The organism is Photorhabdus aballayi, assembly GCF_026153155.1.
In the GTDB taxonomy this organism is placed as follows: Bacteria; Pseudomonadota; Gammaproteobacteria; order Enterobacterales; family Enterobacteriaceae; genus Photorhabdus; species Photorhabdus luminescens.
This window is the reverse complement of sequence record NZ_JAPFCD010000001.1, coordinates 173,015-230,685: the sequence shown is the minus strand read 5'-3', so window position 1 is coordinate 230,685 and position 57,671 is coordinate 173,015. Positions and strand designations below refer to the sequence as shown.

The 57,671-nt window shown below is 40.2% G+C and carries 51 protein-coding genes (1 of these 51 cut by a window edge); 17 read left to right on the top strand and 34 right to left on the bottom strand.

The features are described from left to right. From otnI to OO184_RS00830, 5 genes are all read left to right on the top strand, one after another. Positions 1-719: the 3' portion of a 2-oxo-tetronate isomerase gene (gene otnI / locus OO184_RS00850; protein ID WP_265377578.1), read on the top strand. The gene continues 61 nt to the left of window position 1, outside the view; only the last 719 of its 780 coding nucleotides appear in the window; its start codon lies beyond the left edge, outside the window; its stop codon occupies positions 717-719. A 12-nt stretch (positions 720-731) separates the two neighbouring features. After that, positions 732-1,499, top strand: a complete 768-nt coding sequence (locus OO184_RS00845) for a DeoR/GlpR family DNA-binding transcription regulator (RefSeq protein WP_265377577.1) — start codon at positions 732-734, stop codon at positions 1,497-1,499. A 58-nt stretch (positions 1,500-1,557) separates the two neighbouring features. Beyond that, positions 1,558-2,523: a D-erythronate dehydrogenase gene (gene denD, locus OO184_RS00840; RefSeq protein WP_265377576.1), complete on the top strand. Its 966-nt coding sequence runs from the start codon at positions 1,558-1,560 to the stop codon at positions 2,521-2,523. A gap of 2 nt (positions 2,524-2,525) precedes the next feature. Then, positions 2,526-3,911, top strand: a complete 1,386-nt coding sequence (locus OO184_RS00835) for a GntP family permease (RefSeq protein ID WP_265377575.1) — start codon at positions 2,526-2,528, stop codon at positions 3,909-3,911. Between the two features lie 1,006 nt (positions 3,912-4,917). Next, positions 4,918-5,709 carry a S1 family peptidase gene (locus OO184_RS00830; protein WP_265377574.1) on the top strand — a complete coding sequence of 264 codons (792 nt, stop codon included), beginning with the start codon at positions 4,918-4,920 and terminating at the stop codon, positions 5,707-5,709. A gap of 87 nt (positions 5,710-5,796) precedes the next feature. Here OO184_RS00830 and OO184_RS00825 read toward each other — a convergent pair whose 3' ends face one another. From OO184_RS00825 to OO184_RS00735, 19 genes are all read right to left on the bottom strand, one after another. After that, positions 5,797-6,729: a YwqJ-related putative deaminase gene (locus tag OO184_RS00825; protein WP_265377573.1), complete on the bottom strand. Its 933-nt coding sequence runs from the start codon at positions 6,727-6,729 to the stop codon at positions 5,797-5,799. A gap of 220 nt (positions 6,730-6,949) precedes the next feature. Continuing rightward, positions 6,950-7,981, bottom strand: a complete 1,032-nt coding sequence (locus tag OO184_RS00820; protein WP_265377572.1) for a cytotoxic necrotizing factor Rho-activating domain-containing protein — start codon at positions 7,979-7,981, stop codon at positions 6,950-6,952. Positions 7,982-8,083: 102 nt separating this feature from the next. Beyond that, a complete protein-coding gene (locus tag OO184_RS00815; protein ID WP_265377571.1) occupies positions 8,084-9,010 on the bottom strand; it encodes a protein-glutamine deamidase Cif in 927 nt (308 codons plus the stop codon). 131 nt (positions 9,011-9,141) lie between these two features. Then, positions 9,142-10,059, bottom strand: a complete 918-nt coding sequence (locus tag OO184_RS00810) for a Pvc16 family protein (protein WP_265377570.1) — start codon at positions 10,057-10,059, stop codon at positions 9,142-9,144. A 13-nt stretch (positions 10,060-10,072) separates the two neighbouring features. Further along, positions 10,073-12,157, bottom strand: coding sequence for an ATP-binding protein (locus OO184_RS00805; RefSeq protein WP_265377569.1), 2,085 nt, complete (start codon positions 12,155-12,157; stop codon positions 10,073-10,075). 14 nt (positions 12,158-12,171) lie between these two features. After that, a complete protein-coding gene (locus OO184_RS00800) occupies positions 12,172-14,025 on the bottom strand; it encodes a contractile injection system tape measure protein (protein ID WP_265377568.1) in 1,854 nt (617 codons plus the stop codon). Positions 14,026-14,083: 58 nt separating this feature from the next. Next, the gene (locus OO184_RS00795) at positions 14,084-15,355 is read right to left on the bottom strand and encodes a tail fiber protein (RefSeq protein WP_265377567.1); all 1,272 of its coding nucleotides are present in this window, start codon (positions 15,353-15,355) and stop codon (positions 14,084-14,086) included. A gap of 120 nt (positions 15,356-15,475) precedes the next feature. Continuing rightward, positions 15,476-18,388 carry a baseplate wedge protein gene (locus OO184_RS00790; RefSeq protein ID WP_265377566.1) on the bottom strand — a complete coding sequence of 971 codons (2,913 nt, stop codon included), beginning with the start codon at positions 18,386-18,388 and terminating at the stop codon, positions 15,476-15,478. After that, positions 18,354-21,083, bottom strand: a complete 2,730-nt coding sequence (locus OO184_RS00785) for a baseplate J/gp47 family protein (RefSeq protein WP_265377565.1) — start codon at positions 21,081-21,083, stop codon at positions 18,354-18,356. The genes OO184_RS00790 and OO184_RS00785 overlap by 35 nt, the downstream gene beginning before the upstream one ends. Before the next feature lie 82 nt (positions 21,084-21,165). Then, on the bottom strand, positions 21,166-21,582 hold the full coding sequence (locus OO184_RS00780; protein WP_265377564.1) for a contractile injection system spike tip protein: 417 nt from the start codon (positions 21,580-21,582) through the stop codon (positions 21,166-21,168). After that, on the bottom strand, positions 21,560-22,000 hold the full coding sequence (locus OO184_RS00775; RefSeq protein ID WP_265377563.1) for a GPW/gp25 family protein: 441 nt from the start codon (positions 21,998-22,000) through the stop codon (positions 21,560-21,562). Before OO184_RS00775 ends, OO184_RS00780 begins: the two co-directional genes overlap by 23 nt. Positions 22,001-22,013: 13 nt before the next feature. Then, on the bottom strand, positions 22,014-23,615 hold the full coding sequence (locus tag OO184_RS00770; RefSeq protein WP_265377562.1) for a phage baseplate assembly protein V: 1,602 nt from the start codon (positions 23,613-23,615) through the stop codon (positions 22,014-22,016). Then, on the bottom strand, positions 23,612-24,295 hold the full coding sequence (locus OO184_RS00765) for a CIS tube protein (RefSeq protein ID WP_265377561.1): 684 nt from the start codon (positions 24,293-24,295) through the stop codon (positions 23,612-23,614). Before OO184_RS00765 ends, OO184_RS00770 begins: the two co-directional genes overlap by 4 nt. Further along, a complete protein-coding gene (locus OO184_RS00760) occupies positions 24,282-24,461 on the bottom strand; it encodes a DUF5908 family protein (RefSeq protein ID WP_049581387.1) in 180 nt (59 codons plus the stop codon). Before OO184_RS00760 ends, OO184_RS00765 begins: the two co-directional genes overlap by 14 nt. After that, positions 24,458-24,916 carry a phage tail protein gene (locus OO184_RS00755; protein WP_049581386.1) on the bottom strand — a complete coding sequence of 153 codons (459 nt, stop codon included), beginning with the start codon at positions 24,914-24,916 and terminating at the stop codon, positions 24,458-24,460. Before OO184_RS00755 ends, OO184_RS00760 begins: the two co-directional genes overlap by 4 nt. Positions 24,917-24,929: 13 nt before the next feature. Next, positions 24,930-26,129: a phage tail sheath family protein gene (locus tag OO184_RS00750; protein WP_265377560.1), complete on the bottom strand. Its 1,200-nt coding sequence runs from the start codon at positions 26,127-26,129 to the stop codon at positions 24,930-24,932. Positions 26,130-26,177: 48 nt separating this feature from the next. After that, positions 26,178-27,593 (bottom strand): phage tail sheath family protein, encoded by a 1,416-nt coding sequence (locus OO184_RS00745; protein ID WP_265377559.1) that lies wholly within the window; start codon positions 27,591-27,593, stop codon positions 26,178-26,180. 11 nt (positions 27,594-27,604) lie between these two features. Further along, entirely contained in the window at positions 27,605-28,741 is a 1,137-nt protein-coding gene (locus tag OO184_RS00740; RefSeq protein WP_265377558.1) for a phage tail sheath family protein, read from the bottom strand. A gap of 63 nt (positions 28,742-28,804) precedes the next feature. Further along, a complete protein-coding gene (locus OO184_RS00735) occupies positions 28,805-29,254 on the bottom strand; it encodes a phage tail protein (protein ID WP_265377557.1) in 450 nt (149 codons plus the stop codon). A gap of 740 nt (positions 29,255-29,994) precedes the next feature. Here OO184_RS00735 and OO184_RS00730 point away from each other — a divergent pair. Next, complete coding sequence (locus OO184_RS00730) at positions 29,995-30,477, top strand: winged helix-turn-helix domain-containing protein (RefSeq protein WP_265377556.1); 483 nt, start codon at positions 29,995-29,997, stop codon at positions 30,475-30,477. 689 nt (positions 30,478-31,166) lie between these two features. Then, positions 31,167-31,475: a hypothetical protein gene (locus tag OO184_RS00725; RefSeq protein WP_256125243.1), complete on the top strand. Its 309-nt coding sequence runs from the start codon at positions 31,167-31,169 to the stop codon at positions 31,473-31,475. A 622-nt stretch (positions 31,476-32,097) separates the two neighbouring features. Here OO184_RS00725 and OO184_RS00720 read toward each other — a convergent pair. Together OO184_RS00720 and OO184_RS00715 are read right to left on the bottom strand one after the other, a co-directional pair. Next, a complete protein-coding gene (locus OO184_RS00720; RefSeq protein ID WP_049581380.1) occupies positions 32,098-32,517 on the bottom strand; it encodes a type II toxin-antitoxin system YafO family toxin in 420 nt (139 codons plus the stop codon). Between the two features lie 4 nt (positions 32,518-32,521). Continuing rightward, positions 32,522-33,106 (bottom strand): hypothetical protein, encoded by a 585-nt coding sequence (locus tag OO184_RS00715; protein ID WP_265377555.1) that lies wholly within the window; start codon positions 33,104-33,106, stop codon positions 32,522-32,524. Positions 33,107-34,455: 1,349 nt separating this feature from the next. Between OO184_RS00715 and OO184_RS00710 the strand changes: the two genes are divergently transcribed. Both OO184_RS00710 and OO184_RS00705 read left to right on the top strand, forming a co-directional pair. Continuing rightward, entirely contained in the window at positions 34,456-34,857 is a 402-nt protein-coding gene (locus OO184_RS00710; protein WP_265377554.1) for a hypothetical protein, read from the top strand. Positions 34,858-34,868: 11 nt separating this feature from the next. After that, positions 34,869-35,123 carry a Mammalian taste receptor protein (TAS2R) gene (locus OO184_RS00705; protein ID WP_265377553.1) on the top strand — a complete coding sequence of 85 codons (255 nt, stop codon included), beginning with the start codon at positions 34,869-34,871 and terminating at the stop codon, positions 35,121-35,123. Between the two features lie 264 nt (positions 35,124-35,387). Here OO184_RS00705 and OO184_RS00700 read toward each other — a convergent pair whose 3' ends face one another. Continuing rightward, positions 35,388-36,251 (bottom strand): helix-turn-helix domain-containing protein, encoded by an 864-nt coding sequence (locus tag OO184_RS00700; protein ID WP_036780805.1) that lies wholly within the window; start codon positions 36,249-36,251, stop codon positions 35,388-35,390. 502 nt (positions 36,252-36,753) lie between these two features. On the opposite strand from OO184_RS00700, the gene xthA reads away from it, so the two are divergent. Next, positions 36,754-37,560, top strand: coding sequence for an exodeoxyribonuclease III (gene xthA, locus OO184_RS00695; protein ID WP_265377552.1), 807 nt, complete (start codon positions 36,754-36,756; stop codon positions 37,558-37,560). Positions 37,561-37,621: 61 nt separating this feature from the next. Here the strand turns inward: xthA and OO184_RS00690 are convergent, their stop codons facing one another. The 3 genes from OO184_RS00690 to OO184_RS00680 are packed head-to-tail and all read right to left on the bottom strand — an operon-like array spanning position 37,622 to position 41,163. Further along, on the bottom strand, positions 37,622-39,550 hold the full coding sequence (locus OO184_RS00690; RefSeq protein WP_265377551.1) for a DNA topoisomerase III: 1,929 nt from the start codon (positions 39,548-39,550) through the stop codon (positions 37,622-37,624). A 5-nt stretch (positions 39,551-39,555) separates the two neighbouring features. Continuing rightward, positions 39,556-40,599 (bottom strand): selenide, water dikinase SelD, encoded by a 1,044-nt coding sequence (selD, locus tag OO184_RS00685; RefSeq protein ID WP_265377550.1) that lies wholly within the window; start codon positions 40,597-40,599, stop codon positions 39,556-39,558. A gap of 12 nt (positions 40,600-40,611) precedes the next feature. Beyond that, complete coding sequence (locus OO184_RS00680) at positions 40,612-41,163, bottom strand: NAD(P)H nitroreductase (protein ID WP_265377549.1); 552 nt, start codon at positions 41,161-41,163, stop codon at positions 40,612-40,614. A 170-nt stretch (positions 41,164-41,333) separates the two neighbouring features. Here OO184_RS00680 and sppA point away from each other — a divergent pair, with 170 nt between their 5' ends. The 3 genes from sppA to pncA all read left to right on the top strand — a co-directional run bounded on the left by sppA (position 41,334) and on the right by pncA (position 45,119). Continuing rightward, the gene (sppA, locus tag OO184_RS00675) at positions 41,334-43,199 is read left to right on the top strand and encodes a signal peptide peptidase SppA (protein ID WP_265377548.1); all 1,866 of its coding nucleotides are present in this window, start codon (positions 41,334-41,336) and stop codon (positions 43,197-43,199) included. Between the two features lie 124 nt (positions 43,200-43,323). Further along, positions 43,324-44,391: an asparaginase gene (ansA, locus tag OO184_RS00670; RefSeq protein WP_265377547.1), complete on the top strand. Its 1,068-nt coding sequence runs from the start codon at positions 43,324-43,326 to the stop codon at positions 44,389-44,391. Between the two features lie 89 nt (positions 44,392-44,480). Further along, positions 44,481-45,119 (top strand): bifunctional nicotinamidase/pyrazinamidase, encoded by a 639-nt coding sequence (gene pncA, locus OO184_RS00665; protein ID WP_265377546.1) that lies wholly within the window; start codon positions 44,481-44,483, stop codon positions 45,117-45,119. Between the two features lie 62 nt (positions 45,120-45,181). Here the strand turns inward: pncA and OO184_RS00660 are convergent, their stop codons facing one another. Next, on the bottom strand, positions 45,182-45,451 hold the full coding sequence (locus tag OO184_RS00660) for a YeaC family protein (RefSeq protein ID WP_265377545.1): 270 nt from the start codon (positions 45,449-45,451) through the stop codon (positions 45,182-45,184). Between the two features lie 82 nt (positions 45,452-45,533). Continuing rightward, entirely contained in the window at positions 45,534-45,944 is a 411-nt protein-coding gene (gene msrB / locus OO184_RS00655) for a peptide-methionine (R)-S-oxide reductase MsrB (protein WP_049581363.1), read from the bottom strand. Positions 45,945-46,288: 344 nt separating this feature from the next. Here msrB and gapA point away from each other — a divergent pair, with 344 nt between their 5' ends. Together gapA and OO184_RS00645 are read left to right on the top strand one after the other, a co-directional pair. Then, on the top strand, positions 46,289-47,284 hold the full coding sequence (gene gapA, locus OO184_RS00650) for a glyceraldehyde-3-phosphate dehydrogenase (protein ID WP_265377544.1): 996 nt from the start codon (positions 46,289-46,291) through the stop codon (positions 47,282-47,284). A 124-nt stretch (positions 47,285-47,408) separates the two neighbouring features. After that, complete coding sequence (locus OO184_RS00645) at positions 47,409-48,287, top strand: D-hexose-6-phosphate mutarotase (RefSeq protein WP_265377543.1); 879 nt, start codon at positions 47,409-47,411, stop codon at positions 48,285-48,287. Positions 48,288-48,367: 80 nt separating this feature from the next. Here the strand turns inward: OO184_RS00645 and OO184_RS00640 are convergent, their stop codons facing one another. The 4 genes from OO184_RS00640 to fadR all read right to left on the bottom strand — a co-directional run bounded on the left by OO184_RS00640 (position 48,368) and on the right by fadR (position 53,128). Continuing rightward, positions 48,368-49,120 carry a MipA/OmpV family protein gene (locus OO184_RS00640; protein WP_265377542.1) on the bottom strand — a complete coding sequence of 251 codons (753 nt, stop codon included), beginning with the start codon at positions 49,118-49,120 and terminating at the stop codon, positions 48,368-48,370. 328 nt (positions 49,121-49,448) lie between these two features. Continuing rightward, complete coding sequence (gene dadX / locus OO184_RS00635; RefSeq protein ID WP_265377541.1) at positions 49,449-50,573, bottom strand: catabolic alanine racemase DadX; 1,125 nt, start codon at positions 50,571-50,573, stop codon at positions 49,449-49,451. Positions 50,574-50,579: 6 nt separating this feature from the next. Next, the gene (locus tag OO184_RS00630) at positions 50,580-51,890 is read right to left on the bottom strand and encodes a D-amino acid dehydrogenase (protein WP_265377653.1); all 1,311 of its coding nucleotides are present in this window, start codon (positions 51,888-51,890) and stop codon (positions 50,580-50,582) included. Between the two features lie 509 nt (positions 51,891-52,399). Beyond that, on the bottom strand, positions 52,400-53,128 hold the full coding sequence (gene fadR, locus OO184_RS00625) for a fatty acid metabolism transcriptional regulator FadR (RefSeq protein ID WP_139654112.1): 729 nt from the start codon (positions 53,126-53,128) through the stop codon (positions 52,400-52,402). A gap of 223 nt (positions 53,129-53,351) precedes the next feature. Here fadR and nhaB point away from each other — a divergent pair, with 223 nt between their 5' ends. Both nhaB and dsbB read left to right on the top strand, forming a co-directional pair. Further along, positions 53,352-54,899, top strand: a complete 1,548-nt coding sequence (nhaB, locus tag OO184_RS00620) for a sodium/proton antiporter NhaB (protein ID WP_265377540.1) — start codon at positions 53,352-53,354, stop codon at positions 54,897-54,899. A gap of 177 nt (positions 54,900-55,076) precedes the next feature. Continuing rightward, positions 55,077-55,586, top strand: coding sequence for a disulfide bond formation protein DsbB (dsbB, locus tag OO184_RS00615; RefSeq protein WP_265377539.1), 510 nt, complete (start codon positions 55,077-55,079; stop codon positions 55,584-55,586). A gap of 130 nt (positions 55,587-55,716) precedes the next feature. Here the strand turns inward: dsbB and OO184_RS00610 are convergent, their stop codons facing one another. The 3 genes from OO184_RS00610 to OO184_RS00600 form a co-directional block, all read right to left on the bottom strand. After that, entirely contained in the window at positions 55,717-56,019 is a 303-nt protein-coding gene (locus OO184_RS00610; RefSeq protein WP_265377538.1) for a putative hemolysin, read from the bottom strand. Positions 56,020-56,072: 53 nt separating this feature from the next. After that, positions 56,073-56,405 carry a DMT family transporter gene (locus OO184_RS00605; protein ID WP_214054479.1) on the bottom strand — a complete coding sequence of 111 codons (333 nt, stop codon included), beginning with the start codon at positions 56,403-56,405 and terminating at the stop codon, positions 56,073-56,075. Between the two features lie 769 nt (positions 56,406-57,174). Then, on the bottom strand, positions 57,175-57,654 hold the full coding sequence (locus OO184_RS00600; RefSeq protein WP_265377537.1) for an Hcp family type VI secretion system effector: 480 nt from the start codon (positions 57,652-57,654) through the stop codon (positions 57,175-57,177). Positions 57,655-57,671 lie beyond the last annotated feature (17 nt).

The window sequence follows — 57,671 nt, the reverse complement described above, 5'->3', positions numbered from 1 at the left end:
TTGCCCGTGCAGCCAAAGCTGGATTTAAAGGCGTTGAATATCTGTTTCCTTATGAAGTGGCGGTGGAAGAGCTGGCTGTCCTATTAAAACAGCATCAATTAACCCAAGTTCTGTTCAACATGCCCGCCGGAAACTGGGCGGAGGGAGAAAGAGGGATAGCCTCTATTCCTGGCCGTGAAAAAGAATTTGCCGAAGGTGTACAAACCGCGCTGAAATATGCACTGGCGCTGAACTGCAAGCAAGTTCATACAATGGCAGGAAAACTGCATGAACAATTCACGCCAGAACAACAACGCGAATGTTATATCAGAAACATTCAACATGCCGCTGATGTGATGGCAGAACATAACATCAACGTATTAATTGAACCGATTAATACTCGTGATATGCCAAATTACTTCCTGACAACTCAGTATCAAGCAGAAACATTACTCCAAGCCATTGACCGTAAAAATGTTTTTATCCAACTAGATCTTTACCATTGTCAGATCATGGAAGGGGATTTGCTACGCACTATTGAGCGTCTATGGGGCAAATTCAGTCACATCCAGATTGCCTCCGTACCTGAACGCCATGAACCCGATAGCGGCGAAGTGAACTATCCGTGGCTATTTAACAAACTGGATGAAATGGGCTACCAAGGGTGGTTTGGCTGTGAATATCACCCTGCCGGACACACGGAAGATGGTCTGGATTGGTTGACCAAAGCACAGAAATAATCAGGAGAAAATATGCTCCCATCAGAGCGTAGAGACTTTATTTATCGCTACGTACATGAATATCAGACAATTTCTATCAGCGCGCTGGTTAAACTGATGAACGTCTCCCATATGACAGTACGGCGAGACATCCGCGCTCTGGAGGAGGAAGGAAAAGTCATTAGTGTCAGTGGCGGTGTGCAACTTAGTGATGTTTTACGTCAGGAATTGCCCTGGAATGAAAAAGCCCGGCTTAATCATCGTCATAAACGGGAAATTGGTCAATATGCCGTATCTATGGTTGAAGATGGACAAGTGGTCTATCTTGACGCTGGCACCACCACGTTTGAAATTGCCAGAGTTCTAGCTGAGCGTTTTAACCTCACTATCATCACGAATGATTTTTCCATTATCCAGTACCTGATGAACAAACCCCAATTAAATCTGTTCCATACCGGGGGACAAGTAGATAAGAGAAATTATTCCTGTGTTGGTCCTATCGCCGCCATGTTGCTTCGTAACTTGAATGTGGATATTGCCTTTATTAGCACCAGTTCATGGGATCTGGAGCATGGTGTCTCCACACCACATGAAGAAAAAGTTTTAGTCAAACAGGCAGTATTGGAAATCGCCCGCCGCCGTGTTTTGGTTTCTGACAGCAGCAAATATGGCAAATACGGCATGTTTCGCGTCTGCCCGCTTTCGAGTTTGGATGATATTGTCTGTGACAGCCAACTTCCGCCGAACGTGCAGCAACAATTACAAGAACACAATCTGATATTACATACCGTCAGCATATAAGGATCAAAACCCTACCCTAAAGCAAATAGCCCAAAGCTATTGAACAAGGAGAATAGTAATGAAAGTGATAATTACTGGCGGCGCAGGTTTTCTAGGCCAACAACTAGCTAGTGCTTTGTTAAACAACAACCAAACAGTATATTTCGATCAACTCGTATTGACCGATATTCACTGTCCTGTTTCACCAGTTAATGATCCCCGCGTCCAATGTCTGGCTCTGGATTTAACGCAATCAGGAGCTGCGGAAAAGCTGATCGATGAAAACAGTACGGTATTATTCCATCTCGCCGCCATTGTCAGTAGTCACGCTGAAAGCGATTTTGATCTCGGCTTGCAAGTTAACTTTGATGTCACTCGCAGCTTATTAAACGTCGCACGGGCTAAAAATCCAAAATTGAAATTTATTTTCACTAGCTCCTTGGCGGTATTCGGTGGAGAATTACCCGCAACCATTACCGATCAATGTGCGGTTAATCCTCAATCATCCTATGGCGCACAGAAAGCCATGTGTGAATTGATGATTAACGACTACTCCCGCAAAGGATACATTGATGGCCGAGTTCTTCGTCTACCGACAATCAGTATCCGCCCAGGGAAACCAAACAAAGCGGCCTCCTCTTTTGCCAGTGCTATCATCCGTGAGCCTTTGCACGGAGAAAGCAGCATCTGCCCGGTTTCCCGCGATCTGACTTTATGGCTTTCCAGCCCTGAAACCGTGATCCGCAACTTTATACATACAGTTCAAATTCCGGCGGAAAAATTAGGTCTTTCCCGCACAGTTAATTTACCGGGTATTAGTATCACGGTTCAGGACATGATTGATGCGCTGGCTAAGGTTGCCGGGCAGAAAACAGTGGAGCTCATCCGCTTCGAACCAGACGAAAACATTAACCGTATTGTTGCCAGTTGGCCGGGTCACTTCGATATCAGCCGCGGCTTATCACTGGGTTTTCATGCTGATAATACATTCAGTGATGCAATTCGTACTTTTATCACCAATAACCTGTCCCTAACTGGAGGCTAATTATGGAACACTACATTCCGGTCATTGGTCTGGGTGTAGCCGTATTCACATTGATCTTTCTGGTGCTACGCACCCGTGTTCATGCTTTATTAGCAATGCTCATTGCAGCGGCGATCGCCGGGCTCTCTGGCGGCTTAACCGCAGCAAATACCATTGATGTTATGACTAAAGGCTTTGGCTCCACACTAGGCAGTATCGGAATTGTTATCGGTCTGGGGGTCATGATGGGGCGGGTGCTGGAAGTTTCCGGCGCCGCGGAACAGATAGCCTACAGTTTTATCAAATGGTTAGGTAAAAAACGCGAAGAATGGGCATTAGCGATCACCGGTTATATTGTCAGTATTCCGATTTTCGTTGATTCCGCCTTTGTTATCCTCTATCCACTGGCAAAAGCACTCGCGAAAAAAGGAAAACGCAATCTTCTGACACTCGGCGTAGCGCTGGCTGGCGGATTGGTCGTTACCCACCACACTGTCCCGCCAACACCGGGGCCATTGGGGGTTGCCGGCATTTTTGGCGTCGATGTCGGCGCCATGATGTTAACCGGTATGGTTCTGGCGGTGCCTTGCGTTATTGGCATTGTATTTTATGCCAAATGGTTAGCCGTAAAATATCCTGAGTTTCAGCCCATTGATGAAGCAGAAGAAGCTCAAGATCTACAAACAATTCATCAACGCTACATAGAAGAAAAAGCGAACAAACCACTACCGAGTCTATTTCTCTCCCTATTGCCGATTATTGTCCCTATCGTTTTAATCTTCATCAAAGCTATTAATGAACTGCTGTTAAACACTAAAATCTTTACTGGACAAGCAAACAACCTCTATTTCCAGGCATTTGATTTCCTTGGCGCACCCGTTATTGCTTTAGCTATCAGCGTATTGTTAGCGGTTTATACCTTGATGCCAAAAGTCAATAAACATGAAGTGATTGATCGGCTAGAAGAAGGTTTACAGTCCGCCGGTATTATCTTATTAGTGACAGGAGCTGGAGGGGCATTAGGAGCAGTACTGCGTGAAAGTGGTACTGGCGCCATTCTGGCGCAATATATAGCCAACCTACCATTAACACCGGTGCTGATTCCATTCATCATCGCAACACTGGTTCGCTTAATCCAAGGTTCCGGCACTGTGGCTATGATTACCGCCGCTTCCATTTCTGCGCCAATTATTAGTCAAATTCCGGGGATCAACATGCTAATTGCCGCACAAGCAGCAACGATGGGCTCGTTATTCTTCGGTTATTTTAATGACAGCCTATTCTGGGTCGTTAACCGCATGATGGGAATCAAAGATGCCAAACAACAGATGATCGTTTGGTCAATACCAACCACTATTGCATGGGCGATTGGCTTATGTGGCGTCATCATTCTGGATCTGGTGTTATAAAGACGAAATCATTAGCAAAATTACCATTTAGCCTCTTTAAAATTAAGAGGCTAAATTAATACATTGATCATGCTATGAACTTTTATAAAATTTCATTTATCAATCACCGAAATTTTAGCTCAGACTGAAAAACATTACTGCTATTCTTACTATCCTGCGTTTACTCTCCTTGCTTAAAATAACATCAGATAAAATTTTTCTCCTCTATTTCCAGTTCATACCAAACCATTTCGACTTTTGACAATAGTAAAAAGAAATAATTCTAGTCAATTATATATAAACTGAAATTAATACATTTAAACATTAAATATATTGTATCGATTAAATGATACTATTATTATATATTTCCATGATGTTATTCAATAAAATCATAATATAACTTCAAATGTTTAATATTCTTCTTAATAATATTAACTCAAATAATACTTTTAATACCGAAAATAAATTAGAAATGAATTTTATTATTTCATAAACAAATCATGCATTTAATATAATTCAATTAAAAAATAAAAACATTTAAAACATTTAAAACATTTAAAACATTTAAAACAAAATCATAAAAATAATATATAAGATTACATTATCCCTGTTTCCTTGTTAATAATATTCAAGGAATTACCAAAAGTACACTCTAATTCGATATACCCGTCATCTTTCAAGTTGCCTCTTTGTTGGCTGCACTCACTCACCCCGGTCACATAGTTATCTATGCTCCCGGGGATTCGCTCCCTTGCCGTCGCAATGCATCTTGAAATCCATTGGGTATATAAAAATATCATGCAGACCATAATTCCCTAATTGAATTTACGCCAAAAAAACTTATCTGCATTGTAAATACACCAAGTTATTTAATAACAAATATTTATTTTCTTAATTTTAAAGAATAAGAACCCTTTAATTATAAATGAGGTGTAAATATGCATATAATTATTATCCTGCCAGACTCTATTAATATAATATATAATGGATTTTCATCTCCGTCATCATATTATACAAGGATTATATTATGAAAGAAAAATTGCTTTTCATTTTAGTTTTTATCAGCACGATCTCATTCTCATTGATGGCAAATGGCGCCGAAGAAATAGAGATAATAAATGGTCAACCTGCCGAACCGGGCGAATTCCCATTTTACTCAGCACTTAATAAAAAAGATGGCAATATTGAAGGGCATCATTGTGGTTCTGTATTAATTAATAAACGTTGGGTTTTAACCGCCGCTCACTGCGTTGAAGATGCTAGTATTAAATCAAAAATTTACGTAGGATTAGAAAAATATAAACCTACTCCAATCTACAAAGATAAAGTTGATATTGAGAAAATAATTATTCACCCAAACTGGTTTACACGAAAACGAGGGCAATATGATATAGCGCTCATTAAACTCAATCGAGATGCAAACAGTAATACTTTTGCGAAATTAAACGGCATAAATGAAACTATTGACCTGCCAGTTGGTACAGAATTAACGGTTATTGGTTTTGGAAGAACAGAAAGTGTATCAACCCCAAATATATTAATGAAAACCAATGAATATATTCTTGATGATAAGCAATGCATCGAAGTGCCTCCTGGATATCCTGACACAAATTATGATCCAAAAATAAATATTTGTTCTGGTAACCCAAATGGAGGTGTCGGCGGTGGAGACTCAGGCGGGCCATTGATGATTAAGACAAATAACAAAGATTATGTTGTTTCTGGGCTAGTATCTCGCTCACTGCTAAAGCCAGCAGAACAATTTACCAAGGTCAGTTCTTTCAATAATTGGATAATTGAAACTGTAAAAAATAATTGATTCTTATATTATTAAGCTGATCTCCGCATAAACAAGCAAGTAAAATGCCTGAGAAGTAAAACGCTCAGGCATAAAATGGATATTGTTTTATATTGGCGATTCTTGTGATGTTTTATATCGAGATAATGTTGATGAAAAATTACTTCCTGCACTTTCTACTTTGCCGGTAATCACATTCACTGGCGATGACAATATCCCCGAACAGTTATGACAAGCAGCAAAATCATCACCAGCTTGTTTTGTTGTCAATCGCTGAGTAAAAATAGATGACCTCAATATATCTCGCATATATTCCCCTATTTTTCGACTTCCAATAGCTTTGCCTGCCCTTTCATCTTCTAAAGTCAATAAATTATTCAATGCCTGTACCTCTGCATGCAAACCAGCAATACCTGCCATCGTCGGTAATATATAGTGATTATTAACAATATGATTTCTGATCAAAGATTCTATTACTGGATGCAAAGGATTTACCTCACCATACATCTCTCTTATACCTGAAATAAAGGCTTCAATATCCGTGATCTTGTAAGCTTCGGCAACGTCGCTTTGTTGCATATTCCATTGTTCTTTATCTTTTACTATTGATAATTTCGGGCGTTTAATCAAGCTAATACCCGGAAATAATCTTTCATCTGCTAAATTTCTATTATTATCCTTAAGATTGACAAATTCATCGCCATAATAACCATTATGTACATATCCTGCATGAGCAGCGAAATCTTGCAAAGATTTTTTTGAATAAATAAAACTTCCGTCAGAAACACCCCCCTCTTTTAAACCCGATTTAGAGAATCTACGCTGCTTTGCAGGTTTCAATTGCCCAAACTCTTTCGAAGCATCGAGAATTAATTGCGTTTTTCTATTAAAATCATCAAATTCAGGAAGCTGTTTCTTATAAGCTGACATAACTGATTTTATATTAGGTAGTTCCAGATGTAATGCGTCCAACAACCCTTCATCCGAAGTTTTGCTTTTACCAAATTTAACTGCTTTTTCGCGAATATCATTCTTGAACATTTTTAAGATCTCTATAATGGCTAAATTGGTGATGCCTGAGATTATCATTATGAAAAACTGACATTTAATCTATTAAAATTTAAATAAAAAACACTCTTAATAACTTTTTCATTATCCACAATATATTGTCTAATTGTGACAAATCAGATAGTAAAGAATATTGCAGGGTAAATAAGAGCGCTAATTTCCAATAAGTAGGCTATTAAACAAACCTACCATATTATAACAACCGTTTTTGGAGTGAATTAATCACCTCAATAGTATTTCCTTTCTTGCCGGGTGAAACCGTAGCATCTTCCGACAATACTTTGACATTCATCTTTCCTTTATCATCCCTAGCCAACAGCGCATAACTATAGCCAGCCCTAATAGCAGGTTTTTCAGGCTTCTTTTCGTCATAGTTAAAAACGCCAACATTTTCTGCCGTATTATCAATCACCACACCCGGTTTACCCATATAGGTAATAACACTCTGATCATACTTCGCAAATATATTCACCAAATCGTTATTCTGTTCGCCAACCGCCATCGGCTCACTGTCCGGCGAAAGCGCTTTATGGCTCTCATAAGTCGCAACAACCCCCTGCCGGCCTGTTTTCCATTCATCATCACCCGGCCTCTGTCCTGTATGATAAGCAAAAAAATAGCCGCCCTTCACGGCATATATCATAGTACAACCACTCAATCCTCCAGACGTCACAATAACTGGATGCCCATGTTGAATATCCTTCAAAGCAATTCTTATTCCCACAGTTCCTGATGCGCCATTCACCACATTAATACCGGTAATATTGGGATCTAACGTATTTTTTCCCCAATGTACACCTATCGTTCCTGAACCCGATTCTGATGATGTAACTTGATCGCCACCAAATCCCATCACAACATCATGAAAAGGATTTTCCTGACGGGGAGCGCTATTTCTCAAAGGCACTGCCTGTGCAAGCTCCTGCTTACTGTCATAACGATGGGCCACGACGGGCACATTAATTGGCGCCTCTTCACTCCCCACCAACAACCCTCTATTCTTCAACGGGGAAATATATCCTTTATTAAGGCTTCTATCCGCAAGAAATTGTTTCAACCCTTTGGTTCCCCTGATCTTATGGCCTTCCAAAGGTTCACTCTCATTATTTGAAAGTTCAAGATGTCCACCAGCAGAACTTGATAATGGCGATTGTATAGCATTATTTATAGCGCTACTTCTAGTACGCTGTGCGGGTGTTGTTTGAGGATTAGCATGTTTTAACATTAATAAGCTCTCCGTACTGGTTAAATTTATGACATCTAAAATTTAGATTTACCTAGAATTATTATTTTTGCAATCCTAATATAAATATTTAAACAATACAATTCATTCCGGCTTATCAAATTTTCTATCATAATTATCAAGTTTAGATTTTAATATTTCAATATTTCCAAAAAAATCATTAATATCGTATTCGGTTAAATAAACATCCACACCTTCATCTCGCTTAATTCTATCTAACTTAATACTAGATACATCTTTATGTATATCAAGCGTCTCTGAAATTAACGTTTTCTTTTCATTTTCAGATAATAGATTAAACTCATGACTGAATAATTTCTTTAATTTATTAAGGCTAACGGGATCTTTCCCTCTGGAATTTAACCAATCTGCTATTTTAAGGGGAGGTAATGCCCCTGCTCCTAAATCTGATTGATAGATATATCCTACTGTTTCCTGAACGTTGGATGGGATATCAATTAAAAACATATGCCCAAGTCGACGGTCATTAACCAACGCAACATAATTTTTTGTACTATTGAGCTGATCAATTCTTTCAGCAAATTCATTGCCGTCTATTTTTCCTGTCTGGACCGCTTTTACTGGATCAACAGCATGTTCCCTCTCAGTCATTAATTTAAATATATTTTGGGCGGATAAACCACAAACGGGTTCTGTCGGATCATAAGGGTTTACCCCAACCATTTTTTGATAGATTTCAATACCCCCTAATTCAGCAACAATTTCATCAATCGCCTTAAATATAGCCGCTAAATCCCGGTCAACGATTTTATCTTGCCAATTATCATTCCAAAGTAACTTATTCCCTTTAGGGTCATTATGTAGTGCAATAATATCATCTATCAACTTTACATAACTTATATTATGCTGTTTTGGTTTTGATATATTCTTAGATTCAGACAAGCAAATTGAAGGCGCAATTTCAAGATGATCACCCGTTGTTATGTTTTCAGATGTTCTATCTTTTTTACTGCGAGTTTCAGACTTTTCCGCAAGGTCTCTGATTGGCATAATATTATTACCTAGAAGTTATAAGTAAGTAATATATAGATTAAAATATCACACACAACAAGATGTTTTTACATAAAACCATCAATAAAAATAGCATTATTTTCTCTAACGTGTCGTTTTATTATGGGTAATCAATTAGATGATGGTTTTTTCACTCCAATTAATGCATCAGAATTTTCTTTAACCACAATAATACCTATACCATTTATCTCAACAACCACATCCTGACTCTTTACCCATGTTGCAAGGATTTCTTTTATTTTAGAAAAATAGATTGAAAAAGTCATACCCGAAACCTCAAGAATAATTTTTTCATTTTCTTGCTTATCATTACTACCTGCAACCGTTACAACCGGTTTAGTTGTTAGATTCACTTTAGCAAGCGCCAAGCGCACATCTTCTGTGCCACTTAAATCAGTACATAATTTCTCTAACAAAGCCTGGCTTATTTGTGAGCTAGTAGGATTCAATTTTTGATTCACAGAGTGAGAAATCTCCATAACTGACTCTATGCTATTTTTAATATTTTGAAGTTCTACTGGTGCGGTAACTGAATATAATAAAGAAAGTCGAGGACGATTGCCAAGAGCCTGCCAAAAATTACCTAAGCTATTTAAATTTTCCTGTGGTGGAATTACCTTAGTGTAAGCACCAGGAATTTTGGGTAATTGACGATGATTAATCAACGCGTTCAAAACAGATGTCATTATTTTTGCCGCCTGATTATCCGGCTGACTATCGGGACTACTGCCATCAACTGATGGCTTGTTTGGATGCCAGTAAGTAATTAAATAATTATAATTAATATTTACCCATCCCGGTAACAATAAATTAGTCACAGGATTGTAACGCTTTGGCTCAGCAGAGCGTAATTGCAAATCTTCATGTACATCATAGAGAAATACACTTATTGTTGGCTTCGATGGAATTGAATTTATTTCAGGCAAATCAAAACGAATATCAACATTATTTAAATATTGAGATAGAATATCTTTTAATGCATTATTAACTTCCACAATAGCATTATTAGGCTCAATGATATGTTTCATATCGACTCCAAATTTAAAAAATTAGTCTGCCACTCTTATTTAATTCAAGAATAATTGCTCGCTCTATATGTTGATTCTCAATTTCTTCACTATTATTATCTGCCGCTAATATGGATGCCAATAAGGCAATATTCCTGATATTAGACCCAGTCAAATCAGCTCGTTTAGCCAAATGTGCAAAATCAATCTCATCGGATAATTTCAAGCGTTCAGGCCAAATTACTCGCCACATTTTTTTACGTAGCTCTTCATCAGGATAAGTAAAATGGGTAATAAAGGTAAAACGACGATTAAAAGCGCTATCCAAATGGCTACGATTATTAGTGGCTAAAATCACTAATCCCGGATAATCTTCCAGCCGTTGTAATAGATAAGAAACTTCAATATTGGCGTGTCTGTCCTGAGCATCTTTAGTTTCACTGCGCTTGCCAAACAACGCATCAGCTTCATCAAAAAATAGCACTCCGGAATCCATCTCAGCCAAATCAAAAATGCGGGCAATATTCTTTTCCGTTTCACCAATATATTTATTCACCACCGTAGAAAGATCGACTTTAATCAAATCAACACCAAGATGCCCGGCAATCACTTCTGCGGCCATCGTTTTACCCGTCCCCGATTCACCGTAAAACAGTACACTAATACCGCTACCATAGCCTATTTTTTCCTGAAAACCCGCATCCAAAATCTGGTCACGGTAATTAATCGCCGCAATAACCTCTTTCAATTGTTGAGCTAATGCATCAGAAACCACTAAATCATTAAAATTACGTTTTGGTGTTATCCGGCGAGCCAATTTACCTAAATTTTGTTGAGCGCGAAAACTTAATGCTTTACGTAAATCTATTTCCTCTAATTGACCTCCCGATTGTCGTAATATTTGATATTGATAAGCTTCTTTAAGAATTAACGGCAAGGTCTCTGCGGTAAATGAGAAACGCTGACACAATTGAATAAGATTAATTCTCTGAACGACATTATCCGGTAAATATGCTTTCAACATAGATTCTTTATCTACCCGTGTAACTGCCGGCATCTCTATTTGCACCATTGGCAGATGTTTAATCCATACTAATGCATCTCCCGGTTCTACCAAACAAACTACCCGTAATTTTGGTTGATTTAGCAAAACGGATAATAGGTTATTCGATATTTTCTTTTCATCTATAAGTAAAGAAAAATTACGAATTAATAAACAAGCATTATGTAACCGTGCTTCTCTCACGGCATCTGCCAGCAAATTAGCTATTACAGTTGAATTCTCTTCCGCTGGTAATCGAGCTACATCCAGGGTTAAAGTACTGATGCTGTGAAACGCCATAATATTACTGACCGCTAATTCTCTGGCATTGTCCTGTTTTCCTCTAAGTATCACCAGCGGGCGAACCTCATCAGTTTCATTCAATAATATCTTTTCAAGTGAATGATAAAGAGTTGGTGGATACCAAAGGTGCGAAACAGGAGAATGCCAATAAGCACAAGTTATTAGCGGCGGTAAAATTACCTGTTGTCCTGATAAAAAATGCCAGACAGCGCTGTGGGTTAAAAATTGCGTTTGTAACCAAATAGGTTCTTCGTGGTTATTAAGCCGTAATAATTGGTTATTGATTAACGGTGTTTGCGGTAAAAAACTGTTTTGCAGTAATTGCCAATCATTTTGACGTTGACTAAATAATTCAATTGCTAAAGCAAAACTAGGCCACTGTTTTTTACTATTACCGTGCAAAGCAGCAAATAACGCATGATAACGGCTGTCAAAATGGGGTAATAAACCAAGCAATAAGACATCGCACTCAAATTCCGTGAGTTCAAAACGCTCAACTAATAGAGACAATGCATCAGAAACAAAATATTTTTCGGTTTTCGGATGACCAACAATATCACTCTCCTCAAATAGCCAATGAGGAAAGCCTTGCGGTTGTATCAGATATTCCTCTATTTTATTTTCATCAAGTAAAAAACTCTCCGGTAATGAATCGTACCTTTCCCTCTTTTGATAATAGTAGCGCTGTAATAGCAGATCGATACGTTCCAGATGGGGATAAATCCAGTGTAATTCAGCCATCACATAGTGGCTATTTTTAAGTAAAGAGTTCATTTTATATAAACCTGTTAAATATTTTGCCAGTCAACTTGTAAAGGACGATTTAGCCAAGGAAGTTTGACGATATTTAACGGCCACGGCCAGTCGGCCAATAACAGGTCAAATGGCTGATGTTGTAGCGTAATTTTGATTTCCTGTTCATCTATCAGCAATTCACCCGGTCGTTGTAAAAACAGTTGTCGGACATCATTACAGCTCAGTTTTTTCCAGCCCGGAAGTTGAACGATAATCGCATCCAACCATTGTTCTATTATCCGCTGTTCTTCTGGTTCAACAGGGATTAATTGCGTCTCTTCATCAATCATTAATCCACACAGAACTTTATTGAGTGTTTTTCTTTCTACCTGCCCCTCTTCATTCCCCCAAATAAGATAATCCAGGAAATCAACCGCCCTAAATTGAGCTTGGTGATGAATAAATTCTTTTTCCTCAAGTAAACCTAATTGATTAAATAATGTGGGTAACATCGGCCATAGAATTAATATTCCAGCATTACTTACCTGATATGGAGAAGATAAACCCGATTCAAAATGTGGCCTATTAATATCGCTAAGTTGACTACAATTATTGTCTTTGACGTGTAAATTATCTGGTGTCAAATTATTTGTCATAAAACGTTGTGACAGTTTATTATACTGATCAATAGAGAGATGTTTTTTACAGCGTTGTGAAATAGAGCCTAATTGCCATAGTGGTGCTAACCAAGCTGTACCTGTTTGGTTATATAACGCCGGATGTTGTAATAACTGGAGAATATTTTCTGTTTTTATTTCTCCTTTTTGAATCGCTGTGATTATCAATGAAAGTTGATGCTGACTTAATGGTGGTAAATCTTGCCTATGCTCTGTAGATAATTTCTGTAATAACTCAATAATCATTGAATTAACCGAAACTGTTTGCTGTAAAGATTGTTCTCTAAAAGTCTGGATTTCACCGCCAAAACGATTGGCTAAACTTTTATATTCCTGAACAGAGAGATGTTTTTTACACAGTTTTGGAATCAATTCTATTTGCCAAATTAGCTTCAACCATGCATTTAATAAATCATTTTCAGCTACTATATTTTTGCGAAATAAAGTAATAATAAGCACAATATCAAGCATACTGCTATCAAGTTCAGCCATGATATAGGATATCACTTTCATATCGGGTTTAGGTATTTCCTGAGTATTATGCCGTTGTATATATCCCAAGGCATTTAATACCAATTGCCAAGGAGAAGCTGCCTTTCCTTGATGCTGATATCCATCTATATCCTCCGACAATTTGTGATTAATCGCGGTTAATAAATCTGGTTGACTGATAGCTAAAAGACTTTGCAAACTGTGTTCAGATAAACAACTTTTTGCTAATAATAATGTTAAATTGCTCTCCATTTGCATTAATTGATTAATTAAAGATTTGATATTAATATCAATACGATTATTCTCTATTATTATATTTTCAGAATTTAATTTAATATCTTTTTGATATAAATACTGGATAAACTCCTCGATATCAGATAAATAATGACTATGTAATAAAGATGACTTATCCGTATTTTTGGATATTATTGAATTTCCTGTAAGAATTTTTTCCTTATTATTCTCCTGATATTGATTCAAGGCTTTATTTAGAGCAGCATTAAGCCGAATAGGAAACAATACATTAAAGTTATGTGAATTAATTTCACCAAGATTCAACGTTAATTTATCTAAATAGATATCCTGACTAATCACATATTTATTAAAGTATAAATTAAGTAATTTATGCACACTGACTTGATTAAGTAGAGAATCATATAATACTTTTTTAGCTATCTGTTGGTTATTAGTTTCAATAGTAATGGAAAGTCTACTTAATAAATTTGGTCTCGAAATCATAAATAGTATTCTCTTTACGATTAATGGATAATTTAAATTTTCAATTTCCTCACAAATATTAAAGCTTCATAATAAAAGCCAGAATATAATAAGGAACTGTTATTCTATTACTATGGGAATGTTTTCCTGTGTTTTTTACATCAATCTCATGATTGTGTGTCTCTGGACTGTTTCCGTTTACATCACCTTTAGATGTAGTCATGCCTGTTGAGTAATAGAGATATCTATTTCTGGTATTATTTGAAGAGGCTACCGCTCTCTTGTCTGAAGAGATCTCATAAGCCCCATATTGAGCCATTATATTTGTATCAATAATTATCCCACTAAGATGATCATGATTAGGTATTTGACCAATAGATAACGATCTCCCATCTGTTCTGCCATTGATATTTAGTGTAGCCTCATCAGAATTAAATTTAAATGATTTACCATCTTTAGGTCCTGAAACTTTAGTATTACTTTGCCCTTTAACACCATCAAAATCCCCGCCTAAAATAAATCTATCGACCAGATTTGGCGTACCCTTGTCACCATCACACAATGCCCATCCCTCAGGAGCACTACTGCCAGAAAACATCACAATCATTCCTCTGGGGAGTACTTTGTTAGGATCAATACTGACACCTTTATCATCAACTTTAATACCATTACCCGCTTTAACTTTTACACCACTTTTACTCAGGCTCAAACCACTTACACCGCTCCAGGCATTGTTTGTATTTCCTCCCTCTAATTTCAAATAAAGACCAGTATTATCAGTTACCACAATACCGCCCCCGTCCCAACATTTAACAGCTATACCTTCTGAATCAACGGAAATACTGCCATTATTCTTGGCCTTAACTTCTACTCCATTTCCACTAACAGAAATACCATTACCAGATTTAACTGAAACACCACTGCCATCAACAGTAATACCATTAGCGGCCTTGACAGAGATATTATCTGCGTTTACAACAATACCATTACCTTGACCAACACATATTCCGTTGTCTTTATTAATCAGACCGCTACCAAGATCTACAGATAAAATATCATCTTTTAATATTAATGGAGAATAGTCTTTACTGGCGATAGTACCTATTTTTAAATTAAGCGTACCATTATCCTCCAGCTTCAATCCTGCTCCTGGTCCATTTTGTTGCGGTGCTTGCCCGGCTGCTTTACGGCCAATATCAGCAATATCAATCAAGTGTTCATAATCAACTTGCAGTGGAATACTACCTGCTTTAAAACGTTTTTTTAAATCATCCGCTGAAGGACTTTCTGCTTTATTATCGGTATTTTCTGGATTAATCGCTGAATTTGATAAATCGTTCTTCTTTTCCATTTTTATCACCTTATCTATTCTATTGATAATATCCTAAAATTATGAATGCATAATGAAATAATAATAATTAAAAACCATGAATTTAATAGCACAATAAATATCTCTTATTGTAATACAACATTAATTCTCTTTATTGCGATTAATATCTTCCTGAATTTTCGGTATATATAGCAACTGATTACTGTCAATGAATTTATAGTTCCATTCTGTTTCAGATTCACCAATAACCTCAGCTCTCTGCTTTTCAGTAGCAATTCGCATATTTCCCGTACCCGTTAATGCAGAAGGAAGGCGTCCTAAAGTTAGCATTTCTAGAATATGATATGCTTCATCCCCTAAAGCAGCGCCATTATTCTGCCAACGCTTATAAGTGCTGGCAAAATTCTTAAAATGATCCAGTGGCAACCAATGAATAATCATGGAAACATGAGCAGGAAATTCAGCTAAAATCTCAGTTTTTACCCACAATTCCAGTTTATGCGGATCAACCTTGTTATTTTCAATTAACTGGCGATTAATAGCTATACTGACGACAAATGAAAAACGATCAGTATGCGCGTATTCTGTACCAGAGAAATACCAACGATAACGCCATGCCTCTGACTCTATTGGAAAATCATTTTTCTGGTCTACTATTTTTTTGAGCTTTATCCGACCCTCAATATGATTAAATTCCACTATACGCGCTTTAAGTTCATAATCAGATATAGCATCAGCACTAGCTAACTTTTTTTTAGGTAGCTCATAAGGGGTAATTTTATACTTTAGTGTGATTTCATCTCCTTCTTTGATCATAGCAGGAAAAGGGCTTTGGGGACTAGATGTGATCCAGAGTTCATCGTTTTCTTTATTATTTTGATGTATTTCATCAGCATAAACCAATTGATAATCCATATCTTCCAACCACACCGGACTATTTTGCCAGACTAGTTTTTTGTCAGTAAATGCTTGTTGCACTCTGTCCAAATTATATTCCAGAGCAATACTATTACGGGTATCAAGATAAAATGATTTTTCTGTAATCTCAGTGATCACTTGGCCCCGTAATATGAATTCGTTCTCACCTTTAATTATTAAGTTAATCATCTGACCATGTAATAACCGCCCTGCCGCATTTTGCTGAGTAATAATTAAGTGATGACTTTTAGCATCAGGATGATTTTTAATTTCCAGATTATCAGGTGTTTGTTCACTGTTGAATGCCTCGTCAGGTTTCACTGGCAACAGCCGACGATGCTCAATTAAATAGAAAGGCAGATCAGCCAAATCAGGCGGTTCACTAAAGCATTTTCTTCCCAAACCTAACCGGGCTGCAATTCGTTTTTGCAGCGCCGATACTTTATCAATGCGAATATTATTACGATGATAGGCCAGCTCTGGTTGTTGAGCCAGATAACCACGCTGAGTGGATAGAAAATCCCGTCGATTAAGAATAAGCGGTCTGGCGGCTCGATGAGCGCCAAAATAGCTTAACAGATACTCAAGAATAACCAGCTCTTTTGTATAATTTCGTTCATTGATGCCACCATCATTATTAATTTGCGCATCATCATTCAGTTTCTTAATTAAGTCAGGCATTATCTCCTGATGAACGTTCTGACTCACTGTATTAACTTTAAAAGGCCATTGTACACCGTATATCATATTTCCCCGTTGTTTAAACGCCAATAGTTTCGGCAATAAAGCAAGTTCTGCACAGCCATTCGCTAATATCTGTTCAAAAGGCAGAATAAATTGGTGTAGCTGTATTTGTTGTAAGGTATATTTGTTAGTCTGCAATCCATAGCAAGCGGGTAATTTATTGCTTACCGGGTAATAATCCCGCACTTTACGATATTTACCCCAGTCCAATAATTCTGGTTGTATATTAATTAGCGATTCTGTAATGAGCCTTTTCTCTATCTCTTCGCTAGAAACCGTCACTTTCACGCCACCTTTGGCAATAATAGTTAATGGGCTGTTTGATGAGGTAATCAATGTTAAGGGATCTTCACCCCATAATCTGGGATAATATCCTTTCGCAATTTCCCAAGACCAATTATCGCCCGGTAACGGAGAAATAATGCTAGCATCATATTTATTCTTATCTAATTCCAGCCGGATTACACTTTGAACGCCTTTAATCGCCAATAATCGGTTAACCAAATGGCTTAAACTTAACACTATGGCGTCGTTGTAATCTTTGGTCGGCGGTAATTTAGGTATCCAGCCGTGATGTAAATAAGGCCCATCAAAAATTTCTTCATTACTGTAACCCATTTCTTTCATTGCTTGGGTGGTATAACGTAACGGCTTTTCCAGTACTGTTTGTTCTGCTGTCATATAAATTCGAGCAATTACGTCAGCGATATCTTTAACGTCATTATCAAGCTGAATATCCATCTTCAATGGCAAATCAACCGGGTTTAACCAAATAACCCGACTCACCCATTCTCCCAAATTACGATTATCTTTCAGGAAAGCGTTAAGTTTCTCCTGCGCCAGCTTATTATCGATCTGAGTTTCCCGGCCTGGGAGTAAATAAAGCCAATAATTTCCTCTTAATGTTAACTGTTTGCTATCTGAATCTGGGGTTTGAGTAAAACTGTATTCACGCTTCTTTTTGCTATACCAGTATGTATAGCGTTGATCTTTAGGTTCGCATATCAGTAGTACATCATTAAATAAAAAGTAACCACCAATCGTGTCATCACTATGTAAATCCAGCAACGCCCGACGATAATCCGCCAACGTAATTGGACCACAAGTCAGCATCTGTTGCGGGCCAAATTCTTGGGGAAAAATACCGTCGCCGGCTGTCTGTTCCTCTTTTCTCGGCGTAAGAAGATCCAAAAGCGGCAACGAATGACGGTAAGCTAAATCTGATGCGCCATAACAACAAGCTTCTAATAAGGTAATACCGGGATCATTCTCACTCATATCACTCCAACATTGACCGGATTGTTGCTCAATAACAGCCTTAGCCTGAGCAAGTAAGGTATCAAAAGCAATATCGTCTTTAACGATGGGAAACAGAGCATCCTGATGACGCATTTATTAACTCCTTATTTGAGGAATGTTTATCTGACCAGACTAAAATCAACACTTCATTATCATTGGCTTCGATAGTTGCACCCACGGTACCCGTAACTCGGTTAGCAATGGTTATGCTTAAATTGGTGACGCGTTCTACCAGAGGGGATTGTTGGATGGCGGCTAACAACTGGTAGTAGTCAATGCAATTACCCATTGTCACGCCGATAGCCGGATTCTCTGCCCACGGCATATATGTTCGGCTTAATTGCTGTTGTAGCTGATGATGACCATAATCAGAATTAACGCCAGAGATAAAGGCCACTTGATAATCCACTTTAACGTCAACATAAGTAGGATTGTTGATTTCAATGGTTGCCCAAGGGCTACTTAATTGACTTAACCATGCAACCATCTCCGCCAATCGTGCCGGGTTCAGTTTTGGGCGTAATGCATCATCATTATCCTTGTAACGGTTGTCTGGAATGATTATCAGTTGTTGCTTTTCCGGCGCCGGAATGGTGGTTAATTTACTGCCTGAATGGTGTCTGACATCAAGCAGGCTAATAAAATGATCTTTTAGTAAGGTGACCATGTTGCCCCAACTCAACACTCGGTTACGATGGGACAACCGGACAGGAATTCGTTTTAAGAAGGCTTGCTCAGTCTCTTGCGGACGACCGTTCCAAGAAGCCCAAGGTTGCGTGACGCCGCTGATTGCAGCAATAGTGTTTACCGGTTGTTTTATGCTGTTAGCAGCCAATCCGTTGATAAAGTGAGCCTGCTCAACAGGTTCTGCGTTAGCTAAGGCGGCGGTGGCGGCGTTATACAGTAGGCCTTTAATACGTGGGCAATCTTGGGGATCAATCTTTCCAACTATCTCGGCTTTCAGCCAGTACCGCCCCGTCGGCATCAGGGCGGCCTGATTTGAAGCATCTTGCGGCAATAAAGTGCGCCAGATACCCCGGTCGAACAGGTTACCAGTTTGATCATCAACTAATTTATCCAATTTACGCCAGGTATTGCGCTTATCGAGGTAAAACCAAGATAAATCGAGCGCTTTAACCCCTTCTAGTTGCCAATAGAGAGATAAAGTTTGCCCCGGCAGTACCCCCGTAAAACCTAAATAAAATGCCGCATCGGTGAATGCTGGCTTCTCTGCCGCCGCCTCACCCCAGCCAAAAGGCGTCAGAGGGTAAACAGCAAATTGCTCAGATTTAGCTTTAACGCTGAATTGAATCTGCAACGCACTGATTTGCGGGGTATAGGGTAAGTTCTTACCGGTAGGATCTTGCCAATATTGGCTATGCATAAAATCCTGCTCGGCCAGTTCTATACGCACTGACGCCGGCCAGTCATTGGGAGATGGACTGTCTGCAACGGGATAATTCATTGCTGGCAAGGTAAAGCTTAGGCTTTGCTCTTTTGGCGCCTCATCTCCACCAAATAACGATTGGGTGGCATTGAGAGTCTTCCTTTCCTGAGGAGTGACCAAATAGCCTTGTACTTTAAATGCGCCATTATCGGATTCAGGACTATAACCTTTATGCCATTCTTTAAAACTTTTAGTAGGTAAGCCAACCCATTGAGGGGTAATCGTCACTATTGCGTTTTCAGTGCCATACCATTCAGGAGCAATCAGATGAAATCCAGAGCCTAGCGACGGTGATTGACCAAAGGGAAAGCTGGATGCATCCGTTCGGTCAATACCGCCATCAGAGGCATAGTACACACTACGGTTGTCATTAATGCTGATTTCGATGTCTTTAATCTCAGGCAGAACAGGACCTTGAATAGTGCCTAGCTTTAATACCGGTACATCAAACGTCATATTATCCAAGACATCAGGAGGAGTAATTGGCGCACCACTGGCGGACAATCCGAGTTCAAGCGTTGTTTCATTGACAAGCTTTACCTTCAAGGAAGACCAGCAATTTTCTGCACTAATATTAGCCGTGATGTGCTCAGATTTACCTGTCCACTTGCTTGTTAATGTAACTTTAATCGTGCGCTCTCCTGCTGACAGCGTAAATAAAGACGAAGCAATTAAGTAACCAGACAAAACCGGAACATCATTAGGTGTTGGGCTAAAAAGCCGAATACCGTTTTCAGGTAATGCAATATTATCTGCAAGATTCAGTGGTATTGCCGATTTCCAACCATCACCCTCTTTTCGATACCAACACAAGTCAGTCAATTCTCCTTGATTTGCCAATACATTCGATTCGGATACATATTGTAATGGATTGCCAGCACTATCATGTCCGGCATCAAAGTAGGTTCCTTGAGGAACAAGATATTCGGCATTATCCCCATTCAAGGTAATACCTATCGCCACCCGATCCGCTTGGGCATTTCTCGGCGTTAAGCCTAATAATTCCCGATAATAAAGATCGCGATGGCGCGCCGGAAAGGTATTGAATAATATTTTAGTGGTTTCTAACAGTTTTAAAAAAGCCAATAAAAAAGTCTGATGTGCAGGCAAAAGGCCATTGGCTTTACTCGCATCTTGGTAAATATCCGCTAATTGTTGAGGGTTGTTTTCCTGAATAAAGTAGAAACTATGCCAGAATTCCTCTTTCTCCTGACCAAAAGGAATTTTTTTAGCGTACTCCTGCATCCAATTTAATATATCCAGCGTACTTCTTTCATCAAGTTTAAAATCCGTATCCGATACCATAGCGGCAAGTTTATTTTCTAATTCGGTCTGTCCCATATTTATACCACCTGTTATTTGAATATAATTTTAATATATTTTCAGGAGATCATTGTTATTCATAAATAAATCAAAGGATTATTTACCCGGCACTAACAGCGTATTGACTGGCAATAAATCGACCTTTACCCATACTGGGTGCGGTTATATCCGGGCCGCTCGATGGATTATTTGCTGGCTGTGATGGGGTAAAACGGGCAATAAATTGCTGTCCAACAATAATTACCGTGGCAATGCTACGGCAAAAGTTTACTTGCTGGCTGGCATCCAATTGAGCAATGGTAACCATACCCATGCCGGGTATTGGATGGCTAGGCGTAATATACTGCGCTTGAAGCTGTATCTTTTTTTCATCACCCACGATGACAATCTTTTTGCCTTGGATTTTGGCATGTCCGCTCCCCCGGATGATTGCCGGCCCCAGAATGGTGACCTGTCGGTTACCGAACAAGGGCTCGAATAGCAACGTGTCGCCATCAACCACCAATTGTTTGCTCATAAGACACCTCTATCGGACCTTCTCCAATCTCAAGAATACCTTCGATTTGCTGGATAATTTCACTGCCTCTCAAGGCATAATTCACCTGAATATGTAAGGTATTCGGTAAATCGGTTTTCTGGCTCACCTTAATTTCAATCATTTCTGCACGGGGTTCATAACGTAATATTCGTTCTTCAATACGTGTTTGAATTCCAGCCATTAATTCATCACTGATATTTTCAAACATATAATCATTGAGACCACAACCATAATCTTCACGCATAATCCGCTCGCCGGGTTCAGTCAGAAAAAGAATTTTCATACTCTGGCGAACATGTTCTGCCCCTTCTGCCATTATGACTCCCTCCTGAGAAGAAAATTGCGGCGGAAATGCCCAGCCCCGACCATAAATATCGGTTAATATTTTATCTGCCATCTTATTTAACCTATTATTGTGTTAAATTAATTTTCGCCCCCTTAATATCAACCCCAGATTTTCCAGCGGCTGATAGGGATTTTTCGGCCTGAATATTAATTTCCTGCGCATGAGTAATGAGATTTTTAGCAGAATTAATGGTGATATCTTTATCCTGTTGCAAAGATAAGGTATTTTTTCCACTATTAAATGCGAGCGTATTGTCTTTATTATCGAAGATTAATGCTTGTTGATTTTCTCCCTGCTTAATCACTAACGTTTTTACCAGATTTTTTTCACTGGGTTCTAACGGTGATCTATTTTTAGGATTGTGCATGGCGCCTAATATCACCGGGAAACGGGGATCACATTCAAAGAAACCAATAATCACCTCATCTCCCGGTTCTGGATAGAAGCAGAATCCACTCTCATGACTGGCGTAAGGTTTACCTAAGCGGGCAAAAAGAGTGCTATTGGTTAAGTTTAAGGCCGGTATTTTGACCGGAATACGGCCTAACGATTGGCTATCCTGTTGGTATTTTTCTACGATCCCGACATGCAGCTCTTTAACCTGAGGGATAACCTGTTCTACGTCTGATTGCATGCCTAAAGTTAACCGGGTACGCCAACCCTGCCGTTGGTTGATGGTCTGACTGACGCCGGTGATAATCGCCTGACCATCCATTCCCGGCCCAAAGCCTGTTAACGCCAAAACATCCCCCGGCTGATAGCAATCATCACCTGCAACCTCAAAACTGCCGGATATATTATGGTTTCGCCGGTTGCCCATAATACCTTGAGTAAACTGCCTGGTTTGTTCATTATCCAACGGGTAGCTGAAAATCCATTGCCACTCTTGATCGGTCAACGGTTTCAGCATGTCCGTAGCAAGTTGACCATGCCCAAACCCACTACTTTTTACCTGAATCGCCTGAGACAACTTTTGTTGGTTAATGTCCCAAGACTGCACACTGACTGTTTTTGGACTGCGCTGATTATCCCATTGCAGATTAGCTTCAAACAGCACAACGCTCTGATGGTTACCACGCTGGTAAATGGTGTGTACGGTTGACCGATTAAGTGATTCCGGCGTTACCAATTTAACCGTATCATGGCCGGGAAGCAGCCAGGTATTCGTCGCACTCAGCCGGCTTTTTAAGAATGTCCAATCATTGCAACGAAACTGCACCATTTGCTCATGCACCGTTTTAAGTTGAGGCGCTTGTTTTATTGTGACAGGCACACCGGCCTGGCTGAATAGCTTCTTGATAATCGCCTCATCGCTCTGCTTACTGAATAGCTGCGAGTGGAAATTATGCGTTAATTTTTGCAGTGGATGTTTCGCCGTCAGAATCATTAGACTGTCCTGACCTTTAAGCCCCAGTGTCTGCCGAACGATGATCCCTTTGAACAACACATTTTTTTGCATCTGCACAATAAGTTCATGATTCGGGCGACAACTTGCCAACTCAGCCTGCGCCTTGGCATCGAAAATATGGCTGGTGTCGCCAATAATACCTAACGTGACGTTAGCCGAAGGAATGCCATTGACAGGATAATTTACTGACAAACTGATAACCGTAAACTGATTGAGCGTTTTGCCGCCTATCTTAATCATGATCGGGGGTATCTTCATGCTTCCCTCCGCGCTTGTAGCGTTTGTCCCGGCGTGAAATCATCAAGATTATCCAGATCGTTTTGCCAAGCCAGCGAAAGATAATCAATACCGCCCGCCAAAGCAGCGCCGGCACCCAGCGCAATCAATGGCAGAGAGAGCATATCGGTTACGCTAACCGCAGTAGCCGGCGGCGATTTTAACTGTTGCTCAGTGGCCTGAATAACAAAGCTCTCATCCGCCACCAGCGATAAGGTAGCTATTGCCCGTAACGGCATGGCATCCCGGTCAAACAAGGTGTAATGAATACCGAGGCCGCTGGCCCGGCAAGCAAAATAACCTTTGTTTTCCCAACGCATTTTGCCCCATTTGATTTTAAGAAAATGAGGAACTTTGGTACCGGCATCAACGGCACAGAGGGTTTTCAACGTCGCTAGTTGGGTTTCGATCGGCGTATTGTTGCCGGGCATTAATGCGTCAAATAATAGATCTAATGACAAGCCCGCAGGTTGGGACGACACATAGTGGTTACTTTGGTGGGTATGGGTAATACTTTCATCGTTTTTATAATTGGCTTGATAATTGAACTGGATCGCATCAGGGTTATACATCACCGGTAAACTGCCCACCAAAATTTTACCTTCCCGATCTTTAAAGGCAGTCAGAGTGAGTTTGGACAAGCTACGTTCAATTAAGCTCATAATGGCCTCCCGTTTCACGTAATGCCTCTAACACCTCCCGTTTAATCCTTTCAATCAGGCGAACGTCATCCAGCGCTTCTTGAGCTAATGTTCGCGGGGATGATAAATCACTGGCAGAATCGGTAACTTTGGCCTGAATAATCAGTTCCTTAATTTCTACAGTCATACTTTCACTCCTAACCAACGCATATCCTGATAACGTAATTCCAGAGAATTGACCAAAACGGCATTGCTATTAGCATCAAAGTCACCGGTAGACCAACGAACCGGTAACGCGTTACTCACCGTCCAACTTGCCGCCGGTAAAAAATTTTCATTCAGCAACATAATGACCACATCAGCATAAACCGCTTTTTCTCCACGCAAGACACGATCAAATATCAAAGTCAGCGGTGTAATCGTCATAACACCACGTTCCAGTACTAAGCTACCGTGCTGGATCTTCTCGGCCAGCCAAACATTTCTGGCGTTTTCCCCTCCCTGACTATGTTGGGTGGTTTGCAGTTCACGGCTGAGTCCCGATATGCGCTGAAAGGCAATATCAAGTGGACTGGGAATATTGTTAAACAGAAAACTGGCGATAAAACGGTGTGATACTGACGGGGTGTATAGATTATGCATATTTTGCCCCTGTTTAATTTAATCCCGTTGTCCCGGTACGCGTATCAAACGTCAAACTCAGCTCAATAAATTCCGCCGGAATTAACAGAGCCAGTTTGATTTTCATGACCATTTTCCCGGCCCGCAGATCCGCTTCACTCATTGATTCGTTAACACCGAGTAATATGTCAAACGCTCGCTCCTCCTGAGTACCTAACAACCCACCTTTTAACCATAATTGATGCAGCCAGTTGTAAGTTTGGCCTTTAAGTTTCATCCAGGTAATAGCGTTGTTGGGTTCGAAAACAAAAGCCCGGCCTAATCGGGTCATATGAGCTTCAATATAGGAGACCAAGCGGCGAGTTTGGATATAACGCCAGGGAGAACCGGGAATGTTGTCCAAAGTTCGGCATCCCCAAACTCTAATTCCCTTACCGGGGAAGCTACGAACCAGATTCAACGAAGCGCCATTCTGATTAAAGAGCGCATCAGCTTCAATAAAGGATCGTACTGGGCTGACTACCTTAGCTAAAGCTACGTTGGCTGGCGCGGTCCAGATACCTTGCTGATGATCATTACGCTGGATAACCGCCGCCACCGCCGCGGTAGGCGAAAGGATAATATGTTTACCATTTTCTTGGTATGTGGTTTTCAGCCCCGGCCAATATACCGCGCCCCATTGCCGGTCACTTGAGGAAAACTGCTCTAAACATTTAGCGGCCAGTACCGGATCATCCGGGGCATCCAGCAATCCCATGATGCCACGTCGGCTTTTACACAGATCGAGTATCGACTGCCAAAATTGCAACCAAAGATCTATGTCAGCACCAGACTCTCCCATCTGATTAAAGCGGACAATATCAGGAGCAACAATCAGTGTGATAGCACTCTCCGCGGCAATAGCCTGCTTAAGCCAATCCTGTTGCAGTGCGGCGACCAATGATTGAAAATCATTCAGTGGTTCATCAGGAGCCAGCGGCAATACATAGGCTTGTTGACCGCCATTGTCAAAAAAGTGGCGCACGGAGTAGTACATTAATCCTGACTCACGAAATTTTAGGGTAAAGTCGGTCAGGCTGTTTAATTTGACTGTGGTTTTGCTGCCCGAACTGGTTTTATTGCCCGAACTTTTGGGAATATGACCGATAAAAACCGGTGCGCCAATAAATGCCTCATCCGGCTTCTGGGATATCAGGTTCTCCTCAATTGTCACGCCCGACTGTGTTATTTCCATTATCATTTCCTCTACAGGACAGGCGCGGCAAACCGCGCCCCAGTACGGTTACTGTGCTACTTTTTGCGAAAATCGCAGGATAATAAATTCAGCCGGACGCACCGCCGCCATCCCAACCTTGACCACCATTTTGCCTTGCTTAATATCGCTCTCGGACATGGTGATACCTTGACCAATCTGCACAAAATAAGCTTCTTGGGGGTTACTGCCAACCAGCGCCCCTTGTTGCCAGAGTTGGTGAAGATAGTTATCAATGGCTGACCGTACTCGCTCCCAAGTCGGTTGGCTATTAGGTTCAAAGACGGCAAATCGCATTGCCTGTTTGATATCTCGTTCTGCTGCATTAAATAGACGCCGTACCGGAATGTAGCGCCAGTTGTCATCATCTTTCAGGGTACGTGTACCCCACACGACGAATCCTCGATTATTGAAATAACGGATAGCATTGATACCTTTTTGATTCATGGTACCTTGCTCATCTTCGGTGAGCCGTTCTTCGACATCACTAATGCCGCTCAGAACAATATTAGCCGGCGCTTTCCAGACGCCACGGCTGGCGTCAGTGGCGCAATAGACACCGGCCATTACTGCACTGGCGGGAATAATGTTTTTGTTATCAGCAATTTTTTGTTTTATTGCCTCAATAACTTGCTCATAGAGTTTTGAGTCTTGCTCTTTGAGTTGCGCCAGATTTGTGATTACATCGGGTTTTGTTTCTGCATCTTCATAACCTGAAACTGCGATCAGGCTATCTTCCACTGGAATAAGCTGTGAGACTTTCACCGCCGGATAATACGTCGCCGTTTGTGAAGGCACATTAACACTAATAGCAGTTGTTTTATCTTGGTTATCAGCGATAAGGAAATAGCCCTTATTCAATAATGAAGATGTCAAGCTGTTATATATCTTGCTCTGATAATCAGAATCTTGTTCAGGGCAGACGAGCAAGGTAATTTCTAAAGCCTGCTCAATTAATTCGGGAATTAAGCTCAGAGTTTCAGTATTTTCCAAATCAGCAATTGGTAATATATAACAAGGTCCACCGCCATTTTGAAAATAAAGTTTTAACGCATCACTGCTTATCGTGTAATTAGATACTGTCACCTCGTAAGTGTAACCAGCCTTTTTTTCTTCTTCATCTGTATCGCTATTAACCTCTCCATTTTCTTTCGTAGCTTTATTTTCGGCTGATATATCACCTTCAACTTTCTCAACTTTTTTAGATTTTTTAGCAGCAGGCGGGGGGGTTGATTTAATAACTATTGACGTAACACAACCCACATGAAACTGGTTAGCGAAATCCAACCAACTACTAACCCGTGCCACTTGTGGCGTTATGCTAGTTTTCTTAGGTGAGAAGCGGCCAATAAAAACAGGAATTGCCGTGCTCCCTTGGCTAATAGAAAACGCCAGTGATGCATCTTCTTCAATATAGACGCCCGGATAAGTTGGTGCTATTGGCATATTACCTCCAATTATTGTGCGACGTTCTGTGTAAACTGCAAGATAATAAACTCGGCAGGACGAACCGCCGCCATACCCACTTTGACGATCATTTTGCCCTGTTTAATATCGTCATCAGTCATAGTGATACCTCTGCCTATTTGAACAAAATAAGCTTGCTCGGCTTTATTTCCCACCAATCCGCCTTGTTGCCAGAGAGAATAGAGATAATTATCAATAGCTCGACGCACAACTTCCCAAGTGGGCTGGCTATTAGGTTCAAACACCGCAAAACTCATCGCATTTTTAATATCTCGCTCCGCACTATTAAACAGGCGGCGAACTGGGATATAACGCCAATTATCACTGTCCTCAAGCGTGCGAGCTCCCCAAACCAATGTGCCGCTCTTAGGGAAATCGCGGATCATATTCAGTGCTTTGCTCTGGTTATATTTTCCTTGTAGGTCATCAGTCACCGGATATTTAGGTTGTAATCCACCTTGAATAGCGACGTTAGCCGGCGCTTGCCAAACACCTCGGTTGTTATCGACACTGGCATAAATACCCGCCATCACTGCACTAGGTGGAATATCAACGCTAGCTCTTTTCCCTTCGTTATCTTTTTCTCCCCACTCAGTGGTCAGCCAAGGATAATAAACTGCGCCATAAGCAGTGGCGGTATAAGGTTTGAGTACTTTATCTGGATCGGGTTTTTTTATATCGGTGGCGCCATCTTGTTTGGTAACTTTAGTCACTTCGGTGATATCAGCTTGTGGACCATCAAAAATGGCAAATAATCCTTTGCCCGGTTTACAAAGCATCCCGACGGCAGTATTAATATCTTCTCCGGCAGCAACCAGCAATGTGACATCATCCAGCTTCGGAACTTGGTTTACTAACTCTTCGGTTTTAACAAGATAACAATATCCACCGCCGTTAATAAAATAGGCGCGTAATGAGATATCAAGTTTGTCGTTGGGATTAAATTGTCTATTTCTTAGTGTCAGATATTCTAACCAGCTATTAATACGATAATAGCCGTCTCCTGACTTAAACAAATTTTCATCTTTGACAGCAAAAACAGGGACCGCCGTGGCGCTTGTACGAACAGAGAGCGCCAATGATGCATCTTCCTCAATATAAACACCCGGATAATCATAAGTTGTCATAATATTCGCCTTTAAAAAACACTACATTAACGTGCCAGATTATTCCTGACAGCAAACAGCGTATTAATGGAATTCAACAGTCACCCGATCGGCTTTCAGGCTCATTTCATGCACCGCAACTTCATTACTGGTTGCATCAAAACTAGGTGCCGTCAGTTTTTCTGGGAAAGCATTAGCAATATTCCAAGTAATCAGCAAATTTGAACCGGTTTCATCAGTCAGGCTAATAGAAATATCTTTCTTTTCTATCTGATTAAGTGAAATAGAATTAATCCAATCGTACAATTTAGATTGCCCTTTAAAAATACCGCGTTTCAAGGTAATTGTTGGTCTCTGACGCTGACCAGGCATTTGTAACCAATTACCAATGCCATCACGATACTCAATGGTGTCATAGCTAATATCTAATCCCGATACACTTTGAAAAGACATTTGCTCATCACCAACAGTCACGACAAAACGGTAAGTTGGAATGGGGTATTGAACAGCAATTTGATCGGCAGTTGTAGACATTGTGATTTCCTTAAGAAGAGTTAAATTCATAACCGGGTTAGAACACACATCATTTTAATTTTAGGTACGCTACCGCCCTTAGGTATCATGCCTAATGCCTTACTTGTGTATTCACTTGCGGCTTTAATATCCAAACCCTCATTCTTGAATGAGGCGACCTGACTACTGACTAACGTAACGTATAAGTTAATACGTGATAAACATCACACTGTTGGTATTGGAGCTTTAAACTTATTCTTCTTCCTTTAAACAAACTTTAAAAAAACCATTCATTGAACAGTAATCACTCAAATGCCGATAAATAAAAGTTAAAAATAAAAAATAATTACTTTTATCGATTTTTTACCTGTTATTTCAATTACATAAATAAATCACCCCCAATCCAAATCATTATGGCTCGTGGATACCTATTGATTAATTTTTACAAAATGAATTTATAAACTACAAATAATACCTAAAAATATTTTATCTATATTTCTAAATCTGCCATCATTTTATGAGCAATAGAGGTATAATTATCACAATATAAATAAAACTAATAATTAATTATCATTAGTTTTATTTGTTAATAAAAAACACAAAAATAACTCATATGACAAAATAAAATAAAAGATTTTAAATCATTTATTTTCTTGCATTACTCATACGAAAACTATATAAACTCTAACAGGCATAAGCCTAATTGAGCCCTCCTGGCTATAGCGAATAGACAAACACTAAACAGAGGCAGAGAATGCGTTATGTTGAAAATAACTAGAGATGTTTATTTAGACTGTGACTCAAACAAAATAATTCATGGTAAAAATATATTTATCATTACAGAGAAAGAGAAGCGCCTGCTACTCGCACTGTGGGAACATGCATCACAAGGGAATACATTAAATCGGGAACAACTGATCCCTCTGGTTTGGCCTGAACGCAAAAATGGAGTAGCAGAAACCAATTTACTGCAATTAATCTGTAAGTTACGCCGGACATTACGCTATTGTGATCTAGGCGAAGCCATACACACAGTGTACCGACAAGGTTATCGTTTTATTCTGCCATTTCAAGATAACGAACAAGATAATAGTCAGCCCCAAAATACCAAATTACCTATTCCCACCGTTACACCCCCAAAGCCATTTTATTGGCGTTTCACCAGGATGATTGTTATGTTTATCACCGCAATCATCTGGATATCAACTATCCTATATACAGCCCCCTTTCTGGCTAAGAGATAATGATCACTTTTATACCCAATAGATTTCGAGTTGCAGCGCAGCGGCAAGTGAACGAATCCCCAGGAGCATAGAGAACTATGTGACTGGGGTGAGTGAAAGCAGCCAACAAAGCAGCAGCTTGAAAGATGAAGGGTATATTTACAAAACGATTAAATCCACGTCAATGGAGGTCCATTAAATTAAAAAGCATACAATCGAGTTACCCACTTCTTCTTTGCGGCTCATTTCAGCAATTTATGGGCCGCTTTAATAAGGAAAGATCATGATTCATGATATTAAATTATCTATTTTTTATCGGTGTAACTCCTTCGTCATTAATTACGACTACCGCTATCGGCAATAAATCCGTTAGGAATACATGTCCCCGCCACTGTCGGGATTTTCGTATCTCTTTGACTGATAACAGCCATAATCATAGCTGCATCCAGATGCCAAGCAGCTTGTCCATGAATTTCATATTTCCCCCCACTAGAAATTAAGCTCCCGTTAAACGTGTGCGAAAAAATAAAAGGCCACGCAATGCGTAGCATGGAATGTGTATTAACCGCTTTTATGTTTACCTTATTCCTTTTACATCACTGATAAATTTCAACATTTAACTTCTCATGGAAAGTGTTAAATTAAATTTTGCAGGTAAAGTCACCTGATTATATATGCCAACAAATAACAGCAATAATAAGGAAACCAATATGACATTCACAGATTTCAAAATATTCCTAAACCCTAATCAAGCTATCGAAGCTTATAAAAATGGGAATATAACCATTCCTATTCGATGGAGAAATATAGCAATAAAAAACAAAGGCCAAGCAGCAATGAGGGTTTTAAATTTCTGGGCGTCCCCATTTGGGGAGTATGAATTCTATAATTCTATTGATGTCTGGCCTGGAGAAACTAAAATACTCAACGCGCCCCCTAACGTTATTTATTACTATAGAATTACAGCCGTCAATTTAGACTCAACCCTAACCACAGAAGCTGAATTTAATTGGGTATAAAGATTCTTAAGAGTTAGCTATATATCTCTCGTATCTAAATAGTTCAAACTTCACTACGCAGAAAGTAACATCTTAATTTTCTGCTAAATACTTATCAACTACCGAGAATTACTCGGTAGTTGAAATTAAATGCCACATCAGACATTATTAGATTACTTCTCACCACTCCCGGCAGGAAAATTACTAGAATCACTTTAGAAAGCGACCTGAATATGTTGTTATAATCAGGCCACTATGATAATAATTCCTATTTTTATGTTATCCAATAAATTATCGCTGTTTCAATCTCATCACTCCTTTTTAAATCTTAATTACCCCATCACGCTAAAAAAGAATAATTCTCATTCATGCCATACGAATAATAAGACAGCCAATAACATCAAGAGAATCCCATAGCAAAACTCCCTCTTCACTGAGAAAAGTATAATCACGGATCTCACCCATATAGCCAAATACCTTCATCGGAATATCTGTAGTGATATTTATCCTAACAGCTATTCTGTTAACGAAAACAGTTAATGGTTACACTATTTTCTGATTTATCTCCAATAGATTAACATTGCAAAAACTCCATAAAAAAACCTGCCGGAGCAGGTCTATATGTTTTTCTTAGTAAATGAGTTCATGCGCTTACATGATTAAGCAGTCTTAATTCCCGCTCATTTAAGCATTGGAAAGAATCTTCTACGATATGAACAAGTTTATCTAATAGCCTATCAATACGCGAGTGTGCATCTGGTATCACTACAGCCACGACCTGATAATGATTTTCATAATACCAATGTTGAGCATAAACCAGATAATTGTCACTTTTCCTGTTGTGTAGCATTACATTTGCCGGCCACGGTTTTTCATTCAGGGGAAGAATATGTAACTTCCATATTCCTGATTCCATAGCCTGCATGTTACGCTCAAAACGCCCTTGACACCCAAGCCAACCAGACACCTCTTTTACCCCACTCAAATATTTAGCCAACATGGTTGCGTAATCATGAGCAGCCGCATTGACAAGTAGATCTTCCGCCACGCTGACGTAAACCATATACCTAACCCCACACAGGTAATGGAATACCCAGCTTTTTATGCGAGAGATTCACCAACTCTTTATAACTTTCTGCGTCGGCTTTCGGTGTATATTCACCTGTATTAACTGGTAAGTACTGCTTTAACGTTGTTGCAATACGCAACAAAATATTTCTATTATTTGCAAAAACCCTCAGAGCTCCCTGAGAATGTGTTTGGAATAACTTGACATGCGGCCCCCATGCAGGCGAAGACTCCGCAAGAATATAGCTTAATTTCAAGAGATGGAGTTGACTCGTGGCGATTTTTGCTGCGGATTCGTAGCACTCGACTACATCACGAATATCTATATCTGGTTCTATCCCGTCACGGTCAATGGTTTCAAGTAATTCAACACCAATTTGGGTATTCTCTTTCAGGTAAGCAAGCGCCATTTTAGATTCAGAAAAATATGACATCACTTCCTGAGCTGTCAGCGTTTTTTGTTCCGCTCTGTCTTGCACCAATTGAGTAATTGGCGCAGAAAGATACTCTGGCAACTTGGCCAACTGATTAATGTCTGGAAGCGGAGTTAGCAACGTTACTAACGTTGTCATTCCTACTGTCATGTGACCCCCCTTTGATTTGTCTGTGGGATAAATACATAGGAGTACAGTATACATATCGCTCTCCGCACTACCTTACATTATTCTGCATACTTGCTTATCAAAGTACAATCAGATTTACTAAAAGAATTTGTCTCTGTAACCTCAGGAATTTAGCACGCTAATTTTAAATTTCTCACTCCTAACCTTACATAATTATATCCGTTTTCCATCACCAATTTATTAGTTAATAAAACTATTTTATCCACAGGTGTATCTCTTCTCATTGCACCCTGAATAGTATAATCTTCTATTTAATCTTGTATGGTATTTTTAGTGAAAATACTTTCACTCAACTTACTTTTACTCAACTCAAGATAATCATTAAAGAATTCACCTAAACTCTTACTCTTTGCCGGAAATGCTATAATCATCTTATTTTTTCAAAAAATACGATTTTTAATGCACACCCCTTTGCACCACCGATATAACAGCATATCAAACAAAATATTCAAGCCTCATAACAACAACATGACATTTATTGACAAAAATAAACTGGCATTAATTGTCATAAAATGAGAGGAAGTTGAACATTCAGTTATAATCAGATAATCCCCTCATGAGAGTAATATTCTATTTTCATTTTTATTCAATATGTTACATGAATCTTAATCTCATATTGCCTTTTAAATATCATGTATTAATTCACTGTAAAAAAGAATAATTCTCATTCATGCTATACAAATAACAAGATATCCCGTGATGTAAGATAAAAAACAGGCCAACCCTTATCGCCACCGGGCACGTGTAAAGGTACTACCACGAATACAATCCGACAGATTAATCAGAATATTGTTAATGATATTCTCTCAAGATATCTGTTCTTTCACTATCCTTAGAGTTAGCCATTAGATTAACCTATTCAGAAAACGTATTATCAGAGCAAGTGTAATTTGTATGTTACGCTGATATACCCACCATTTATTCTTTATCTTCTACAACAAAATAAATCATTTATAGATGAGATAACCTCCTTAATTAGCCGATAAAAAAGTCAAGACCTTTTTATCACAAAACGTCTCTCATTTAATTTTGGTTAAACTTCAACAATAAATGACCAAATATCTTTAAAAAAACCGTCAACCAGCCCAATTAATATGATATTGATTGATAACATTTTCATTTATTCTTAATGAGAATTTATTTAGAAAGATAGAGGTAAATGAGTACTACGACGCGGAAAATAATTACCAATTAATCAATAAAGTCACTTTGTGATGTTAAATAAACTCATAAAGTCATGGAACTATCTGCCTTGTTAAACTGTCATAAACTTGTTACTCATTCCCTTACAATTAAGGATGGAAATAATAATGGCGCTAAAACAACTCATCTCAGCCATTCTGATTTTTAGTTTACTACCAACTGCTGCACTCGCAGAAAAACCACAAAACTATCTCTACACTTCATCCGATGAGCTCAATCAATTACGTCCTCTGTTGGAACATCAAGACACTGGCGGTATGCAAGTTGTTTATAGCTGGAAACAATTGGAGAGCGTACCAGGGAAATATGATTTTTCCGCGATCAAAAAAGATTTGTCGTTGCTTAACAGAATAAAAAAGAAGCTGTTTATTCAGATCCAGAATCGTTTTTTTGAGAAAAATGCCCGCTATATTCCATTTTATTTCCAACAAGACACAAAATATCAAGGCGGTTTAGTTGCTCAAGTTGATAATCCCAGTGAAGGCAAAGCACAAGGTTATGGTTGGTAGTGATTCAGTATATGTCTCGCTTTTTTAATTTCGCTGCAAAAAATAAGATCGATCCCAACGGCCCCGATATCGTGCCATATCAATCTGCTCAGATGAAAAACGCTTATCCCTTTTTCAATCGTTACAAAGGCAAACTGGACTTGGTGGCAATGGCAGTCCAAGAACCCACACTGACCTATACCAACCCAAAAACCAAAAAACCCCTCACTCAGGAGGAGTTTACCAATTTTGCCGAAAACTATTTGGAGGCTAACGCAGTAAGGTAAAAGCCATGCAAATTTATGCATGCACAATGGGTTGTACCAAACGCCAGATGAGAATGAATCATAATGTCAGGCTGGTAGTACACGTTGCCCCAAAAGGCGAGGAACAGTCCATTTTTCCTCACCACTACCAAATATTCACTTGGAATATTCAAATAAGAATTATAGATATAAATTTATCATTTAGGTACAGTGAAAAATCTTTATAATTATCTCCGTATAACAACAACGCGGAGCTTACAATAATCTTCTCCGCGTAGATGAATTTTAACTCATGTCATTGACTGAATCGATAAAACGATTAAGTACGCTTGAGTGTGATTTGGACTTGTAAATATAACATTGATTTGCTGCGCCAGGTTTTGCTATAGGAACAAAACTCAAAGCGTCTCCTCCTTCCAATTCATCAGGATGAGAATCGGTAATAAATATATAATCTCTGGAATAAATGAAATTCATGCAGCATCCCATATTATCCATCTGACGCATATTTACTTTTCCACCACTTTGAATAACTTCTTCTTCCAGGTTTTTAATGAAGCTACTTTTATAAAGTACAGGATCACAGAGCCAAGTATTACTCTTTAGCAATTGCATCACATCGCCGCCGGCAATATCCAATAATTCTTTTCGGCAGCAAATTCCCAATTCAGGCCCTTTGATCTTACGAATGAGACTAAAACGGTCACTTAGTATCTTTTCTGAGCTCAGAATGAGCGTGTTGCCGTCGTAATCCACTATTTCTTCAATGTTATCATAACTAAACCGGAATATATTTACCTGGGAGCTATTTCTGTCAGCTGCTTTATATAAATAAATAAGATGTTTGTTTTTCCCCCAATCGTAATAAATATTAACTATGTTACATATACTACCACTTATATGTTTTTTAGTTATTTCTTTTTCTTGTAAATAAAGATCTTTAAGATCATTATATAATTCTAAACCATCTTTAGTCAGACTCATCCCAAATTTCTCCCTTTTGAAAAGGCGCTTCCCTAATGTTGCCTCGAAGTCTTTGATTGATTTAGCTACTGGAGGAGTTGTACGGTTCATCACTCTTGCCGCTTTACTTAAAGAACCATTTTCCACCACTGCCATGAATGCTTCTAATTTACGAGAAAAAAACATAATTCACCGTTCCTATATAACCTGTGGCTAAAATAATTTCTTTGAAATAGCCTTCACCAAATGACAGCTAAATCAAGTTTGATACTGTGAAGGCATAAATTTTGTACAAAAAAACAAATACTTCTCAAACATATACCACATAAAAAAAGCGTATGTTCAATACATAGGTGGCTCAATAAACTCTATTATTCATGTTTATCATGGTTCAAAAATTAATCTTAACCAATCAACCATTAGAAAATATAAACATTACTAACGAGCTCAATTTTCTATCAAAGATTAGGATAGGGTTCTACATTTTTCAGTAATCAATTTTTGTAACACTTGAGATAAAAACGGTCTAACTGAGGCTCTTTCTCACTACAAATTATTATATTTTCCACAACAAATTATAATATTAGGGGGCCCGTTACTATTTCGTACTGACCATTGTCAATAGTTACTTTTTAAGATCCATCTGTTATTATTGTTCCTGTGTCTTTTTACTGGATGGCTGTAAAAGATGAAATTTATCTCTTTTAATATTAATGGATTACGTGCCCGCCCCCATCAGTTAGCTGCGATCGTCGAGCAACATCGACCCGATGTTATCGGCTTACAGGAAACAAAAGTTCATGATGAAGCGTTCCCTTTAGAAGAGGTTAGAGAACTTGGCTATCATGTATTTTATCACGGCCAGAAAGCCCATTACGGCGTCGCACTGTTAACGCGCCAGGCGCCTCTTGCTGTACATCGTGGTTTTCCAGGGGATGATGAAGATGCTCAACGCCGTGTTATCATGGCGGAAATGGAGACCCCGCACGGGCCATTGACCGTTATTAACGGCTATTTTCCACAGGGAGAAAACCGTGAGCATCCAGTGAAATTTCCGGCAAAAGAGAAATTTTATCAGGATCTGCAAAACTACCTGGAGCAAAACTTAACCCCTCAATCACAAGTGATTATTATGGGTGATATGAATATTAGTCCGACAGATCTGGATATCGGAATTGGCGAGAACAACCAAAAACGCTGGTTAAAAACCGGTAAATGTTCCTTCCTGCCAGAAGAGAGAGATTGGATGGCGCGCCTGAAAAATTGGGGCTTGGTTGATACATTCCGTCATCTCAATCCTGAATGTAACGACCAGTTTTCCTGGTTTGATTATCGCTCCAAAGGGTTTGATGATAATCGAGGGCTACGTATTGATTTACTGCTTGCAAGTAAACCTTTGGTGGAGCGCTGTATCGCAACAGGTATTGACTATAAAATCCGTGAGATGGAGAAACCGTCGGACCATGCCCCTGTTTGGGCAGAATTTAAAATTTGATATTCTATTAACATCGAATATCAATCGTTTATTTTAAAATAACGCTAATAATTGCTGCGCCCTATGGCGCAGCCGTTTTAGTGTTTTTTATTGCTTTCGTTTTTTTCCCTCTTTTATCTTTAATCGGCAATGGTGGTAAGTCACGAAAAGCCGTTAAATTACGGTTCTGTTTAGCCTGCCAAATTAATTGCTGCAATGTTTCCTCAAGCGGCTCCATGAAATCTTGATAACGAAACTGTTTTTCGCTGATTTGCGTTAATCGGGACTCCCAATGGGCGGTCATATCCGGTAAAGCGGCCATATCAGGCAATACATGAATCAACGCTCTACCCGCAGGTGTTGCATGAATATGACGCCCTTTTTTATAAAGAAACTCCCGTTTAAACAGTAATTCGATAATGCCAGCCCGTGTTGCTTCCGTCCCCAGTCCATCTGTTGCACGAAGAACTTTTTTCAGTTCCTTATCCTGTACAAAACGGGCAATTCCTGTCATAGCGGAAAGGATAGTTGCATCAGTAAATGGTTTCGGAGGTTGAGTTTGGCGCTCTACCACCTCTCCTCTTTCACACAATAATTCATCGCCTTTAGCAACAACGGGTAATGGCGTTCCATCATTCTCTTCATCACGCTCTTTATTACCAAGCAACGTTCTCCAACCTGCCTCAGCAAGAAAACGGGCTTTGGCAATAAATTTTCCACCCGCAATTTCTAATTCAATAACACATTTACGGAATATGGCATCCGGGAAAAATTGCATTAAATATTGTCTGGCAATCAAACCATAAATATTAGCCTCGTTATCCGTCAGATTTATATGACTACTTCGTGCCGTAGGGATAATTGCATGGTGAGCATCAACCTTTTTATCATCCCAACAACGATTCTTTCTATCTATTTCCAGTAATTCTTGTGGCAACAGATTTTTTGCATGAATAGATATCGCGTTAAGCACCGCATGACGACCGGCAAAGTGTTCATCAGGCAAATAACGGCAATCAGAACGGGGATAAGTAATTAGCTTATGTGTTTCATATAATCGTTGACAAATGTCCAACACTTGCTGCGCATTTAATCCAAAACGCTTAGCCGCTTCAATCTGCAAAGAAGATAATGAAAACGGCAAAGGAGCGACTTCAGATTCCCGTTTATCCTGATAAGAGGTCACATAGGCTGGCTGACCGGTTATTCTGGCTACAACATGTTCAGCCAGAGGCCGGTGGATCAATCGCCCTTCTTCATCCAAAAAATCAATACAAGATTCACTTGGTTGCCAGATAGCGATAAAACGTTCATCTTTCGGCGTAACAATATGCGCTTTCACCTCAAAAAAATCTTTCGGTACGAAGTGCTCAATCTCTTCATCCCGGCGAACAACCAATCCCAAAACCGGGGTCTGAACCCGCCCGACAGATAATACTCCCTGATACCCCGCATTGCGGCCAAGCAAGGTATAAGCACGGGTCATATTAATGCCGTACAGCCAATCAGCTCTGGCTCTGGCGAGAGCTGAAACACATAGCGGAACAAAATCCCGGTTATCTCTTAATCGCTCAATAGCTCTGGTCACCGCCTGTGGATTTAGATCGCTTATCAAGCAACGGCGAACGCTTTTTCGCCTTATATCATCTAGCTTCAAAAAATCCAGAACCTCATCCACCAACAGTTGCCCTTCTCGATCCGGGTCGCCGGCGTGCACTATTTCATCGGCTTTTTTCAGCAATGTCTGGATGATGTTGAGCTGCTTCTCAACAGAAGGTCGAGGTTTTAACTGCCATTTTTCAGGAATGATTGGAAGATCAACTAATGACCAACGGGCAAAACGACTGTCATAAGCATCAGGTTCCGCCTGTTCCAGCAAATGCCCGATACACCAGGTAACAAACTGGTTATCGCCACAAGCGATAAAGCCATCACCACGGCGATGCGGTTTTGGTAAAACATCGGCAATCGCCCTGGCTAGGCTAGGTTTTTCTGCAATAAAAAGCCGCATGGGTGTTATTCATTGACCTCAATGAGTACTCTGCCTGGCTGTTGCTCAGACAATTCACCAATCGCGGTCAGTTCGATGCCATGACATCGTGCAATCGCTTTCACTTCGTCTATAGCCTCTGGTAGAACAGCCAACAACAAGCCACCGGATGTTTGTGGATCACATAACAGTTTGCGCTGAAGTTCTGTCATTTCACCAATAAGATGACCGTAACTATCAAAGTTACGCCCGGTTCCCCCCGGAACACAACCCTTTTCAATATAAGATTCCACTTCCGGCAGTTTAGGCACTTTTGCAAAATGGAGAGTGGCCTGAACTCCCGATCCTTCACAAATTTCACTCAAATGCCCTAAAAGACCAAATCCGGTTACATCGGTCATTGCTGTAACACCCGCCACCTCAGCAAAATCCACCCCCAATTTATTTAAGCGGCACATGGTTTCTATCGCGACGCCCTGATGTTCAGGTAACAGCAAGCCTTTTTTCTCCGCCGTGGTCAATACGCCGATTCCAAGCGGCTTGGTCAGAAATAGCTGGCAACCCGCTTTCGCTGCGCTGTTCTGTTTCACTCGGTCAATATTAACGATACCGGTTACAGCCAGACCAAAAATAGGTTCAGGCGCATCAATAGAGTGCCCTCCCGCCAGTGCAATCCCAGCCCCTTTACACGCAGCTCTACCACCTTCAATCACCTTACGGGCAATTTCCGGCGCCAATTTATCGATAGGCCATCCCAAAATAGCTATCGCCATAATGGGCTTACCGCCCATCGCATAAATATCGCTGATAGCATTTGTGGCAGCAACGCGCCCAAAATCAAAGGGATCATCGACAATCGGCATGAAGAAATCTGTCGTACTGACAATACCGATACCGTTGCCAATATCATAAACCGCAGCATCATCACGGGTTTCATTGCCAACCAGTAAGTGAGGATCAAGAAACTTCTCCTGCTCACTATGCAGAATGGTTTCCAAAATTTTTGGTGAAATTTTACAACCGCATCCAGCACCGTGGCTATATTGGGTAAGGCGAACTTCTGTTGACATAACAGACCTCGGTTACAAGTAGCTGACAAAATGGGTCATATCAGGCGGAGTAACCTTATTTGGCGCTCTTAGCGCAGGCGTTCCAAGGTAGAGAAAACCCACGATTTTGTCATGTTCACAACAACCCAAACCGGCACGCACGGTATTATCATCAATCCACGGGCCGGTACGCCAGATACCGCCAAACCCTTGAGCCACAGCAGCCATTTGCATCGCATGTACAGCACAACCAGCGGAAACCACCTGCTCCCACTCAGGTATTTTGGAATTCTCAGCCACTTTTGCAATAACAGCGATGATTAATGGCGCACGATAAGGCGCGCTTTTCGCTTTTTCTTCCGCCTCAGCGCCAAGCTGGCTATCAATGGCTGCTTGATGAAGTAATCGACTAAACCGTTCAATACCTTCATCCTGCATGACAATAAAATGCCACGGACGTAATGCGCCATGATCAGGCGCTCTCATTCCCGCCTCCAGAATACGCTGCAATGCGTCACCTTGAGGCGCCGGGGTTGTTAAACGTGATACTGAACGTCTGTTCAACAAAAGTTCTAATGCGTCCATCTTTTCTCTCCTAGATAATGTATTTTGTTATAAGCTAACATTTTCTGTTTATTTGTTAACAAATAAAAGCCCTAAAGCTGTCTTTTCAGGCAATATGCCACGATTTGAAGCTGACATTTACCTGTCTGCTCATTAGGATAGCTGCACTTGATCCTATTTTTGGAGATGATATGCGTATTTTATGGAAGTTGATCGCAAGATTATTTAAATGGAGTTGGCGATTATTAAATTTTATTCGGGAAGTCATTTCAAACCTGATTTTTATCATGCTGATTCTGGTTGTCGTTGGCGGTTTTCTGCTCTATCAACAACCAAACAAAACAGCAGATAGTTATCGGGGAGCATTATATGTCAATCTCACCGGTGTTATTGTGGATCAGGTCTCTAATCGTACTCCATTGACTCAATTGAGCCGTGAACTGTTTGGCACATCCAGCAATAAATTCCAGGAAAACTCCCTGTTTGATATTGTTGATAGCATTCGCCAGGCAAAAATTGATAACAAAATCACAGGGTTGGTGCTGAAACTTGATGACTTTATCGGTGCCGATCAGCCATCTATGCAGTATATCGGTAAGGCAATTAATGAGTTTAAAACTTCCGGTAAACCGATCTATGCTATCAGTGATAGTTATAATCAGTCGCAATATTACCTGGCTACCTTTGCCGATAAAATCTATCTATCGCCACAAGGAACGGTTGGCCTTTATGGCTATTCAACCAATAATCTGTATTACAAATCCCTATTGGACTCATTGAAAGTTACCGCGCATATTTTCCGCGTCGGCACGTATAAATCGGCCGTTGAACCGGTTATGCGTGATGATATGTCCCCCGATGCCCGCGAAGCTGATAGCCGTTGGGTCAACGGGCTGTGGAACAACTACCTCATTACCGTCGCTACCAACCGCAAACTCACTGTTGATCAAGTATTCCCAGGCGCTGATGAGATGATTGCTGACTTACGCGCTGTTGGCGGAGACAATGCGCAATATGCGCTTAAACACAAACTGGTCGATTACGTTGCGCCACGTAATATCATTGAAAACGATATGACAAAAGCCTTTGGTTGGGACGAGAAAAACCGCCACTTCAACGCTATCAGCATTTATGATTATGCGCCGCAATTGATGGAAGGCAGGTCATCATCCAAAGGCAATATCGCCGTTATTGTCGCACAAGGCGCAATCGTCGATGGGCAGCAAACTCAAGGCATGGTTGGCGGTGACACAACCGCCGCTCAGATTCGTCAAGCTCGTCTGGATGATAATATCAAAGCCGTTATTCTGCGGGTAAACAGCCCCGGCGGCAGTGTGAGCGCTTCTGATGTTATCCGCACCGAATTAGCTGCGCTACGTGCAGCCAATAAACCTGTAGTGGTTTCTATGGGGGGAATGGCGGCATCCGGTGGTTACTGGATCTCTACTCCGGCTAATTACATCATCGCAAACCAAAGTACCTTGACGGGTTCTATCGGTATTTTTGGCGTCATCACCACGTATGAAAACAGTCTGGAACATATCGGTATTCACACTGATGGCGTTTCCACGACACCATTCGCAGGTATTTCTGTTACCAAAGGGCTCAGCAAAGAGTTCTCAGAACTGATGCAGCTTAATATCGAGAATGGCTATAACAACTTTATCGGCCTTGTTGCTAATTCACGCCATAAAACACGTGAAGAAGTCGATAAAATTGCTCAGGGGCATGTGTGGATTGGTCATGATGCTAAAACCAATGGATTGGTCGATCAATTGGGGGATTTCGATGATGCGGTCACCAAAGCGGCTGAATTGGCAAAATTGGATAACCCAGAACTCGACTGGATGCAGCCTGAAATGTCATTCAGTGAGTTGCTGATGAGCCAGTTGACAGCAACCGCACAAGCTATCGTACCGGAAGCGATTCAAGCCTGGCTCCCCGCGCCGTTGGCTCAAGCAGCTCAGGAAGTGAAACAACAAAGTGAGTTCTATCGCCATTTGAATGATCCGCAAAATCGTTATGCATTCTGTTTAAATTGCGGAGATATTCGCTAAGCAACTCATAACAATGCATGATTCCAGCAATAGCTCGATTAATTTAGCCTGACAGATCCCTGCCAGGCTTTTTTTATTCTGTAATACTCCTATAATCCTGCTGATCTTTTTATGAGGTGCAATCATGCAGAAGAAGTCTATTTACGTCGTCTATACTGGCGGAACCATTGGGATGCAACACTCATCTCAGGGATACATTCCCGTTTCCGGGCATTTACAACGCCAATTAACAAAGATGCCCGAATTCCATCGACCAGAGATGCCGACATTCACCATCCGTGAACATCAACCACTGATTGATTCTTCTGATATGACCCCAGAAGACTGGCAGTTTATCGCTGATGATATCCGAGAAAACTACCATGATTATGATGGGTTCGTGATCCTGCATGGTACGGATACAATGGCATTTACCGCTTCGGCCCTCTCCTTTATGTTTGAGAATCTGGGTAAGCCAGTCATTGTCACTGGGTCGCAAATCCCACTGGAAGCACTGCGCTCCGATGGGCAGACAAACTTGTTGAATGCGCTTTATCTTGCCGCTAATTACCCAGTGAACGAAGTCAGCCTGTTTTTCAATAATAAACTGTTTCGTGGGAACCGGACCGTCAAAGCACATGCCGATGGTTTCGATGCTTTTGCTTCGCCAAACTGTTCTCCATTAATGGAAGTCGGTATTAACATCAAAACCTTCAATACATGTTTTGCCCCTGCTAGCCACGGAGAGTTTATTACTCATCAGATTACCCCTCAGCCAATTGGCGTAATCACCATTTATCCTGGCCTTTCCAGTCAGGTTGTGAATAATATTTTAATGCAGCCGGTTAAGGCTCTCATCCTACGCTCGTATGGCGTCGGAAACGCACCTCAACACCCTGAATTATTGAAAGAGCTAAAACAGGCGACAGAAAGAGGGATCGTAGTTGTTAATTTGACTCAATGCATTTCCGGCCGAGTCAATATGGACGGTTATGCAACGGGCCATGCTCTGGCCGAAGCAGGGGTAATAAGCGGCTACGATATGACTTTTGAAGCAACTTTAACCAAGTTGCACTATTTACTCAGTCAACCCTATAGCAATGAACAGATTCGTTATTTAATGCAACAAAATTTACGTGGTGAATTAAGTTATATACCCAATGGATTTCAAGATGCATCGCGACGGCAAGGGAGCGAATCCCCGGGAGCATAGATAACTCTGTGACCGGGGTGAATGAGCGCAGCCAACAAAAAGGTAACTTGAAAGATAACGGGTATACTGATAAATAATCAAGGAAAGAGATGAAAACAGCCCTATTACTTATTGATCTACAGAACGATTTCTGTACCGGCGGCGCTTTAGCCGTAGAAGAGAGCGAACAAGTCATTGTTGCAGCAAATCAGGCAATTGATATTTGTCTGAAACACAATATCAGCATTATCGCCACCCAAGATTGGCACCCTGCTGAACATATGAGCTTTGCAGTAAATTCCGGCCAAAAGATCGGCGATATCGGTATATTAAACGGTATTCCGCAAGTTTGGTGGCCGGTACACTGTGTTCAAGGTCAGCCCGGCGCTGATTTCCATCCACAGCTAAACAAGCAGGCAATTGTTGAAATTTTCTACAAAGGTGAAAATCCACAGATCGATAGCTACAGTGCTTTCTTTGACAACGGCCATCAGAGTAAAACCCGGCTTGATGATTGGTTGCAAGCACAGCAAATTGAACGCCTGTTTATTATCGGTATCGCTACCGATTATTGCGTGAAGTTTACCGCGCTGGATGCGCTGGCATTAGGTTATGAAACTTGGGTCATTACCGATGGTTGTCGAGGGGTTAACCTCAGCCCAAATGATAGCCAATCAGCATTCAAAGAGATAACAGAGAAAGGCGCTATATTGATAGAACTTGCTCAACTAGAAGGCGCTCTTCTCTGATATCAATCCAAGGCCAGGCTGAGTTTACACACTCAGCCTTTTCATCACCTACTTGCGAAAGATTATGGCTTAAATGTTGCCACCAACTCAGACTGAAAGATCGTTTTCAGTTCTTGTTTACTCTTCATCACCAACTGACCATTAGTACCAATCGTCATATGTTGCGGATCATGGTTATGCCTTGATTGCCATAACATAATCATTTGCAAACTATGCTCTTTCTGCTCTACCGTTAGAGGTACACCATCCTGCCATTTACCCAGTTCTACTGCCTGAACCAAGCGTTGATATATTTCTGGTGTCATTACAGATAACAGATCATCCAGTTCCATTGATATTTCCTCATTATTTTCCAGAATTAGCTGAAACGATTTTTTGCGTAAATTAAGATTATGTCCGCAATAATAAAAACGATTAACCGACTGTTTTCTCGCCTGTATTTTCATCAGTAAAGCTTAATGCAGCCGAATTGATGCAAAAACGTTCTCCTGTCGGTTGCGGGCCATCAGGGAACACATGTCCCAAATGAGCGTTGCAATGACTGCAACGTACCTCAATACGATGCATATTGTGACTATCATCATCAAGATACTGCACTGCATCATGAGTAACAGGCTGGTAAAAACTCGGCCAGCCACAACCAGAATCAAATTTAGTGTCGGACATAAATAACGGCTGCTCACAGCATAAACAATGATACACGCCGCTTTTCTTATTATGTAGCAATTTCCCTGAGAATGGCGGCTCTGTCCCGGCATTCTGGGTTACATGACGCTGAATATCAGTAAGTTCTTCATAGAGGGAAACATCAGGATTCTTAGCCATAACGACCACCTTAATAATAGGACTCATGCTTTCAATAAAATTGATTAATTATAACAAAAGATTAACATTACAGCAGTGGAATTTATTTTCCGCGGTTAACTGGATCGGTTTATCCTACTAGTTTGTGATGTGACTCGCATATCTAACCAATTAACTTTCAATATCTGTCTACGCCTTGATAATGATGGGCGGCTCGATTTGCCAGTACCCTATAGCAAGCGTCTAAATGGTGAGCTCAAAGCTAAGTTTTTCAGCTATTGACACGATTCCGCTTGACGGCTGGCAAGGTTTTGGTAACTTTAGTAATAATTTTTAATTCACTAAAAAATAGCTGGTGGAACACTATGACTATCAAAGTAGGTATCAACGGTTTTGGTCGTATTGGCCGTATTGTTTTCCGTGCTGCACAAGAACGTTCAGACATCGAAATCGTTGCAATCAACGATTTGTTGGACGCCGAATACATGGCTTACATGCTGAAATACGATTCAACTCACGGTCGCTTCAACGGCACTGTTGAAGTAAAAGACGGCCACCTGATTGTTAACGGCAAAGTTATCCGCGTTACAGCAGAAAGAGATCCAGCTAACCTGAAATGGAATGAAGTGGATGTTGATGTTGTTGCAGAAGCAACAGGTATCTTCCTGACTGACGAAACCGCACGTAAGCACATTGCCGCTGGTGCGAAAAAAGTTGTTCTGACCGGCCCATCCAAAGATGACACGCCTATGTTTGTTATGGGTGTTAACCACAAAACTTATGCAGGCCAGGACATCGTTTCTAATGCTTCCTGTACCACTAACTGTCTGGCGCCGCTAGCTAAAGTTATCAATGATAAATTCGGCATTGTTGAAGGTCTGATGACCACTGTTCACGCAACAACAGCAACTCAGAAAACCGTTGACGGTCCTTCTGCGAAAGATTGGCGTGGTGGTCGTGGCGCTGCTCAAAATATCATCCCATCATCTACCGGCGCAGCTAAAGCTGTTGGTAAAGTTATCCCTGAGCTGAACGGTAAACTGACTGGCATGGCTTTCCGCGTTCCTACTCCTAACGTATCGGTTGTTGACCTGACTGTGCGTCTGGAAAAACCAGCCACTTATCAACAAATTTGTGACGTGATCAAAGATGCTGCTGAAGGTGAACTGAAAGGCGTTCTGGGCTACACCGAAGATGACGTCGTATCTAACGATTTCAATGGCGAAAAACTGACTTCTGTATTTGACGCTAAAGCGGGTATCGCTCTGAACGACAACTTTGTGAAACTGGTTTCCTGGTACGACAACGAGACCGGTTACTCTAACAAAGTTCTGGATCTGATTGCTCACATCGCTAAATAACTGAGTAACTTCCTTGCTGAAAAGAGCTGCCCTTCCCCGGCAGCTCTTTTGTTTCAATCTGTGCACAACATGCGTTATTCTTGGGGCCATGCCATCTCCCAGTTTTGGTTCAAAGGTTATACGGATGAACGATAGAATCTTTTCATTACCGGTTGCAGAACAAATTTCTCCAGCTATTAGTCAACGAAATATAGATGGCTTCCCACTGATAGTCGTCTCTCATCCTAAAGTTCGTGGCGCAATCAGTCTGCAAGGGGCGCATCTCATCGCCTGGCAACCTAGTGGTGAGGAACCGGGGTTGTGGTTAAGCAAGAAAACCACATTTGCAGCAGGCACGGCTATCCGCGGCGGCATTCCTATTTGTTGGCCTTGGTTTGGTTCCTCAAGAGCGCCAAGTCACGGTTTTGCCAGAATTCTTCCCTGGGAATTTAGCGCACATAATGAACATGAAAATGGCGTCATATTAACTTTCACGCTGAGAGACAATGAATATACCCATAAATTGTGGCCTCATGATTTTACCTTGATTGCCCGTTTCAAACTGTGTGAAACCTGTGAAGTGGAGCTGGAAACCTATGGTGATTATCAAGCCACCTGCGCCCTACACACTTATTTGAATATAGGCGATATTAATCAAATTTCAGTCAGTGGTTTAGGTAAACATTTTATTGATACCGTTGCTGATAAAGAGCAATACACAACAACAGAAGATTTTATTTTCAACGGTCGTACTGATCATATTTATACCGAGCCAGAAGATTTTAATCTGATAAGGGATAAATCGCTGAAACGAACAATTGAAATTCACCATTATCATCACAGTGATGTTGTATGCTGGAATCCAGGCGCCCAACTATCGAACAACATGAAAGATATGTGTAATGAAGGTTATAAAAATATGATTTGTGTAGAAACAGCGCGTATCCATAAGCCATTAATTTCTAAAGATGATAGTCCAGCCCACCTTTCAGTTTTAATCCGTTGCCGGAAAGACTATCAGTAAATATCTCACTCATTCACATCAGAAAGACTGAATACTACCTAGTGAATTCAGTCTCTATTCGATATTATTGCTACGAGCAATTAAAAACTATATGTAATACCTGTCCAGACAATACTTGAATATGACTTATTAACCATCGGACTATCTTTAATTTCACTCGGTAAACGCTCAACACGCCCCATCATAAATGCAGACCATGTCTGGTTAAATTTATAATTGGCAGATAATTCCACATAGGGAATCCAGCTATCATCTGGAGTATATTTTTCTAATCCGCTACGGCGCGATTCATTATCTTTGATGCCATATTCATAACGATTTTGTTTTTTACTATTCCAAACTACACCTAATCCTGGTTGTAATGACCAATCATCACTTTTAAATTCATACAAATAAGCCAGATCAATCGTTATGCCTTTACTTTTACTCAAAGTATCCGCAGCAAAAGAGCTACGCAGCGTTCCCCAATCTTCAATATGACGATAGCTAAAACCGCCCATCATTGTATCATGGCGACGATCCAGTCTTTTCATCTGCTTATCTTCATTATCTTTTGGACGGAAACTTTGAGGATAATAATAGACATCTAAAGATAGTTGATCTTTTGGTTGATTCCACACATAGTACCCGGCGGCTAAAGTATGAAAGTAGAAATTGTCACTTTCATAATTAACCATTGGAACAAACAACACTTTATCTTTATTTTTTACTCCTTTATAAGGTGATGCCTCAGACAAAACAGAGGCGCCAATTGACCACTGCCCCGCATAAGCTAAAGATGAAGAAAGACCAAAAGCGACGACTGTGGCTAAAATTTTAGCTTTGTTGATCATGATTAACTATTTCCTTTAAAACAATTATGCGATTAGCTATTATCAAGTGTAAAAGATCATTTCCCTCATTTCCAAGTAATAATGTCCCATTTTTCTTAAAGAGCACAATATGTTTAATGCCCGCCTAATTTTTCTGACAAAAATAGACAGATTACATCAAACAAAAATATATTAATTTAGCGAAAACGGTAACTTATTTCCTGCAACAATACCAGACGCTAACTACTATTTGTTGACACGCCGTCTGGTATTTAACGACATATATACCCGTTATCTTTCAAGTTGCCTCTTTGTTAGCTGCACTCGTTCACCCCGGTCATATAGTTCTCTATGCTCCCGGGGATTCGCTCTTTTGCCGTCGCGATGCATCTTGAAATCCATGAAGTATAGATACCGGAACCCGATCTGCCAATGCACACAATAATTCATAGCCAATGGTTCCAGCGCTCTCCGCCACATCATCCACCGGCAAATTTTGCCCCCACAATTCAACAGGACTGCCAATTTGGGCCTGCGGACAAGGCGTTAAATCCACCGACAACATATCCATTGATACGGTACCTAATACTTGGGTCCTAACACCATCGACAATAATAGGCGTTCCCGTCACTGCACGACGGGGATAACCATCAGCATAGCCACAGGCAACTGTACCGACTCGCATAGGGCCTGGCGCGGTATATTGACTGCCATAACCGATTTTGTCTCCTGCTTTGAGATTCTGAATGGCAATAATTTCACTTTGCAGGCTCATCACTGCTTTCAATCCAATATCGGCAATATCTTGCCACTTTCCACTCGGTGAAGCGCCATACAGCACAATACCAGGACGTACCCAATCTCTATGAGTTTGCGGATACCATAAAGAAGAGGCTGAATTAGCCAGAGATTGAGAAATATCCAATCCCTGACTGACCGAATTAATAACGTTAAGCTGTTCAGTAACGCCAATTTCCTTATTATCCGCATTGGCAAAATGTGACATTAATGTTATTTGCCCAATTTGCCGGATACACTTTGCCGATGATAAAACCGTTCTATATTGATCCGCAGGAAATCCCAATCGATTCATACCGCTATTGAGTTTGAGATAAATATCGATCGGTTTACTCAAATTGGCCATCTCTATTGCTTTCAGTTGCCAATGACTCTGCACTACTGTTATTAACCGATATTCATCAATTATCGACAAATCTTCGGGTTTAAAAAATCCTTCCAATAGCAAAATTGGCCCTTTCCACCCCCGCTCCCGTAATAAAATCGCCTCATTAAAATCAAGTAAAGCAAATCCATCAGCCTGATCGAGATATTGCCATACGCAACTCAGACCATGCCCATAAGCATTTGCTTTAACAACAGCCCAGATCTTACTATTACCGACCTTATTACGAATAATCGCCAGATTATTTTCCAATGCATCAAGATGAATCGTTGCTGAAATCGGACGTGGCATACTCTATTAGCCTCTCAGTTCAGTGTGTAATTGATGGCTAAATGGCGCCAATTTTGCATTAAAACCATTAATATAACGAAATACTGACAAATCATCAGATGCAATGGCGGGCTTTTTACCCGAAATAATATCAGCCAGCAACTGACTGGAACCACATGCCATTGTCCATCCCAATGTACCATGCCCTGTATTTAGATAGAGATTGTGATATTCAGTCGGACCAACAATCGGGGTACCATCCGGCGTCATTGGACGTAATCCCGTCCAAAAACGCGTCTGAGTGATATCGCCGCCGCCTGGATAAAGGTCTTGCGCCACCATTTTCAATGTTTCATAGCGTGCTTTAAGCAGATCCAAATTGAATCCTACAACTTCTGCCATTCCGCCCACACGAATACGGTTGTCAAACCGGGTAATCGCAATTTTGTATGTTTCATCCAATGCAGTAGATACCGGAGCCCGTTCTGCATCGACAATAGGCATAGTTAATGAATAACCTTTCAGTGGATATACTGGAATTTTGACCAGACCTTTTAGCAATCCTGTTGAATAGGCTCCCATAGCAACAACATAGCTGTCTGCTGTCATCACGCCATCTTCGCACTGGACGCCGGTAATTCGATGCCCTTCCACCAATAACTGTTTGATCTGTTTATTAAACAGAAACGTTACGCCCGCCGCTGCCGCCATTTTTGCCAATTCTTTGGTGAAAAGCTGACAATCGCCCGTTTCGTCGTTCGGTAACTGTAAGCCCCCCGTCAATTTGTGAGCGACATGCGCCAATGCCGGCTCTACTGTCGCCAGTTTATCTGCCGTTAATAAATTGTAAGGAACCCCTTCCTGTTCAAGAACGGCTATATCATTCACAGCATTATCAAACTGCTTATTAGTACGGAATAACTGAAGCGTGCCTCCCTGACGCCCTTCATATTGAATACCAGTATCTGCCCTCAACTGTTTGATACAGTCACGGCTGTATTCTGCCAATCGTACCATCCGGCTCTTATTTATCGCATAGTGACTGGCATCGCAATTACGCAACATCTGCCACATCCAGCGTAACTGAAACAACGATCCATCAGGACGAACAGCCAATGGAGCATGGCGTTGGAACATCCATTTAATGGCTTTCAATGGAATACCCGGCGCTCCCCACGGAGTCGCGTATCCCGGCGAGATCTGCCCGGCATTAGCGGCACTGGTTTCCTCAGCAGCACTTCCCTGGCGATCAATGACAGTGACTTCATGACCTTGCTGTACCAAATACCAGGCACTGGTTACACCAATAACACCACTACCTAAAACAAGGATTTTCATCATAACCCCCGGACGATTTAAAATTTTAGGCAAGCATAATATGCTGTTTATAAAAAACCAATATAGAACAATCATCGGTCACGTCAATAATCTACATTTATGATTTAGGTCACAATTAGATTACATTTATGCAACAGATTTATTTGTGATTTATACATAGCCAAATTATAAAAATTAATATTAAAATCATGAAATTAAGGAAATAATTACGATACAAATCGCATGCTAATTATTTCATATCCAGTCATTATTCTGATTTTTTCGGCGAAAAAAGCGAATCAATTAAATAGCCACAAGATACCAATAACCATCAATTAATCGAAATAAAAATTCAAATAAAATCCAAATATTCAAAATAATATTCTGAAATAGAGATATTAACGATTGGCTTGAGATTAAGTGAGAAAAAAACAAAACTCCCGGTACAGAGCATTCTGTACCGGGCCAATTCAAAATAATTTTGATTTGAAACTAATAGATCGGATAAGGCCAGGAATTAAGTAAAAATACTAACGAGACATCAGCGACAATTCAGATAAATCACTTGGCATCGTACTTTGCATACTGTGCCAAATGACACCGCTCTCTTTACCATAGTTACGTACACATTCCATGACATTATCGTAGGATTTATCATGGCATAATATCACCAGTTGCTGATAAAAATTCAGCGCCAATTTACGCGCTTCAGGATTAGAGAAGTAATAACGCCCTATACGAGTATATAGCCCTTTCAACCCATTGATAATAAGGCCGTAAATTGGATTACCTGAAGCAAAAGCTAAACCGCGGAAAATATCATAATCTAGTGCGCTAAATGACTCTGAATTATCTTCCACCTGCTCTTTTTCTGCCAGTACTTCCAATGACTTACCCGGATTATGCCTAAAAGCGGTGCGAATAAATATCGCCGCGATATTCGTTCTCACCGCCAGTAGGTTATCAATCAACTCAGGAACGCGATCGTGATCAAGACGGGCCAGAGTCTCTAAAATATTGAGGCCCGATGTTTCCCAAAAGTTATTCACTTTTGTCGGTTTGCCATGCTGAATAGTTAACCATCCATCGCGTGCCAAACGCTGCAATACTTCACGCAGGGTGGTTCTTGTCACACCAATTAACTCAGATAATTCACGTTCTGCCGGAAGAATGGAGCCAGGAGGAAAACGGCCGTTCCATATACTCTCAATAATATACTCTTCCGCAAAACCTGCGGGACTTTGAGCCTTAATGACCATATTTTTGTTATTCCAACGTGATTTTTTCAACTAATAATAGATGAAATTATATCAGAATACGCAACTTCAACATAGCTATGTAGTCTAGAAAGCGTAAAGGCGGTCATGAAAAAAAGCGTACTAATGCTTAATTACGCCTCATTTCCCTTAAAATATTCTGTATTAAAGCGTACTATTGTTTAAAGAACACAATCTTACGAATTTTAGAGGAACTTTAATTGCAATGGAAACCAGTATCCTAAAAACAACGGTAAAAAACTTTCTCGGCAACTCGCCAGATTGGTATAAACTAGCTATCATCATTTTTCTCATCACCAACCCACTGATATTCTTCTTCATTAACCCATTTGTCGCAGGCTGGTTGCTAGTTATCGAATTTATTTTTACTTTAGCAATGGCGCTTAAATGTTACCCGTTACAACCGGGCGGCCTGCTAGCCATTGAAGCGGTCATTATCGGCATGACCTCGCCGCAACAAGTCAGTCATGAAATTGCTAATAATCTAGAGGTTATACTGTTGCTGATATTTATGGTTGCAGGAATTTACTTTATGAAGCAATTACTATTATTTGCTTTCACTAAACTCCTGCTCTCCATAAAATCTAAGCGCATGCTTGCCTTAGCATTCTGCCTGGCTAGCGCATTTCTATCAGCATTTCTCGATGCCCTGACCGTTATCGCGGTGGTTATTAGTGTTTCCCTTGGCTTCTATTCTATCTACAACAACTTTATTACTGATCAGCATGATCAACTTAACTCTAAACATGGCGATCACATTGAGGCAGAAAAAAGGAAACAAACGCTTGAACAGTTTCGTGCTTTTTTGCGTAGTCTGATGATGCATGCAGGTTTAGGTACTGCCCTCGGTGGTGTGATGACGATGGTAGGAGAACCACAAAATCTGATTATCGCCAAAAACGTTAATTGGGATTTTGTTACCTTCTTTATTCGCATGGCTCCGGTTACCCTACCTGTCTTTATCTGCGGGCTGTTAGTCTGTTTTTTGGTCGAACACTTTAAGCTGTTCGGTTACGGTGCAGAATTGCCAGAACGTGTCCGACAGGTATTGGAAAATTACGATAAAAAAACTAGCGCAAAACGAACACGGAAAGAAAAAACGCAGCTTATTGCTCAAGCGCTAATAGGTATATGGCTCATTATTGCGCTGGCATTTCATCTGGCAGAAGTTGGTCTGATCGGCCTTTCAGTCATCATTCTAACCACATCATTCTGTGGTATTACCGAAGAACATGCATTAGGTAAAGCATTTGAAGAGGCGCTACCATTCACGGCATTACTAACAGTATTCTTTTCTATCGTTGCAGTCATCGTTGACCAGCAACTGTTTACGCCATTTATTCAGTTCGTATTACAGGTTTCTGAAACTTCTCAACTTTCCCTATTCTATCTATTCAATGGCCTGCTCTCATCAGTCTCAGATAACGTGTTTGTTGGTACGGTTTATATCAATGAAGCGAGAGCAGCTCTGCAAGAGGGGCTAATTTCACATAAACAATTTGAATATCTGGCTGTTGCGATTAATACCGGCACTAACTTGCCTTCCGTTGCCACACCTAATGGACAAGCAGCATTTCTGTTCCTGTTGACTTCGGCATTATCGCCATTAATCCGGTTATCTTATGGCCGCATGGTGATAATGGCATTACCTTATACCATTGTCATGACTTTGGTCGGTTTGCTGTGTGTGGAATTTCTGCTAATTCCAGTCACTGACATGATGGTTGATTGGGGCTTAATTACTTTGCCATAACCGGCAAAAATTTATTTCATAGCATAATCAAAACCGTATTGCGTATCGACTACACACAATACGGTTTTATTTTTTCCCCGAAAAAGCCAGATTGACCTTAATTGGCTTTTTTTGTTACCTGTAAGTCGGCAAAATAGGCGTTCAATTATTTATCTTAATCTGTATGGAAAAACGGAAATGATGCGATTTTTAAACCACTGTTCTCAAGGACGAAGCGCATGGCTGTTAATGACCTTGACTGCCCTGATACTGGAAGGCTCGGCATTATACTTTCAACATGTGATGAAATTACAACCCTGCGTGATGTGTATTTATGAGCGAGTGGCGCTGTTTGGTGTGTTGAGCGCCGGAGTATTGGGTATGATCGCACCAAAAACGCCGTTACGCTGGCTGGCTATTATTTTGTGGATCTACAGCGCCTGGAGTGGCCTACAACTCGCATGGGAACATACTATGATGCAGTTGCACCCTTCTCCATTTAATACCTGTGATTTCTTCGTAAACTTCCCTTCATGGTTGGCGTTAAATCAATGGCTTCCCTCTGTATTTGAAGCTACAGGCGATTGTTCAGTAAGACAATGGCAATTCCTGACATTAGAGATGCCGCAATGGTTAGTCGGTATTTTTGCCGCTTACCTGGTTGCTGCGGTATTAGTACTAATCAGCCAATTTTTTATCCGTAAATAACGACCAACTCAGACAGCTAAAAATGATTGTCTGATGAATCAAATATAGTCGCAGAATCATGCCTAAGGCTGCCTATAACCGGATATCCGAACGGCATGTTCCTGCTCATATCAGTTACTTAATTTCTACCTCAAATTGATGCACAGGAACCTTGCAATAGCGCCCTTTCATCACAACGCTTACCATTTGCCAACTGGCAAACAGGTATTTGCGCGCCATTTAATTGTATTGCTAATGCAGGCATACCACCTGCATAAGAACAGATTGCTCTGGCATTATCCCTAAGAGCAACTTCCGGTTGAGAATATTGTATTGCCTGATATTGGATAGATGTTTTCCCTGCCTGGCTACTACAACCCGCTAATACAGCAATACTAAAAAGTACTCCTAATAAGACTGTCTGGAATCCTTTATTATGACTAACGTTTAACATATCTCTTCTCCAGAAAACGATTCAGGGAAAACAGAAGCGCCGTTAATTGTTAATTAATGTGCACTGCTATTAGAAAGCAGGTTTATTACCATTACACCGGCAACAATAAGAGCCATACCTAAAATAGCCGCCCAATCCAGCTTCTGCTGATATAAAAATATCGCGGCAACAGAAACCAACACAATACCCAAGCCAGACCATATGGCGTAAGCAATCCCTAATGGCACCACTTTAACTACCTGAGATAACCCCCAAAAAGCGATGCCGTATCCAACAATGACCAATATAGAAGGGAATAGTTTACTAAACCCATCAGAGGCTTTTAATGAAGCCGTTGCGATAACCTCAGCAACAATTGCCATTGCTAAATATGCAAATCCATTCATATCCTTACTCTCTATAGTAGAAAAAATAAATCGACCAACGTTAATAGACAAAAACGGATTGAATCTATCACAAACGCTTTAAGGTGTAACGTAACAAAATTGATATATTTCGTTCCTTAAATCCAATTCAAACCTTATTTACTCCCTGTTCGCAGAAGTACCGCACAGACAGGAAAATCGTTGCAGATATTCTACAATAAATATGAAAAAATGCTAATCATAGGTTCCAACTTTGAGATTCAGATCAGAATCATTCACACGATAACCTTTAAGATTATTTAAGTAAAATATGTATTGTAAAATTAGCAACCAGTATACTTATAAGTTAAAAATAATCCTAACATCTGATTAAGCCATCAAGAGCACGAAACTATCAGGAAGTTATGTTGTCTAACGTTGAATCAACATGTTAAACACGACTACGGAAGCAAGAAGAAAATAGAGTATATTATATTTCTTTTATTGATCTTTTCATTATATCAGTAGATATTTACAAGATAAACCAGCATAATATCAATAAAATAATTAGATTATATACATGCTATTAATAGGAAAAAATGAGAATAAATGGACCTGATAATAAATACATACACCAATAACCTTACAGTTTTATTCAAGATTTATCTTTTAATTTAATTCATTGAATAAAAACATATTTCATTACCATTAATACAAGTGGGACATTCTTTTTCATACCAATGGTAATGTATTTAAATTTGAAAAACACTCTTATATTCTAACCAAAATATAAGCGTATAAACTGTATTTATCAATAAACCATCTCATCCCAAATAAGATATCCTGATGTTCCCGCCATATGATGTCGAAAAGTAATATTAGCATACTGAACCGAAACAACCTCCTCCGGCTGACCATTATTATCATTAATAACATGCGGATAATTAACATTTAAATCACAAATTCTTGCGCCAGTGAGCAAGATGGAATAAAAAAGTTCTTGTGAACCTATTGAAGAGGTCCGATAAATATCAAATGTCAATTCCAGTTTTTCACGGTTAGCAGCCGCTATCATTAGCAATGGGGAAGATTTATCTAATAATTTAATAAAGTTTACCGGCTGATAATTGACATGCTGAGCGACAGTCAAACCATGATTGAATTGCAACACCATAATTTTATTTTCAAATCCACTCTGATATCGGTTACCAATAGAATCTAAAGTTGAACACCCTTGAGAAATAAGCCCTTGGTTTTCGCCTTTTATCGTCACATAAATCATATTTGCCATATTACACCTTAATTAAC

Excerpts from the sequence above, each read along its gene's own strand:
- OO184_RS00845 (WP_265377577.1), top strand. The coding sequence starts at position 732 with ATGCTCCCATCAGAGCGTAGAGACTTTATTTATCGCTACGTACATGAA.
- denD (WP_265377576.1), top strand. The coding sequence starts at position 1,558 with ATGAAAGTGATAATTACTGGCGGCGCAGGTTTTCTAGGCCAACAACTA.
- OO184_RS00835 (WP_265377575.1), top strand. The coding sequence starts at position 2,526 with ATGGAACACTACATTCCGGTCATTGGTCTGGGTGTAGCCGTATTCACA.
- OO184_RS00830 (WP_265377574.1), top strand. The coding sequence starts at position 4,918 with ATGAAAGAAAAATTGCTTTTCATTTTAGTTTTTATCAGCACGATCTCA.
- OO184_RS00825 (WP_265377573.1), bottom strand. The coding sequence starts at position 6,729 with ATGTTCAAGAATGATATTCGCGAAAAAGCAGTTAAATTTGGTAAAAGC.
- OO184_RS00820 (WP_265377572.1), bottom strand. The coding sequence starts at position 7,981 with ATGTTAAAACATGCTAATCCTCAAACAACACCCGCACAGCGTACTAGA.
- OO184_RS00815 (WP_265377571.1), bottom strand. The coding sequence starts at position 9,010 with ATGCCAATCAGAGACCTTGCGGAAAAGTCTGAAACTCGCAGTAAAAAA.
- OO184_RS00810 (WP_265377570.1), bottom strand. The coding sequence starts at position 10,059 with ATGAAACATATCATTGAGCCTAATAATGCTATTGTGGAAGTTAATAAT.
- OO184_RS00805 (WP_265377569.1), bottom strand. The coding sequence starts at position 12,157 with ATGAACTCTTTACTTAAAAATAGCCACTATGTGATGGCTGAATTACAC.
- OO184_RS00800 (WP_265377568.1), bottom strand. The coding sequence starts at position 14,025 with ATGATTTCGAGACCAAATTTATTAAGTAGACTTTCCATTACTATTGAA.
- OO184_RS00795 (WP_265377567.1), bottom strand. The coding sequence starts at position 15,355 with ATGGAAAAGAAGAACGATTTATCAAATTCAGCGATTAATCCAGAAAAT.
- OO184_RS00790 (WP_265377566.1), bottom strand. The coding sequence starts at position 18,388 with ATGCGTCATCAGGATGCTCTGTTTCCCATCGTTAAAGACGATATTGCT.
- OO184_RS00785 (WP_265377565.1), bottom strand. The coding sequence starts at position 21,083 with ATGGGACAGACCGAATTAGAAAATAAACTTGCCGCTATGGTATCGGAT.
- OO184_RS00780 (WP_265377564.1), bottom strand. The coding sequence starts at position 21,582 with ATGAGCAAACAATTGGTGGTTGATGGCGACACGTTGCTATTCGAGCCC.
- OO184_RS00775 (WP_265377563.1), bottom strand. The coding sequence starts at position 22,000 with ATGGCAGATAAAATATTAACCGATATTTATGGTCGGGGCTGGGCATTT.
- OO184_RS00770 (WP_265377562.1), bottom strand. The coding sequence starts at position 23,615 with ATGAAGATACCCCCGATCATGATTAAGATAGGCGGCAAAACGCTCAAT.
- OO184_RS00765 (WP_265377561.1), bottom strand. The coding sequence starts at position 24,295 with ATGAGCTTAATTGAACGTAGCTTGTCCAAACTCACTCTGACTGCCTTT.
- OO184_RS00760 (WP_049581387.1), bottom strand. The coding sequence starts at position 24,461 with ATGACTGTAGAAATTAAGGAACTGATTATTCAGGCCAAAGTTACCGAT.
- OO184_RS00755 (WP_049581386.1), bottom strand. The coding sequence starts at position 24,916 with ATGCATAATCTATACACCCCGTCAGTATCACACCGTTTTATCGCCAGT.
- OO184_RS00750 (WP_265377560.1), bottom strand. The coding sequence starts at position 26,129 with ATGGAAATAACACAGTCGGGCGTGACAATTGAGGAGAACCTGATATCC.
- OO184_RS00745 (WP_265377559.1), bottom strand. The coding sequence starts at position 27,593 with ATGCCAATAGCACCAACTTATCCGGGCGTCTATATTGAAGAAGATGCA.
- OO184_RS00740 (WP_265377558.1), bottom strand. The coding sequence starts at position 28,741 with ATGACAACTTATGATTATCCGGGTGTTTATATTGAGGAAGATGCATCA.
- OO184_RS00735 (WP_265377557.1), bottom strand. The coding sequence starts at position 29,254 with ATGTCTACAACTGCCGATCAAATTGCTGTTCAATACCCCATTCCAACT.
- OO184_RS00730 (WP_265377556.1), top strand. The coding sequence starts at position 29,995 with ATGTTGAAAATAACTAGAGATGTTTATTTAGACTGTGACTCAAACAAA.
- OO184_RS00725 (WP_256125243.1), top strand. The coding sequence starts at position 31,167 with ATGACATTCACAGATTTCAAAATATTCCTAAACCCTAATCAAGCTATC.
- OO184_RS00720 (WP_049581380.1), bottom strand. The coding sequence starts at position 32,517 with ATGGTTTACGTCAGCGTGGCGGAAGATCTACTTGTCAATGCGGCTGCT.
- OO184_RS00715 (WP_265377555.1), bottom strand. The coding sequence starts at position 33,106 with ATGACAGTAGGAATGACAACGTTAGTAACGTTGCTAACTCCGCTTCCA.
- OO184_RS00710 (WP_265377554.1), top strand. The coding sequence starts at position 34,456 with ATGGCGCTAAAACAACTCATCTCAGCCATTCTGATTTTTAGTTTACTA.
- OO184_RS00705 (WP_265377553.1), top strand. The coding sequence starts at position 34,869 with ATGTCTCGCTTTTTTAATTTCGCTGCAAAAAATAAGATCGATCCCAAC.
- OO184_RS00700 (WP_036780805.1), bottom strand. The coding sequence starts at position 36,251 with ATGTTTTTTTCTCGTAAATTAGAAGCATTCATGGCAGTGGTGGAAAAT.
- xthA (WP_265377552.1), top strand. The coding sequence starts at position 36,754 with ATGAAATTTATCTCTTTTAATATTAATGGATTACGTGCCCGCCCCCAT.
- OO184_RS00690 (WP_265377551.1), bottom strand. The coding sequence starts at position 39,550 with ATGCGGCTTTTTATTGCAGAAAAACCTAGCCTAGCCAGGGCGATTGCC.
- selD (WP_265377550.1), bottom strand. The coding sequence starts at position 40,599 with ATGTCAACAGAAGTTCGCCTTACCCAATATAGCCACGGTGCTGGATGC.
- OO184_RS00680 (WP_265377549.1), bottom strand. The coding sequence starts at position 41,163 with ATGGACGCATTAGAACTTTTGTTGAACAGACGTTCAGTATCACGTTTA.
- sppA (WP_265377548.1), top strand. The coding sequence starts at position 41,334 with ATGCGTATTTTATGGAAGTTGATCGCAAGATTATTTAAATGGAGTTGG.
- ansA (WP_265377547.1), top strand. The coding sequence starts at position 43,324 with ATGCAGAAGAAGTCTATTTACGTCGTCTATACTGGCGGAACCATTGGG.
- pncA (WP_265377546.1), top strand. The coding sequence starts at position 44,481 with ATGAAAACAGCCCTATTACTTATTGATCTACAGAACGATTTCTGTACC.
- OO184_RS00660 (WP_265377545.1), bottom strand. The coding sequence starts at position 45,451 with ATGGAACTGGATGATCTGTTATCTGTAATGACACCAGAAATATATCAA.
- msrB (WP_049581363.1), bottom strand. The coding sequence starts at position 45,944 with ATGGCTAAGAATCCTGATGTTTCCCTCTATGAAGAACTTACTGATATT.
- gapA (WP_265377544.1), top strand. The coding sequence starts at position 46,289 with ATGACTATCAAAGTAGGTATCAACGGTTTTGGTCGTATTGGCCGTATT.
- OO184_RS00645 (WP_265377543.1), top strand. The coding sequence starts at position 47,409 with ATGAACGATAGAATCTTTTCATTACCGGTTGCAGAACAAATTTCTCCA.
- OO184_RS00640 (WP_265377542.1), bottom strand. The coding sequence starts at position 49,120 with ATGATCAACAAAGCTAAAATTTTAGCCACAGTCGTCGCTTTTGGTCTT.
- dadX (WP_265377541.1), bottom strand. The coding sequence starts at position 50,573 with ATGCCACGTCCGATTTCAGCAACGATTCATCTTGATGCATTGGAAAAT.
- OO184_RS00630 (WP_265377653.1), bottom strand. The coding sequence starts at position 51,890 with ATGAAAATCCTTGTTTTAGGTAGTGGTGTTATTGGTGTAACCAGTGCC.
- fadR (WP_139654112.1), bottom strand. The coding sequence starts at position 53,128 with ATGGTCATTAAGGCTCAAAGTCCCGCAGGTTTTGCGGAAGAGTATATT.
- nhaB (WP_265377540.1), top strand. The coding sequence starts at position 53,352 with ATGGAAACCAGTATCCTAAAAACAACGGTAAAAAACTTTCTCGGCAAC.
- dsbB (WP_265377539.1), top strand. The coding sequence starts at position 55,077 with ATGATGCGATTTTTAAACCACTGTTCTCAAGGACGAAGCGCATGGCTG.
- OO184_RS00610 (WP_265377538.1), bottom strand. The coding sequence starts at position 56,019 with ATGTTAAACGTTAGTCATAATAAAGGATTCCAGACAGTCTTATTAGGA.
- OO184_RS00605 (WP_214054479.1), bottom strand. The coding sequence starts at position 56,405 with ATGAATGGATTTGCATATTTAGCAATGGCAATTGTTGCTGAGGTTATC.
- OO184_RS00600 (WP_265377537.1), bottom strand. The coding sequence starts at position 57,654 with ATGGCAAATATGATTTATGTGACGATAAAAGGCGAAAACCAAGGGCTT.